The 57,671-nt window shown below is 70.8% G+C and carries 44 protein-coding genes and 1 pseudogene (2 of these 45 only partly in view); 21 read left to right on the top strand and 24 right to left on the bottom strand.

Annotated features, from left to right (window positions below; all coding sequences use genetic code 11):
• From AB0C75_RS19605 to dacB, 7 genes are all read right to left on the bottom strand, one after another.
• A protein-coding gene (locus AB0C75_RS19605; protein WP_362892400.1) for a VOC family protein crosses the window boundary here: on the bottom strand, window positions 1–339 show its 5' portion. It extends 18 nt beyond the left edge of the window; 339 of the gene's 357 nt are visible here — the first part of the coding sequence; it begins with the start codon at window positions 337–339; its stop codon lies beyond the left edge, outside the window.
• Window positions 340–384: 45 nt separating this feature from the next.
• A complete protein-coding gene (gene folE / locus AB0C75_RS19600; protein WP_362892398.1) occupies window positions 385–990 on the bottom strand; it encodes a GTP cyclohydrolase I FolE in 606 nt (201 codons plus the stop codon).
• Window positions 991–1,172: 182 nt separating this feature from the next.
• Window positions 1,173–3,221, bottom strand: a complete 2,049-nt coding sequence (ftsH, locus tag AB0C75_RS19595) for an ATP-dependent zinc metalloprotease FtsH (protein ID WP_362892396.1) — start codon at window positions 3,219–3,221, stop codon at window positions 1,173–1,175.
• Window positions 3,222–3,430: 209 nt separating this feature from the next.
• Window positions 3,431–3,970 carry a hypoxanthine phosphoribosyltransferase gene (hpt, locus tag AB0C75_RS19590; protein ID WP_362892527.1) on the bottom strand — a complete coding sequence of 180 codons (540 nt, stop codon included), beginning with the start codon at window positions 3,968–3,970 and terminating at the stop codon, window positions 3,431–3,433.
• A 98-nt stretch (window positions 3,971–4,068) separates the two neighbouring features.
• Window positions 4,069–5,142: a tRNA lysidine(34) synthetase TilS gene (gene tilS / locus AB0C75_RS19585; protein WP_362892395.1), complete on the bottom strand. Its 1,074-nt coding sequence runs from the start codon at window positions 5,140–5,142 to the stop codon at window positions 4,069–4,071.
• A gap of 186 nt (window positions 5,143–5,328) precedes the next feature.
• Window positions 5,329–6,465: a zinc-dependent metalloprotease gene (locus AB0C75_RS19580; RefSeq protein ID WP_362892394.1), complete on the bottom strand. Its 1,137-nt coding sequence runs from the start codon at window positions 6,463–6,465 to the stop codon at window positions 5,329–5,331.
• Between the two features lie 48 nt (window positions 6,466–6,513).
• The gene (gene dacB / locus AB0C75_RS19575; protein WP_362892525.1) at window positions 6,514–8,004 is read right to left on the bottom strand and encodes a D-alanyl-D-alanine carboxypeptidase/D-alanyl-D-alanine-endopeptidase; all 1,491 of its coding nucleotides are present in this window, start codon (window positions 8,002–8,004) and stop codon (window positions 6,514–6,516) included.
• Between the two features lie 86 nt (window positions 8,005–8,090).
• Between dacB and AB0C75_RS19570 the strand changes: the two genes are divergently transcribed.
• Entirely contained in the window at window positions 8,091–8,585 is a 495-nt protein-coding gene (locus AB0C75_RS19570) for an inorganic diphosphatase (RefSeq protein ID WP_362892392.1), read from the top strand.
• Between the two features lie 222 nt (window positions 8,586–8,807).
• On the top strand, window positions 8,808–10,523 hold the full coding sequence (locus AB0C75_RS19565; protein WP_362892390.1) for a threonine/serine exporter family protein: 1,716 nt from the start codon (window positions 8,808–8,810) through the stop codon (window positions 10,521–10,523).
• A 46-nt stretch (window positions 10,524–10,569) separates the two neighbouring features.
• Here AB0C75_RS19565 and AB0C75_RS19560 read toward each other — a convergent pair whose 3' ends face one another.
• Window positions 10,570–11,877, bottom strand: coding sequence for a DedA family protein (locus AB0C75_RS19560; protein ID WP_362892388.1), 1,308 nt, complete (start codon window positions 11,875–11,877; stop codon window positions 10,570–10,572).
• A gap of 151 nt (window positions 11,878–12,028) precedes the next feature.
• Here AB0C75_RS19560 and AB0C75_RS19555 point away from each other — a divergent pair, with 151 nt between their 5' ends.
• Together AB0C75_RS19555 and AB0C75_RS19550 are read left to right on the top strand one after the other, a co-directional pair.
• A complete protein-coding gene (locus AB0C75_RS19555; protein WP_362892386.1) occupies window positions 12,029–12,244 on the top strand; it encodes a hypothetical protein in 216 nt (71 codons plus the stop codon).
• A gap of 11 nt (window positions 12,245–12,255) precedes the next feature.
• Entirely contained in the window at window positions 12,256–13,680 is a 1,425-nt protein-coding gene (locus AB0C75_RS19550; protein WP_362892384.1) for a glutamate decarboxylase, read from the top strand.
• 23 nt (window positions 13,681–13,703) lie between these two features.
• Here AB0C75_RS19550 and AB0C75_RS19545 read toward each other — a convergent pair whose 3' ends face one another.
• The 6 genes from AB0C75_RS19545 to AB0C75_RS19520 form a co-directional block, all read right to left on the bottom strand.
• Window positions 13,704–14,516, bottom strand: coding sequence for an ABC transporter permease (locus AB0C75_RS19545; protein WP_362892382.1), 813 nt, complete (start codon window positions 14,514–14,516; stop codon window positions 13,704–13,706).
• Window positions 14,513–15,538 carry an ATP-binding cassette domain-containing protein gene (locus AB0C75_RS19540; RefSeq protein ID WP_362892381.1) on the bottom strand — a complete coding sequence of 342 codons (1,026 nt, stop codon included), beginning with the start codon at window positions 15,536–15,538 and terminating at the stop codon, window positions 14,513–14,515. Before AB0C75_RS19540 ends, AB0C75_RS19545 begins: the two co-directional genes overlap by 4 nt.
• A gap of 84 nt (window positions 15,539–15,622) precedes the next feature.
• Complete coding sequence (locus tag AB0C75_RS19535) at window positions 15,623–16,264, bottom strand: PadR family transcriptional regulator (RefSeq protein WP_362892379.1); 642 nt, start codon at window positions 16,262–16,264, stop codon at window positions 15,623–15,625.
• A gap of 18 nt (window positions 16,265–16,282) precedes the next feature.
• Window positions 16,283–16,837, bottom strand: coding sequence for a DinB family protein (locus AB0C75_RS19530; protein ID WP_362892377.1), 555 nt, complete (start codon window positions 16,835–16,837; stop codon window positions 16,283–16,285).
• Window positions 16,838–16,921: 84 nt separating this feature from the next.
• Window positions 16,922–18,379 (bottom strand): aldehyde dehydrogenase family protein, encoded by a 1,458-nt coding sequence (locus AB0C75_RS19525; protein WP_362892375.1) that lies wholly within the window; start codon window positions 18,377–18,379, stop codon window positions 16,922–16,924.
• A gap of 54 nt (window positions 18,380–18,433) precedes the next feature.
• The gene (locus AB0C75_RS19520) at window positions 18,434–19,318 is read right to left on the bottom strand and encodes a helix-turn-helix transcriptional regulator (protein WP_362892523.1); all 885 of its coding nucleotides are present in this window, start codon (window positions 19,316–19,318) and stop codon (window positions 18,434–18,436) included.
• A gap of 353 nt (window positions 19,319–19,671) precedes the next feature.
• Here AB0C75_RS19520 and AB0C75_RS19515 point away from each other — a divergent pair, with 353 nt between their 5' ends.
• Window positions 19,672–20,271, top strand: a complete 600-nt coding sequence (locus tag AB0C75_RS19515) for an ATP-binding protein (RefSeq protein WP_362892373.1) — start codon at window positions 19,672–19,674, stop codon at window positions 20,269–20,271.
• A 75-nt stretch (window positions 20,272–20,346) separates the two neighbouring features.
• Here AB0C75_RS19515 and AB0C75_RS19510 read toward each other — a convergent pair whose 3' ends face one another.
• Entirely contained in the window at window positions 20,347–20,589 is a 243-nt protein-coding gene (locus AB0C75_RS19510; RefSeq protein ID WP_362892371.1) for a DUF397 domain-containing protein, read from the bottom strand.
• Window positions 20,590–20,866: 277 nt separating this feature from the next.
• Here AB0C75_RS19510 and AB0C75_RS19505 point away from each other — a divergent pair, with 277 nt between their 5' ends.
• Window positions 20,867–21,349, top strand: coding sequence for a hypothetical protein (locus AB0C75_RS19505; protein WP_362892368.1), 483 nt, complete (start codon window positions 20,867–20,869; stop codon window positions 21,347–21,349).
• A gap of 11 nt (window positions 21,350–21,360) precedes the next feature.
• Here AB0C75_RS19505 and AB0C75_RS19500 read toward each other — a convergent pair whose 3' ends face one another.
• The 3 genes from AB0C75_RS19500 to AB0C75_RS19490 form a co-directional block, all read right to left on the bottom strand.
• Entirely contained in the window at window positions 21,361–23,442 is a 2,082-nt protein-coding gene (locus AB0C75_RS19500; protein ID WP_362892366.1) for an FUSC family protein, read from the bottom strand.
• Between the two features lie 74 nt (window positions 23,443–23,516).
• Complete coding sequence (locus AB0C75_RS19495) at window positions 23,517–24,704, bottom strand: DUF2786 domain-containing protein (protein ID WP_362892521.1); 1,188 nt, start codon at window positions 24,702–24,704, stop codon at window positions 23,517–23,519.
• A 51-nt stretch (window positions 24,705–24,755) separates the two neighbouring features.
• Window positions 24,756–25,685, bottom strand: coding sequence for an NADP-dependent oxidoreductase (locus tag AB0C75_RS19490; RefSeq protein WP_362892364.1), 930 nt, complete (start codon window positions 25,683–25,685; stop codon window positions 24,756–24,758).
• Between the two features lie 143 nt (window positions 25,686–25,828).
• On the opposite strand from AB0C75_RS19490, the gene AB0C75_RS19485 reads away from it, so the two are divergent.
• The 4 genes from AB0C75_RS19485 to AB0C75_RS19470 all read left to right on the top strand — a co-directional run bounded on the left by AB0C75_RS19485 (window position 25,829) and on the right by AB0C75_RS19470 (window position 31,624).
• A complete protein-coding gene (locus AB0C75_RS19485; protein ID WP_362892362.1) occupies window positions 25,829–27,535 on the top strand; it encodes a bifunctional 3'-5' exonuclease/DNA polymerase in 1,707 nt (568 codons plus the stop codon).
• Between the two features lie 131 nt (window positions 27,536–27,666).
• Window positions 27,667–28,722 carry a DUF2804 domain-containing protein gene (locus AB0C75_RS19480; protein WP_362892360.1) on the top strand — a complete coding sequence of 352 codons (1,056 nt, stop codon included), beginning with the start codon at window positions 27,667–27,669 and terminating at the stop codon, window positions 28,720–28,722.
• A gap of 297 nt (window positions 28,723–29,019) precedes the next feature.
• Window positions 29,020–30,360: a family 16 glycosylhydrolase gene (locus AB0C75_RS19475; RefSeq protein WP_362892358.1), complete on the top strand. Its 1,341-nt coding sequence runs from the start codon at window positions 29,020–29,022 to the stop codon at window positions 30,358–30,360.
• 58 nt (window positions 30,361–30,418) lie between these two features.
• On the top strand, window positions 30,419–31,624 hold the full coding sequence (locus AB0C75_RS19470) for a beta-1,3-glucanase family protein (protein WP_362892356.1): 1,206 nt from the start codon (window positions 30,419–30,421) through the stop codon (window positions 31,622–31,624).
• A 375-nt stretch (window positions 31,625–31,999) separates the two neighbouring features.
• Here the strand turns inward: AB0C75_RS19470 and AB0C75_RS19465 are convergent, their stop codons facing one another.
• Window positions 32,000–33,913 carry a BTAD domain-containing putative transcriptional regulator gene (locus tag AB0C75_RS19465; RefSeq protein ID WP_362892354.1) on the bottom strand — a complete coding sequence of 638 codons (1,914 nt, stop codon included), beginning with the start codon at window positions 33,911–33,913 and terminating at the stop codon, window positions 32,000–32,002.
• 158 nt (window positions 33,914–34,071) lie between these two features.
• Window positions 34,072–34,281 (bottom strand): hypothetical protein, encoded by a 210-nt coding sequence (locus AB0C75_RS19460; RefSeq protein WP_362892352.1) that lies wholly within the window; start codon window positions 34,279–34,281, stop codon window positions 34,072–34,074.
• A 403-nt stretch (window positions 34,282–34,684) separates the two neighbouring features.
• Here AB0C75_RS19460 and AB0C75_RS19455 point away from each other — a divergent pair, with 403 nt between their 5' ends.
• From AB0C75_RS19455 to AB0C75_RS19425, 7 genes are all read left to right on the top strand, one after another.
• A complete protein-coding gene (locus AB0C75_RS19455; RefSeq protein WP_362892350.1) occupies window positions 34,685–35,449 on the top strand; it encodes a 4'-phosphopantetheinyl transferase superfamily protein in 765 nt (254 codons plus the stop codon).
• 11 nt (window positions 35,450–35,460) lie between these two features.
• Complete coding sequence (locus AB0C75_RS19450; protein WP_362892348.1) at window positions 35,461–36,813, top strand: acyltransferase domain-containing protein; 1,353 nt, start codon at window positions 35,461–35,463, stop codon at window positions 36,811–36,813.
• Window positions 36,810–40,001, top strand: coding sequence for an SDR family oxidoreductase (locus tag AB0C75_RS19445; RefSeq protein WP_362892346.1), 3,192 nt, complete (start codon window positions 36,810–36,812; stop codon window positions 39,999–40,001). The genes AB0C75_RS19450 and AB0C75_RS19445 overlap by 4 nt, the downstream gene beginning before the upstream one ends.
• Window positions 39,998–42,688, top strand: a complete 2,691-nt coding sequence (locus AB0C75_RS19440) for an SDR family NAD(P)-dependent oxidoreductase (RefSeq protein ID WP_362892344.1) — start codon at window positions 39,998–40,000, stop codon at window positions 42,686–42,688. The genes AB0C75_RS19445 and AB0C75_RS19440 overlap by 4 nt, the downstream gene beginning before the upstream one ends.
• Window positions 42,685–44,094: a cytochrome P450 gene (locus tag AB0C75_RS19435; RefSeq protein WP_362892342.1), complete on the top strand. Its 1,410-nt coding sequence runs from the start codon at window positions 42,685–42,687 to the stop codon at window positions 44,092–44,094. The genes AB0C75_RS19440 and AB0C75_RS19435 overlap by 4 nt, the downstream gene beginning before the upstream one ends.
• Window positions 44,091–46,499 carry an SDR family NAD(P)-dependent oxidoreductase gene (locus AB0C75_RS19430; RefSeq protein ID WP_362892340.1) on the top strand — a complete coding sequence of 803 codons (2,409 nt, stop codon included), beginning with the start codon at window positions 44,091–44,093 and terminating at the stop codon, window positions 46,497–46,499. Before AB0C75_RS19435 ends, AB0C75_RS19430 begins: the two co-directional genes overlap by 4 nt.
• Before the next feature lie 800 nt (window positions 46,500–47,299).
• Window positions 47,300–50,053, top strand: coding sequence for a LuxR C-terminal-related transcriptional regulator (locus tag AB0C75_RS19425; RefSeq protein ID WP_362892338.1), 2,754 nt, complete (start codon window positions 47,300–47,302; stop codon window positions 50,051–50,053).
• Window positions 50,054–50,433: 380 nt separating this feature from the next.
• On the opposite strand, the gene AB0C75_RS19420 is transcribed toward AB0C75_RS19425, so the two are convergent.
• Window positions 50,434–50,811 (bottom strand): helix-turn-helix domain-containing protein, encoded by a 378-nt coding sequence (locus AB0C75_RS19420; protein ID WP_362892336.1) that lies wholly within the window; start codon window positions 50,809–50,811, stop codon window positions 50,434–50,436.
• Between the two features lie 153 nt (window positions 50,812–50,964).
• Here AB0C75_RS19420 and AB0C75_RS19415 point away from each other — a divergent pair, with 153 nt between their 5' ends.
• From AB0C75_RS19415 to AB0C75_RS19405, 3 genes are read left to right on the top strand one after another with little or no spacing between them, the layout of a single operon-like run.
• On the top strand, window positions 50,965–51,939 hold the full coding sequence (locus AB0C75_RS19415) for an NADP-dependent oxidoreductase (RefSeq protein ID WP_362892333.1): 975 nt from the start codon (window positions 50,965–50,967) through the stop codon (window positions 51,937–51,939).
• A gap of 38 nt (window positions 51,940–51,977) precedes the next feature.
• Window positions 51,978–52,298, top strand: a complete 321-nt coding sequence (locus tag AB0C75_RS19410; RefSeq protein ID WP_362892331.1) for an NIPSNAP family protein — start codon at window positions 51,978–51,980, stop codon at window positions 52,296–52,298.
• Window positions 52,299–52,321: 23 nt separating this feature from the next.
• Window positions 52,322–52,768 carry a heme-binding protein gene (locus AB0C75_RS19405; RefSeq protein WP_362892329.1) on the top strand — a complete coding sequence of 149 codons (447 nt, stop codon included), beginning with the start codon at window positions 52,322–52,324 and terminating at the stop codon, window positions 52,766–52,768.
• Window positions 52,769–53,575: 807 nt separating this feature from the next.
• Here the strand turns inward: AB0C75_RS19405 and AB0C75_RS19400 are convergent.
• From AB0C75_RS19400 to AB0C75_RS19390, 3 genes are all read right to left on the bottom strand, one after another.
• Window positions 53,576–54,454 carry a geranyl diphosphate 2-C-methyltransferase gene (locus AB0C75_RS19400; RefSeq protein ID WP_362892328.1) on the bottom strand — a complete coding sequence of 293 codons (879 nt, stop codon included), beginning with the start codon at window positions 54,452–54,454 and terminating at the stop codon, window positions 53,576–53,578.
• 15 nt (window positions 54,455–54,469) lie between these two features.
• Complete coding sequence (locus AB0C75_RS19395) at window positions 54,470–55,804, bottom strand: family 2 encapsulin nanocompartment cargo protein terpene cyclase (protein WP_362892327.1); 1,335 nt, start codon at window positions 55,802–55,804, stop codon at window positions 54,470–54,472.
• An 86-nt stretch (window positions 55,805–55,890) separates the two neighbouring features.
• Window positions 55,891–57,300 (bottom strand): family 2B encapsulin nanocompartment shell protein, encoded by a 1,410-nt coding sequence (locus AB0C75_RS19390; RefSeq protein ID WP_362892325.1) that lies wholly within the window; start codon window positions 57,298–57,300, stop codon window positions 55,891–55,893.
• A gap of 229 nt (window positions 57,301–57,529) precedes the next feature.
• Between AB0C75_RS19390 and AB0C75_RS19385 the strand changes: the two are divergent.
• Window positions 57,530–57,671, top strand: a pseudogene (locus tag AB0C75_RS19385) (integrase core domain-containing protein) (its annotated part continues 260 nt past the right edge of the window); the annotation flags it as partial.

Genomic DNA, 57,671 nt, shown 5'->3' with positions numbered 1-57,671 from the left:
CGGGTTCTCGATCAGGGTGACCCGGTTGCCGTCGGGGTCATGGACCGCGGAGAACCGCACACCGCGCGCGCCCGGCTGGATCTCTCCGGCCGTGATCCCCCGGTCCGCGAGATCCGAGAGCGCCCGGTCCAGATCATCGACCACCAGATTCACCAGCGCCCCACCCGCCTGCTCGGGCGACTCGAAGACCTGGAGCCAGCCGGACGGGGAGATGTGCCAGTCGGCGAGCCCGTCCATCGGCCGCGCGTCGGCCGGACGGCCCAGAAGCCGCTCGTACCACTCCACCGCCGGCTCGACGGCCATCACGGGCGCTACGGCGAGCACATGGGTGAATGCCATGGGGGCTTCCTCTCCTGGCGGATCCGGCTCGGCGCCGGACCGCTCTCAGCGTGCCATGACGAGGCTCATCGCCTCGGCTCGCGTGGCCGGGTCGCGCAGCTGCCCACGGACCGCGGACGTAATCGTCTTGGCTCCGGGTTTGCGGATGCCCCGCATCGACATGCACATGTGCTCGCACTCGATGACGACCATGACGCCGCGTGGTTCCAGGATCGCCATCAGGGAGTCGGCGATCTGCGTGGTGAGCCGCTCCTGGACCTGCGGCCGCCGGGCGTAGACGTCGACCAGCCGTGCCAGCTTCGACAGCCCGGTGATCTTGCCGCTCGTCGCGGGGATGTAGCCGACGTGCGCGACACCGTGGAACGGCACCAGGTGATGCTCACAGGTACTGAACACCTCGATGTCCTTGACCAGCACCATCTCGTCGTGGCCGAGGTCGAACGTCGTCGTCAGGACGTCCTCGGGCTCCTGGTGGAGCCCGGCGAATATTTCCTGGTACGCACGCGCCACCCGGCCCGGGGTCTCCCGCAGCCCTTCGCGGTCGGGGTCCTCCCCCACGGCGATGAGCAGCTCCCGTACGGCCGACTCGGCCCGCTTCTCGTCGAATACGCCGATCGAGCCCTGCCCGTCGAGCGTCACCGGGTCGGTCATCTGTGCCTCGTTCCTCTGTGCAGTCGCATACGCGGACCCGCCGGGCCTCACGGAGATTCGAAAGGCTCGACGCAGGCATACGAAAAAGCCGCGCCCCCACAGGCTAGAACCTGGGGGGCGCGGCATCCATTCCGGGCCTGGTGGAGCCCCCGTGACAGGGGCCACACCGGGTCGGGCAGGGGCTAACTCTCGGGGCGGTCCTCGGGGAGCGCCTCCGTGGAGCCGCCGGTGTCCTTCGTCAGATCCGTCGGAGCGATCTCCGGAGTGCCCGAACCATTGGCGGAGCCGTTGGTGAGAGCGAGCTCCTTGGGGGAGAGCACGGGCGGACGCGTCGACGGGGCACGCCGGGCGGAACCGGTCCACGCCGGACGAGCCGGGCGCTTCACGATCGGGGCGAAGATCTCGGCGATCTGGTCCTTGCCGAGCGTCTCCTTCTCGAGAAGCTCTAGGACCAGGGCGTCGAGGATGTCGCGATTCTCTACGAGGATCTCCCACGCGTCGTTGTGCGCGGTCTCGATGAGCTTCTTGACCTCTTCGTCGACGAGCGCCGCGACCTCTTCCGAGTAGTCGCGCTGATGGCCCATCTCCCGGCCCACGAACGGCTCGCTGTTGTCTCCACCGAACTTGATGGCACCGAGGCGCTCGGTCATGCCGTACTGCGTGACCATCGAGCGGGCCGTCGCGGTGGCCTTCTCGATGTCGTTCGCAGCACCGGTCGTCGGGTCGTGGAAGACCAGCTCCTCGGCCGCGCGCCCGCCCAGCATGTATGCCAGCTGGTCGAGCATCTCGTTGCGCGTCGTGGAGTACTTGTCCTCTTCCGGGAGCACCATCGTGTAACCGAGGGCACGGCCGCGGGAGAGAATCGTGATCTTGTGGACCGGGTCCGACTGGGGTGAGGCCGCCGCGACCAGGGCGTGTCCGCCCTCGTGGTACGCGGTGATCTTCTTTTCCTTCTCGGACATGATCCGGGTCCGCTTCTGCGGACCCGCCACGACGCGGTCGATGGCCTCGTCGAGCATGTGGTTGTCGATCAGCTTCTTGTTGCTGCGCGCCGTCAGGAGCGCAGCCTCGTTCAGCACGTTCGACAGGTCCGCACCGGTGAAGCCGGGCGTACGACGGGCGACCGCGTTGAGGTCGACGTCCTCCGCTACCGGCTTGCCCTTCTGGTGCACCTTGAGGATCTCGAGGCGGCCCTGCATGTCCGGCCGGTCGACGGCGATCTGCCGGTCGAAGCGTCCGGGACGCAGCAGCGCCGGGTCCAGGATGTCCGGCCGGTTCGTGGCGGCGATCAGGATGACCCCGCCCTTCACGTCGAAGCCGTCCATCTCGACGAGCAGCTGGTTGAGCGTCTGCTCGCGCTCGTCGTGACCGCCGCCCATGCCGGCACCGCGGTGCCGTCCGACGGCGTCGATCTCGTCGACGAAGACGATCGCCGGGGCGTTCGCCTTGGCCTGCTCGAAGAGGTCACGCACACGGGAGGCACCGACACCGACGAACATCTCGACGAAGTCGGAACCGGAGATCGAGTAGAACGGCACGCCCGCCTCACCCGCGACGGCGCGGGCGAGCAGCGTCTTACCCGTACCGGGCGGCCCGTAGAGCAGGACGCCCTTGGGGATCTTGGCGCCGACGGCCTGGAACTTCGCCGGCTCCTGGAGGAATTCCTTGATCTCGTACAGTTCCTCGACGGCCTCGTCCGAGCCCGCCACGTCGGAGAACGTCGTCTTCGGCGTGTCCTTGGTGATCAGCTTGGCCTTGGACTTGCCGAACTGCATGACCTTGGAGCCGCCGCCCTGCATCTGATTCATCAGAAACAGGAACACGACCACGATCAGGACGAAGGGCAGCAGGGAGAGAAGGATCGAGACGAACGGGGACTGCTTCGACGGCGAGACGGTGTAACCCTTCTCGATGTCACCGCTCTCGAACTTCTTCTGCAGCGTGTCGGCGAGCTCGACACCCTGGTTGCCGATGTAGCTCGCCTGGAACTTGCTGCCGGACTCGCCCTGGAGCTTTTCCTTGTCCTTCAGCTCGATCTTCAGGATCTGTTCGTCACCGGTGGTGAGCTTGGCCTGCTCCACCTGGTTCTTACTGATCGCCTGGATCACCTTGCCGGTGTCCACCGTCTTGTAGCCGCCGGACGAGCCGACGACCTGCATCAACACGACCACGGCGAGGACGGCCAGCACGATCCACATGACCGGCCCACGGAAGTATCGCTTCACGTCCATCCATACGGAGCGAAGTCGCCCCGTCCCTCCTGCCCGTAGGTAAATGCTGCTGTGAGAAAAGAGTGTTCTTCGGACCGTACCCCAGCATCGTCACGCGTGACCGCAGGGGAGGTCCGACAAGCCTGTCTTCGAAGGCTCCAACGGCCCGAACGCCACAAGGGTTCCCGGGTGCCCGGCCGGGTTGTGCCGGCTTCTTGCGGGCGGCTGTCTCAGCCTCCGTAGACGTGAGGGGCGAGCGTACCGACGAAGGGGAGGTTGCGGTACCTCTCCCCGTAGTCCAGTCCGTAGCCGACGACGAACTCGTTGGGGATGTCGAAGCCGACCCACTTCACGTCGATCGCGACCTTGGCGGCGTCCGGCTTGCGGAGCAGCGTGCAGACCTCCAGGCTCGCGGGTTCGCGCGAGCCGAGGTTGGTCAGCAGCCAGGACAGCGTCAGACCGGAGTCGATGATGTCCTCGACGATCAGGACGTGCTTGCCCTTGATGTCGGTGTCGAGGTCCTTGAGGATCCGGACGACGCCCGAGGACTGCGTGCCGGCTCCGTACGACGAGACGGCCATCCAGTCCATGGTGACGGGAGTGGACAGCGCGCGGGCCAGATCCGCCATGACCATCACCGCGCCCTTGAGCACGCCGACGATGAGCAGGTCCTTGCCCGCGTACTCCGCGTCGATCTTCGCTGCCAGCTCGACGAGCTTCGCGTCGATCTCTTCCTTGGTGAGGAGCACCGACTCAAGGTCGGCACCCATGTCCTTCTCGTTCACCCGCGTCTCTTTCTCTGCCGCGACCGGCCGGACTGTTCCCCGGGCCTGACCGGCGTTTCGCCTGCACTTCAGCCGCTTGCGCTTCAGCTCTGCCGAATCACCAGTCTGCCACCCTGCCGTCGCACCTCGACGCGGCCGGGCAGGTTGATGGCGCCCTGACCCCGCCACCCGGTGATGAGCCGGTCGACTTCCTCGATGTGGCGGGCGAAGAGCGAGCCCGCGGGGGATCCTGCGTCGATCACGGCCCGGCGCAGCACCCGGCGGCGCACCGCGGGCGGCAGGACGGAGAGCTTGGCGCACTCCAGTCGTCCGGCGTCGTCGTACACCGAGCGCGCGGCCTCGGCGGCCCAGGTGTCGAGGGCGTCCGCATCGTCACGGGAGAGTTGCGCCGTGCGGGCGAGTGCTTCCACGACGCCTTTGCCCAGCGCCTTCTCCAGGGCGGGCAGGCCCTCGTGGCGCAGCCGGGAGCGGGTGTAGGCGGGGTCGATGTTGTGCGGGTCGTCCCAGACGGGGATCGACTGGACCAGGCAGGCCTTGCGGGCGGTCTGCCGGTCGAGCTGGAGGAACGGTCGGCGGTAGCGGCCTGCGGGGCCCGACGCGGCGGCCATCCCGGAGAGCGAGCGGATGCCCGAACCGCGGGCGAGCCCCAGCAGGACCGTCTCGGCCTGGTCGTCGCGCGTGTGGCCGAGGAGTACGGCGGCGGCGCCGTACCGCTCCGCAGCGGCGTCCAGGGCGGCGTAGCGGGCGTCACGGGCCGCGGCCTCGGGCCCGCCGTCGCGGCCGACCCGCACGGCGACGCACTCGACCGGGTCGAGCCGCATCTCGGCGAGGCGGGTGACGACGTCGTCGGCCCGGGGTCCGGAGCCGGGCTGGAGATTGTGGTCCACGGTGATGCCGCCGGCGCGGACGGGGAGTTTGCGGGACTCGAAGGCGAGGGCCGATGCGAGCGCCATGGAGTCCGCGCCCCCGGAGCAGGCGACGAGGACCAGCGGGGTGTCCGGCCGCTCGGGAAGCCCGGAACGCCGTCCTCCCGCCCCGGCTTCGGCGAACTCGGCGCGTCCGGCCTGTTCGGTGTGGCGGTTGTGCTCGGTGACGACGTCGTGGAGTACGCGGCGGACCGCGAGGCGTATCGCCGCGACCGCAGGATGGGGACCCATGTCCGGTGCCCTTCGGGTGAAGTTTTGGGGGTGCCTCGGAGCGCGCGGAACGGTTCCCGTCACTCAGAGTGCGTCGATGGTGACAGAGCCAAGCTGTTCATCGAGCATTGCACGCCTTCCCATGCCCCTACGGTCCCTCGGATGGGTGATTAGCGAGGCAATCCACTGCCGTCGGACCCGACAAGATCACGAATCTGCCTTACGGTGCACCCGCGCCACCCACTCCGCCGGCGCCGCGATCTCGGCCTTCGTGGGGAGGGTGTTGGGGGAGGTCCACACCCGGTTGAAGCCGTCCATACCGACCTCATCCACCACGGCCCGGACGAACTTCTCGCCGTCGCGGTACTGCCGCAGCTTGGCGTCGAGCCCCAGGAGTTTGCGCAGCGCCAGATCCAGACGGCTCGCGCCGCGCGCCCTGCGCTGCTGGAACTTCTCCCGGATCTCGGCGACGGAGGACACCACTTCTGGGCCCACCCCGTCCATCACGAAGTCCGCGTGCCCTTCGAGCAGGGACATCACGGCGGTGAGACGGCCCAGGATCTCGCGCTGGGTGGGGGTCTGGACGATCTCGACGAGGCCGTGCCCGCCGCCGTCGCCCTCCTCGCCCTCGGGGCGGTTGCCTCCCGAGAAGGCCTGCGCGGCCTCGCGGAGGCGTTCGAGCACGGTCATGGGGTCGACGTCGGTCTCGTCGAGGAACGACTGGATTTCGCCCTGCAGATGGTCGCGAAGCCAGGGGACCCCGGTGAACTGGGTGCGGTGCGTCTCCTCGTGGAGAGCCACCCAGAGCCTGAAGTCGTGCGGGTCGACGTCGAGTTCGCGTTCGACGTGGACGATGTTGGGTGCGACCAGCAGCAGCCTGCCGCCGCCCTTGGAGGACGCGGGCAGCTCCCGGGTGGCGGGGGCGAAGGTCTCGTACTGCCCGAGGACGCGGGACGACAGGAACGACAGCAGCATGCCCAGCTCGACGCCGGTCACCTTGCCGCCGACCGCGCCGAGCACGGCGTTGCCGGGGCCGCCCCCACGGCGGTCCTGCATCTTGCCGAGCAGCGGGCGCAGCAGCTCACGGAAGCCCGCGACATTGGCCCTGATCCAGCCGGCCCGGTCGACGACCAGGACCGGGGTGTCCTCGGGTTCGTGCCCGTCCGGGATCATCCGGGTGAACGAACGAACGTGCTCCTCCGAGGCCCTGGCATGCCGGCGGAGCTCCGCCACGACGGCGCGGGCCTCCTCGCGGCTGATCTCGGGACCCGGCCGCACGAGCCGGGTCGCTGTCGCGACCGCGAGATTCCAGTCGACCATCTCGGCACCACCGATGCTCGTCATGCGTCAACCGTACGTGAGGTGGCCGCTCCGTGGTGGGGTGTCAGCCGCTCACCGGGTGCCCCGGGTGAGCGCGGTGGCCAGGGCGTCGAGCGAGTCCTCCGCGTCGGCCGCCGATGTGGTGCCCGAGGCCAGGAAGGCGAACGCGAGCAGCCTGCCCTGTGCGTCGACCGTGGTTCCGGCGAGGGCGTTCACCCCGGTGAGGGTGCCCGTCTTGGCCCTGATCAGGCCGGTTGCCGGAGACGTCGCGGTGTAGCGCTCGCCGAGCGTGCCGCTGAAACCGGCGACCGGCAGTCCGGTGAGGACGGGACGCAGCTCCGGGTGGTCAGGTCCGGCTGCGAGCGCGAGCAGCCGGGCCAGCAGCCCCGCCGTCACCTTGTCCTCCCGGTCGAGACCACTGCCGTCCGCGAGCCGTGCGCCGCCCAGCGGCAGACCGAGCGCCTTCAGCCGGGCGGTCACCGCGCGACGACTCCCGGCGAAGGAGGCGGGCTCCCCCGCCTTCAGCGCGGTCTGCCGCGCCAGGGCCTCCGCGATGTCGTTGTCGCTGTTGGTCAACGCCCGCTCGACCAGCGCCGAGAGCGGCTTCGACAGGTGCGTCGCCACCGTCCTGCCCCCGGCCGGTGCCCGCCCGGACGCGGGGTCCGACCGGGTGGCGACACCCGCGTCGTCGAGGAGTCCCGCGAAGGTGCGCGCGGCGTCACCCGCCGGGTCGTCGCCGCGGGCGGCGGGCCCGTGGTCGCTCTTGTCGAGACGGCCCTCGTCGGTCATCAGCGCGCTGACGGGAGCGATGTTCTCGTTGGGGCCGATCGGGTGGAGCGCCGGACCCGAGTAGCGCGAGGTGTCGTACGCCAGTCGCAGGGACCCGGCGCCGGCCTCGCCCAGGGAGCGCGCCGTGTCGGAGGCCAGGGCGCGCAGGTCACCCTTGTCCAGGGTGGGGTCGCCGCCCCCGACGAGGGTCAGCGTCCGGGAGTCCGGGGACAGCGTGACCGTCGTCGGGATGCGGTGGGCGGGCCCGAGCGCGGAGAGCGCGGCGGCCGCGGTGGCGATCTTCACCGTGGACGCCGGGGTCATGGGGATCGCCGCGTCCCGTGCGTACACCTGCTCGCCGGTGGCCGCGTCGACGACCACCGCCGTGACGGAGCCGAGCGCGGGCGTGTCCAGCAGGGGCCCGAGGGCGGCCTCCAGGCTTCCGGCGCCCGCCGGGGCCTTCAGACCCGTCGTGGTGCCGAGCGCGCCGAGGACGGCGGGCGCGCTGGCGGCGGGCTCAGGCCCGCCGGGCCCGTCCCCTTCGTGATGTACGCCACCTGCGCGCTGCAGGACGACTGCCCGGTCCCGCTCGGCCTTACGCTGACCGGAGTCCCAGGGACCTGCCGCCAGGACGGCGCCGACGGCGACCACCAGGCCGAGCACCGCGGAGCCTGCGACGAGCCGGAGATCGTTCGGCCCGCTCCCGCGCTTCAGGTACTCCGGGGCTTTCCACCCGCGCCACCCGCCCCACCGGTCCAACGGTTCGTCGGTCGGTTTCTCCACCGGCTCGGCCACCGTTGACCAGCCCCTTTCGCGAGCACTCATCTGCGTGAGGGACACTTAACCACCAGTCGTATGTGTTGATCATGGAGGAGCCACCCGTGGAGTTCGACGTCGTTATCGAGATCCCGAAGGGTTCGCGGAACAAGTACGAGGTGGACCACGAGACCGGTCGGATCCGTCTGGACCGTCGACTCTTCACCTCGACCAGCTACCCGGCGGACTACGGTTTCGTCGAGAACACCCTCGGCGAGGACGGCGACCCGCTGGACGCGCTGGTCATCCTGGAGGAGCCGACGTTCCCCGGCTGCCTCATCAAGTGCCGCGCCATCGGCATGTTCCGGATGACCGACGAGGCCGGCGGCGACGACAAGCTGCTGTGCGTCCCGGCGTCCGACCCCCGGGTGGAGCACCTGCGCGACATCCACCACGTCTCGGAGTTCGACCGCCTGGAGATCCAGCACTTCTTCGAGGTCTACAAGGACCTGGAGCCGGGCAAGTCCGTCGAGGGCGCCGACTGGGTCGGCCGCACCGAGGCCGAGGCCGAGATCGAGGCGTCCCGCAAGCGCCTCGAAGCCCAGGGCGGGGCGCACTGACGTAACGAGCTCACCCACGGTTGTCAGCGGCGTCACGGCGTCCGCCCACAAGGCGGAACGGCGCGGATCACGGCGCATGGGGCCGACCGGCCCAGCGAGCCGTACGGACAACGGGCGGCGCACCTTCACCGGTGCGCCGCCCGTTGCGTGTGCGGCCCATGTCCGTGCCCATACTGGGCAGAAGCGCTCCCGGAAGGAGCATTCGAGGAGGTTCGAGGTCGAGTGGTGGCGGAACAGGGCGGTCCCGAGGACCAGAAGCCCCAGTCCGACGAGGCGCGCAGCGCCTTCGTCCCGCCGGCCGGTGTGGACCACCCGGCGGTTCCGTCCGAGGACGACCATCCGTCATCGGAATTCTCCCTTCCGTCCGGTCTGCACCCGGAGCCGCCCTCGTCGTCCGGCTCCGGCTCCGGTGCCCCTTCGGGGGCGGGAGGCGGGGCGGGTTCCGACGCGCTCTCCTCCGCCTTCGTCCCGCCGAGCGGGTACAACGCCCAGCATCAGCCGCCCGCGTTCACCCCCGCGCACGGCATTCCGATGGTGCGGCTGACGAAGGAAGCCCCGTGGCAGGACCGTATGCGCACGATGCTGCGGATGCCGGTGACGGAGCGTCCGGCGCCGGAGAGCGTGCAGCGGACCGACGACGCGGGCCCAGCGGTACCCCGCGTGCTCGACCTGACGCTGCGTATCGGGGAGCTGCTGCTCGCGGGCGGTGAGGGCGCCGAGGACGTCGAGGCGGCCATGTTCGCGGTGACGCGTTCCTACGGCCTCGACCGCAGCGAGCCGACGGTCACCTTCACCCTGCTGTCCATCTCGTACCAGCCGTCGCTGGTCGACGACCCCATCACGGCGAGCCGTACCGTACGCCGCCGGGGCACCGACTACACCCGGCTGGCGGCCGTGTTCCAGCTGATCGACGACATCACCACGGCCGAGCATGTCGAGGTCTCCTTGGAGGAGGCCTACCGGCGCCTGGCCGAGATCCGCCGTAACCGGCACCCCTACCCGGGCTGGGTGCTGACGGCCGCCGCCGGGCTGCTCGCCGGCTCGGCATCGGTGCTGGTCGGCGGTAACTTCCTGGTCTTCGTCGTGGCAGCGGCGGGCGCGATGCTCGGCGACCGGCTGGCCTGGCTCTGCGCCGGGCGCGGGCTGCCCGAGTTCTACCAGTTCACCGCCGCGGCCATGCCCCCGGCCGCGATGGGCATCCTGCTGACCCTCACCCATTCGACGGGCGTACGGCCCTCCGCGGTGATCACCGGTGGGCTGTTCGCGCTGCTGCCGGGGCGGGCACTCGTCGCAGGGGTACAGGACGGGCTGACCGGCTACTACCTCACCGCGGGGGCCCGGCTCCTGGAGGTCATGTACTTCTTCATCGGCATCGTGGCCGGTGTTCTGCTGATGCTCTATCTCGGCGTCCAGCTCGGCGCGGAGCTCAACCCGGAGGCCCGCTTCGTACCGAACAACCGGCCGGTGCTCCAGATCCTGGTGTCGATGACCCTGACGCTGGCCTTCGCCATCCTGCTCCAGCAGGAACGTTCCACCGTGCTGGCGGTGACCCTCAACGGGGGCGTGGCCTGGATCGTCTACGGGGCGATGGCCACCACCGGAAACATCTCGCCGGTGGCGGCGACGGCGGTGGCGGCCGGTCTGGTGGGGCTGTTCGGCCAGCTGTTCTCGCGCTACCGCTACACCTCGTCGCTGCCCTACATCACGGCCGCGATCGGCCCGCTGCTGCCCGGTTCCGCCACGTACTTCGGTCTTCTGGGTGTCGCGCAGAACGAGGTGGACACCGGGCTCACCTCGCTCTTCACCGCTGTCGCCACGGCGCTGGCCATCGCCATCGGGGTGAACCTCGGAAGCGAGATCTCGCGGCTGTTCATGCGGGTGCCGGGTGCCGTCGAGGGCCCGTCCCGCCGGGCGGCCAAGCGGACCCGCGGCTTCTGACCCGCGGCGTCCGACCCGCGGCTTCCGGCCCGCGACGGCGCCCCGGTCAGCGCCTGTTCTGCCAGCCGTACTGCCCCGGGTCCTCCTCCTGGCCGTCGCCGGGGGCTGCCGCGGGGCGGTCACCGAATTCGCCGTAGGGGCTGTTGCCGTTGCCGTACGGGGCACCCTGACCCGCGCCGTACGGGCCGGCCTGGCCGTACTGTCCGGCCTGGTGGTCGCCGTACTGGCCGCCCTGGCCGTTGCCGTACTGCCCGGCGCCGTACGGGGCGCCCTGACCCGCGCCGTACCGCGCGCCCTGGTCGCCGGCGTACTGCTGTCCCCCGTACTGGCCGTCCTGGCCCGCGCCGTACTGCCCCTGCGCGCCGTACCGGGGGTCGCCGTACTGGCCGCCGCCCTGCTGGGTGCCGTACTGAGAGCCGTACGGGGTCTCCTGGGCGCCGCCGTACTGCCCGCCCTGCTGCGCGCCGTACTGCTGGCCCTGCTGTGCGTCGTACTGCTGGCCGGCCTGACCGCTGCCGTACTGGGCGCCCTGACCGCCGTACTGCGCGTCGTACCGGCCGGGCTGATCGGTGCCGTACGGGCTGTCGTACCCGCCGCCGTCGTACGACGGCGGCGGGTCGCCGGTGTACCCGTAGGCGGCGGGGCCCTGGCCCTCGTCGTCCGTCCCCTGGGGGCCCGCCGCGGGGCCGCCGTCCGCGGAGCCCTGGCCGTCGCCCTGCCGCGCGGCTTCCTTCTTCGACCTGCTGCGGGCCCGAAGGAACTCGATCGCGATCGGCACCACGGAGATCAGCACGATCAGGATGAGGATCAGCTCGATGTGCTCGTGCACGAAGGCGATCTTGCCGAGGGCCGCACCGAGCAGCGTCACCCCGACGCCCCAGAGCACGCCTCCGATGATGTTGAACGTGAGGAAGGAGCGGTAGTTCATCCGGCTCACACCGGCGATGATCGGCGTGAACGTACGGACGATGGGCACGAAGCGCGCCAGCACGAGGGACTTCGGGCCGTACTTCTCGAAGAAGTCGTGGGCCTTCTCCACGTTCTCCTGCTTGAAGAGACGGGAGTCCGGGCGCCTGAAGAGCGACGGCCCCACCTTGCGCCCGAAGAGATAACCGGCCTGGTCACCGAGGATCGCCGCGAGGGCGACCAGCACACAGACCAGCCACAGGGGGGACTTCAGATCGCCCGTCGTCACCAGCAGACCCGTGGTGAACAGCAGGGAGTCACCGGGCAGGAAGAAGCCGATCAGCAGCCCCGACTCGGCGAACACGATGAGCAGGAGGCCCGGCAGCCCGAAGGTGTTGAGCAGGTAATCCGGGTCCAGCCAGCTCGGGCCTAGCGCAAGCGTATTCAAGGGTCCGGGCTCCAGGTTGGTCGGTGTGCGCGGCTGCGTGGCCGCCCCAAGCTATCAACGCTGCGGCGTACGCCTGGGTTCCACTGGCGTAGCCAAGGATGCGCGCGGGGCGAACCGGGGCAAAGCTTTGCGCAGGAGGAGGTGCCACGCCATGGGCATTGAGGACTACGGCGGCGGACAGACGCCGCAGGCGGACGTCCTGGTCGTCACCACGAACGACGCACCCGGCCATGAGGTGACACAGGTCATCGGCGAGGTGTTCGGACTCACAGTCCGCTCCCTGAGCGAGGCCGCGGACGTGGGTACCGAGGTCTGCGCCCACGGGACCGCTGCCGTGATCAACCGGTCCACGGACGACCAGAGCTGAGGAGCCCGTCCATGCCGCTTCACAAGGGTTCGCACGGCGGAACAGCTCCGTCCGACGAGCACCGCAGACTCGCCCTCAACCCGTTCTTCGGGGAGGCCGACCCGACCGCGCCGATGATCTCGGCGCCTCCGACGCACCAGCTGCCGGACGGCCCGCTGCCCCCGGCGACCGCCTACCGGCTCGTCCACGACGAGCTGATGCTCGACGGGAACTCCCGGCTCAATCTCGCGACCTTCGTCACCACCTGGATGGAGCCCCAGGCCGGTGTGCTGATGGGCGAGTGCCGGGACAAGAACATGATCGACAAGGACGAGTACCCGCGCACCGCCGAGCTGGAGCGGCGCTGTGTGGCGATGCTCGCCGACCTCTGGAACGCCCCCGACCCGGCGACCACGGTGGGCTGCTCGACCACCGGGTCGAGCGAGGCCTGCATGCTGGCGGGGATGGCGCTGAAGCGCCGCTGGTCCGCCAGGAACGCCGACCGCTATCCGGCGACCGCCCGGCCCAATCTGGTGATGGGCGTCAATGTGCAGGTCTGCTGGGAGAAGTTCTGCACATTCTGGGAGGTGGAGCCCCGTCAGGTCCCGATGGAGGGCGAGCGCTTCCATCTGGACCCACAGGCGGCCGCCGAGCTGTGCGACGAGAACACCATCGGCGTGGTCGGGATTCTGGGCTCCACCTTCGACGGTTCCTACGAGCCGATCGCCGAGCTGTGCGCGGCGCTGGACGATCTCCAGGAGCGCACCGGTCTCGACATCCCGGTCCATGTGGACGGCGCGTCCGGGGCGATGGTGGCGCCGTTCCTCGACCCCGATCTGGTGTGGGACTTCCGGCTCCCGAGGGTGTCCTCGATCAACACCTCGGGGCACAAGTACGGCCTGGTCTACCCGGGTGTGGGCTGGGCTCTGTGGCGTTCGCCGTCCGAGCTGCCCGAGGAGCTGGTCTTCCGGGTCAACTACCTGGGCGGTGACATGCCGACCTTCGCGCTGAACTTCTCCCGGCCCGGCGCGCAGGTGGTGGCGCAGTACTACACGTTCCTGAGACTGGGCCGGGAGGGTTACCGTGCCGTCCAGCAGGCGTCCAGGGACATCGCGCGGCGGCTGGCCACGGAGTTCGAGTCCCTGGACGACTTCAGGCTGCTGACCCGGGGCGACGAGCTCCCGGTGTTCGCCGTGACGATGACGCCCGAAGTGAAGGCGTACGACGTCTTCGACGTGTCGAGGCGGCTGCGGGAGCGCGGCTGGCTGGTGCCCGCCTACACCTTCCCCGCCAACCGCCAGGACCTCTCGGTGCTGCGCGTGGTCTGCCGCAACGGCTTCTCCTCGGATCTCGCGGAGCTGCTGCTGGACGACCTGCGCAGGCTCCTGCCCGAGCTGCGTGGACAGTCACATCCGTTGAACCGCGCGGCCTCGGTCCAGACGGCCTTCCACCACTGAGGCCCGGGGGGGAAAGCCGGAGGTCAGTGGCTGAGCCGCGCGAACCTGCGTACCGCCAGAGGGAAGAACACCGCGATCAGCGCCACAGGCCAGAGCACCGCGAGCGGTACGGCGTGTCCGGCGGCCCAGGAGACCGAGGCCGCACCCGGGTTGCCGAACAGGCCGCGCACCGCCGTCGCCGTGGCCGACATCGGGTTCCACTCGACGACCGCGCCCAGCGGGCCCGGCATCGACTCCGGCGAAGCGAAGACATTGGAGAGGAAGCCCACCGGCCAGACCAGGATCTGCACGGCCTGCACCATCTCCGGCCTGCCCGCCACCAGAGCGAGCTGGATGCCGATCCACAGCATCGCGAACCGCAGCAGGAGCAGCAGCCCGAGCGCGGCCAGTGCGGCGGCCGTGCCGTTGTGCCAGCGCCAGCCGAGGGCGTATCCGACTCCGGTCATCACGGCGAGCGCGGCCACCGACTGGAGCATGTCGGCGGCGCACCGCCCGACCAGGATCGCGCCCGGGACCATCGGCAGGGAACGGAACCGGTCGATGACGCCCTTGTTCAGGTCCTGGGTGACGGCCAGCATCGTGCCCTCGAGGCCGAAGGCCATGGTGAGCGCGAGCATGCCGGGCACGAGGAACTCGGTGTTGTCCCCGTCCACCCCGCTGCCGCCGCCGACCAGGTAGTTGAACATCAGGAGCAGCATCACCGGGAAGACCAGGCCGACGAGCACCTGGACCGGCCGCCGTGCCCAGTGCGCCAGTTCGCGCCGGGTCATCGTCCAGGAGTCGGCCAGGGCCCAGCCCACGCGTCCCGCTCCCGCCGTCGCCGTCGCCGTACTCATGCCGCCACCTCCGTGTCCGTGGGTACGCGGGCCCCTCCGTCGGCCTCTCCCTCACCGGAGCCGGTCCCGGCTCCTGTTCCGGCTCCGGCTCCGGTGAGGGAGAGGAACACCTCGTCGAGGGTGGGGCGGCGCACCGCGATGTCCTGTGCCTCGATGCCCGCCTCCTCCAGCGCCCGTACGGTCCTGGACAGGGCACGCATTCGGTCGGGGGCCGGTGCCCCGAGCAGCCGGCGGTCCGCGTCGACGGTCACCCCTTCGCCGAGCAGCGCGGCCGCTTCGTCCAGCCGGGCCGCGTCGCGGACGACCACATCGATGCGGTCACCGCCGACCATCGCCTTGAGCCGGTCGGCCGTGCCCTCCGCGATGACCCTGCCGTCGTCGATCACCGAGATCCGGTCGGCCAGCTGGTCCGCCTCCTCCAGATACTGCGTCGTCAGCAGGACGGTGGTGCCTCCGGCGGCCAGGGCCCGCACGGCGCTCCACACCTCGGCCCGTCCCCGCGGGTCGAGCCCGGTCGTGGGCTCGTCCAGGAAGAGCACCTCCGGGTCGGTGATCAGAGAGGCGGCGAGGTCGAGGCGGCGGCGCATACCGCCGCTGTACCGCGCGACCGGCTTGCGCCCGGTGTCCACGAGGCCGAACCGCTCCAGCAGCTCACCGGCCCGCAGGCCCGCCCGGCGTGCGCCCAGGTGGTGCAGCCGGCCGAACATCTCCAGGTTCTGCCGGCCGTCGAGCTCCTCGTCCACCGCCGCGTGCTGTCCGAGCAGCCCGATCCGCCGTCTGACCTCGGCGGCCTCCGACCGCACGTCGAACCCCGCGACCTCCGCCCGGCCCCCGTCATGCCGCAGCAGGGTCGTCAGGATCCGTACGGCTGTGGTCTTGCCCGCCCCGTTGGGGCCGAGCAGACCGTGGACCGTACCGCGGCGGACAGCCAGGTCGAGACCGACCAGGGCGCGTCTGCCTCCGCCTCCCCGTCCGCCTCCGTACCTCTTGCGCACGCCTTCGACGACGATCGCGTCGCTCACGTGGCCACCAACCCTTCCATCCATGTAGTCAAACTTGACTAGCAAGGTGAAGGTAGACCCGTCGATTCGATTCGTCAAACTTGATTAGTCGGAATCCCCCGGGTCCGCGACACCGGTGGCGTAGGGGTTGTGCTCCCCCTCGGCGAGCACCCCGACGAAGGGATCGCCCTCACCCGCGAAGGTGTACGCGCCCCCTTCGATCCGTGCGATCAGACCGCGGGTCCACTCCGCCCCCGCGTCCGCCGTGTGGACCCACATGTTCATGACCTCACCGATGTGCCCGAGCGCCTCCGGGCCGTCCGACGGTGTGTAGTGCTCCGTGACCGAGGCACGCCAGCCCTCGATGGCGGTGACCCGCTCGCGCAGGAGGGCCACCGCCTCGGCCCGCTCCAGGTCCACGATGAAACCGATGCCGGCCGAGAGCACGTCCACGCTCTGGTCGTACGAGGTCAGCGAGGCCCGCAGCAGCGAGAAGTACTCCTGGGTGCCACTGCCGGTGATCTCGTACTCGGTGCGCGGCGGGCCGCCCGCCGTGGACGGGGCGACCTCATGGGCGATGAGCAGTTCCTGCTTCGCCATCTGCTTGAGCGCGTGGTACACCGACCCCGGCTTGGCGTTGGACCACTCGTGGGCGCCCCAGTACTCCAGGTCGTTGCGCACCTGATAGCCGTGCGCGCGGCCGTGCTGGCGCACCGCGCCCAGGACCAGGAGCCGGATCGCCGACATACCACCCACCCTTTGTGGTCAACTTCGACCAGGGTAGCCCGCCTCTTCGATGACCAGGTCGAGGGCCTTCCGGCCGTCCAGCGCCTCGCGCAGCAGGTCGGCGTGGCCGGCGTGGCGCGCGGTCTCCTCGACGAGATGGACCAGCAGCCAGCGCATGGAGCAGCGTTCGTTCTCCGGGAACCAGGGCGCCGGGGGCAGCGGGAAGGTGTCGTTCATGCTGTCGACGTCGTTACGGATGAAGGACTCCGTCTCCGCGGCGACCTTCGCCCAGAATTCGAGCACCCGCGGGATCGTCTCGCCCTCCGTGAGCCGGAAGCCGTCGGCCCGGTGCTCCGCGGACCGCTCCCGCTCGTTCGGACGCTGCTGCGCCATCCGCAGCCAGCTCAGCTCCGTCTCGGCGACATGCTTCAGCAGCCCGGAGAGGGAGAGTTCACTGGCAACCGGGCGGCTCGCCGCCTGCTCCTCGGTGAGGCCGAGCACCGACCGCCGGATCGCGCCGCGCTGCGCCTCGACGAAGGCGAGGAGCGCGCCGCGCTCGTCGCCTGGAGCCTCTGCGGGAACGTGCGTGACCATGACGGGTGCCTCCGTGCCGATTGACTGCTTGCGCGGTCAACGTACGGGCCCATCAGGTCGAATTCCGGTCCCCGCCGGGCCGCGTCAGAAGGGAAAATCCGTTCGCCCGTGCTGTACGGAGATCCACTTCCGGGTGGTGAACGCCTCCACGGCGGCCTCGCCGTTCAGCCGGCCCATCCCTGACCTCTTCTCGCCCCCGAACGCGACCGCCGGGTCGTCCTGCACGGTCGCGCCGTTGACATGGAACATCCCGCCCCGGATGCGCCGGGCGAAGCGCACCCCGCGCTCGGCGTCCGCCGTGTGGACGGCGCCGCTCAGCCCGTAGGGGCTGTCGTTCACGACACGTACGGCGTCGTCCTCACCGTCGAAGGGCACCAGCAGCGCCACAGGGCCGAAGATCTCCTGCTCCAGCAGCGGTGACCCCTCGGGCAGCCCGGCCAGGACGGTCGGTTCGACGAGATTGCCGCGCGTACGGCCCCGTACCAGCGCGGTGGCACCGGCCTCGATCGCCCCGTCGACCAGCGCGGTGAGCGCCTCTGCGTGGAACGCGCTGACGACCGGCCCGATACGCGTGTCCGGGTCGTGCGGGTCCCCCGACACGAGGGCGGACACCGCGGCGGTGAACCGCGCGGTGAACTCCATCTCCACGGACCGGTCCACCAGGATGCGGTTGGCGGCCATGCTGACCTGCCCCTGGAACAGGAAGCGGCTGTAGACCGCCGCGCTGACCGCGTGGTCGAGGTCGGCGTCCTCCAGCACCACCAGGGCGCTGTTGCCGCTCAGTTCGAGGACGGTCCTCTTGAACAGCCCGGCCGCGACGGCGGCGACGTGGCGGCCGACCCGGTCCGAACCGGTGAACGCGATCAGCTTGGGCACGGGGTGCTCGATGAAGGAGTCGCCGATCTCGGCGCTGTCGGTGATCAGGACGTTCAGGAGTCCCGCGGGCAGACCCGCGTCCTCGAAGATCCGGGCGACCAGACCGCCACCGGCGATCGGGGCGTTCTGATGGGGCTTCACCACGGCGGCGTTACCGAGTGCGAGCGCGGGGGCGACGGTCTTCATCGTCACCAGGAAAGGGAAGTTGAAAGCGCTGATGACACCGACGACCCCGATGGGCAGCCGGTAGACCCGGTTCTCCTTGCCGTCGGCGACCGAGGGCAGCAGCTGGGCCGAGGCGCGCATCGTCTGCCCCGCGGCCTCACGCAGGAACTCCTGCGCGGCCCGCACCTCGAATTCGGCTCGCGCCCTGGTACCGCCGAGCTCGTCGATGATGAGCTCGGTAATTTCACCGGCACGCTCACCGACGAGACGCACGGCGTTCTCCAGCACGGCCCGCCGCTCATAAGCACCGGCTGCCGCCCATTTCCGCTGCGCGCGTTCGGCGGCCCGGTAGGCCAGGTCGACTTCCGCCGCGGTTGCCACGGTGATGGAGCAGAGTTTCTCGCCGTTGTAGGGATTGATATCAATGATGTCCCACGCACCGTTGCCGGTCAGCCACTCGCCGTCGATGTACTGGCGGGCCAGTTCACTGGGGAAGGACATGCAATCCCTTACTGCAGGCGCAGACTCCTGTCGGTAAGTCATCGTACTGGCGAATCAGGTCAGTTGGAGGAGTCCGCGGAGAAGATCCCGGCTCTCCTCGGGCCCGGGGCTGTCCTCATGCAGCCGGACCATGGCCTTTTCGTACTGGGCGACTTCTTCCGCCTTGTCCAGATAGAGGGCACTTGTCAGCTGCTCCAAATAGACAATGTCCGACAGATCGGATTCCGGAAAACGCAGCATCGTGAATGCCCCGCTCTCGCCGGCATGACCACCGAAGCTGAAGGGCATCACTTGGAGGGTGATGTTCGGCTGCTCCGACATATCGATCAGATGCCGCAATTGCGCACGCATCACCTCACGCCCGCCGTACGGACGGCGCAGCGCCGCCTCGTCGAGCACGGCGTGGAAGCGCGGGGCGCGCTCGGAGACGAGCGCCTTCTGCCGCGCCAGACGCAGCGCGACCCTGCGGTCGATCTCGGCCGCGGGAGCGCCGGGCATACCGCGCGCGACGACCGCCTGGGCGTACGCCTCGGTCTGCAACAACCCGTGGACGAACTGCACTTCATAGATCCGGATGAGCGATGCCGCCCCCTCCAGACCGATATACGTCTGGAACCAGCCGGGCAGCACATCGCCGTAACTGTGCCACCAGCCCGCCACGTTGGCCTCGCGGGCCAGGCCGAGGAGTGAATCCCGCTCCGCCTCGTCCGCGACTCCGTACAGCGTGAGCAGGTCCTCGACGTCCCTGGCCTTGAAGCTCACCCGTCCCAACTCCATGCGGCTGATCTTCGATTCGGAGGCACGGATGGAGTAGCCGGCCGCCTCACGGGTGATGCCGCGCGACTCACGCAGGCGCCTGAGCTGTGAGCCCAGCAGGATGCGCCGCACCACAGAACCACTCGACTCGCCTGCCGACACTGACTTCCCAACCCTCCCCATCGCTGCCCGTACTTCGGGATCCCCCCGAACCCCGGAGGCGGATTCTGCCACCAAAACGCTTCAGCCCGTACTCATTCGATTACAGAGATGGCAAGACTTTCCGAAACCTTCAAAACTTTGAAGCAGAAGAAATGGCCCGAACCGGTACGCTACCGGGCAGACCGTGCGCGTGCACGTGCATCTGCCCTTGCATCTGCTGTGCGCATTCGGAACCATGGGCCCCGCGCACCTGCGTGCTCGTTACGTGTTGTGCCGCTGTACCCGCAGTGCCCGCTACAAGCAGTGCCGCTACAGCAGTGCCGCTACAGCCGCGAATCCCGGGAGTGCCTCGCATGGGGACGAATGGATCGACGATGCTCGAGCCGTTACGGCAGGGTCTCTGGCCCATCGACCCCTCGGCGGTCTCCGGCTCGGCCACCTGCACACTGCCGGCCCGGTACGAGGCAGTGGGCGGCGCACGCAGGTTCACCCGTACGACGCTGAACTCCTGGGATCTGTGCGACCGCTTCGACGACGTCGCCCTGGTCGTGTCCGAGCTGGTCACCAACGCGCTGCGGCACGCTCTTCCGTCCGATGCCGCACGGGAACGCCAGGACCGGGAGCACCAGGACCGGGAGCGCCGGGACCGGGAGCGCCGGGACCGGGAGCGCCGAGATCCATCCGTACGGCTGCATCTGATGCGCTGGTCCTCCCGTCTGGTGTGCGCGGTGCGCGATCCCAGCGAGAAGGGTCCGGTCGCGGGCGAGGCACCGGATTCGGCCGAGTCCGGCCGGGGCCTGTTCCTCGTCGAGTCGTTCAGCGACGGCTGGGGCTGGCACCCCTCCCCCGTGCCGGCGGGGGAAACCCCGCCCGAGGGAGGGTTCGGCAAGGTGGTCTGGGCCCTGTTCCGGCTGAGCGACCACGAGGCACCGGAGTGCCCCGTCCCGGTCGACGCGTACCCCGACGGCCTGTAGACACGGCCTGTAGACAAGGCACCGCCCGGGACGGGGCGCACGGGACCGCCCGTGCGCTCCGGGACGTCCGTGCGCTCAGCCGCCGGCGGCCAGGTGGTCGAACTCCCCGTCCTTGACGCCCAGAAGCAGCGCCTCGATCTCGGCCGGTGTATAGACCAGCGCGGGCCCGTCGGGGTGGCGCGAGTTCCGCATCGCCACATTTCCGCCGGGCAGTTTCGCGAACTCCACGCACGATCCTTGTGAGTTGCTGTGTCTGCTCTTCTGCCAGACGACCCCGAGAAGCTCTGTGGCCGCCATGCCGTTGTACACGTGGTGCACAGGACGCTCCCCGAGTTGCAAGGTGCAAGTGTCAACTAGCTCGGATCATAGCTGTGTTCATATGCCAATGCATGAGCAGATGCACGTGCACGGGGGGTGTGCGCGCGATTACAGCTTTTCCCCCGATCCGCCCACCCCTCTGTTCACCCATCTCCCACCTCTATGAGGAAGAGACGAACGGAACGTCAATACGGCTCCCACTTCCCCGAGTCGTATCGCTCACTCCTGGTAGCTTGGCGCGGTCCTTCGCCAGTGAATCCACAAGGGGGAACTCCATATGGGCAGGCTTCCGCGCTCCGGCGCTCTTGCCGCCGCCGGCCTCGTCGCCGCGTTCGCACTGACCGCCTGCGGCAGTGACACTCCCGCCGAGGACAAGGCCCCGGCCACGAACTCCGCGACCCCGCCGCCCACGGCCGCCGGGGGTACGGACGGCGGGTCCGGTGGCGAGGACGCCACGGCGCTGGAGGGCACCTGGACCGGCACGTCCGACGGCGGGCCCGTCGCCCTGTCGGTCGCCTCGGGGAAGGCGGCGCTCTCGTCCGGCAAGCACATCTGTCAGGGCGAGGTGAAGGACATGGGCGGCAAGACCATGCTCGCGCTGAAGTGCCTGGACGGGAACACCGACCGCACCATGGGCGCCGTCGAGTCCAACGACGGCGAGAAGCTCGTCGTCTCCTGGGACGCCGGGGGGAAGGACACCCTGTCCAAGGCCGATGTCTCCGAACTGCCGTCGGGCCTGCCGGAGATCCCCGCTCCCTGACGCGCCCGGACTCACGCCCGTCCGCTGCTGATCTCCAGTGCCCGCGAGAAGTCCTCAAGGGCGCGGAGCAGCAGCGTGGCCCCGTTGCGTACGAACGCGTCGGGCGGCGGCCCCTCCGCCTCCTCCCGGCGCGCCAGCGTCCTCCTGACCGGCTCCCAGTCCGGGACGCGGCGCTCGCGTACCGCCTTCGCGCCCTCCTCGGTGGCCCGGCGCACCGCGTCGGCGAGCTCCGCGGCCTCGGGCACGGGGGTCGCGGAAGCGGCCGGCAGATGGGCCTCCATGAGCATGGCGACCCGGCCGAACTGGGCGAGCGCGTCCTGGGCGTCCGCTGCGGAGATCCGGGAGATGCCCCGGTGGCGTACGGGCTCGTGCTGTGCGGTGTTCAGCGCCTCCTGCCAGACGACGCGGGCCTCCCGGGTGGTGAGGAGGGCGGTGCGCACGTCCTCCAGGCTCCTGGACGCGGGGTCGGCGTACCGGTCGAGGACCGTCGCCGCGTAGCGCCCGTCCGTGACCAGCCAGCCGGCGAGCCGGTCGCGCAGCCGTGGGGTCTCCCAGGCCGGGTAGAGGGCGTACGACGCCATCGCGAGCAGGCCGCCCATGAGGGTCAGGATCACCCGCTCGGGCACGGTCTGCGACCAGTCGTCGCCGGCCATCCCGAGCAGGAAGACGACGTAGGCGGCGACGCAGACCTGGCCGACCGCGTATCCGGTGCGCATCAGCAGGTAGTTCAGCGTGGCGCAGACGAGGGCGAGCGCGGCGGAGAGCTGCGCGTCGGGGTGCGCCGCCTGCACGATGCCGGTGGCGACGGCGACGCCGATCACGGTGCCGAGGAAGCGGCCCACGGACCGCGAGTACGTATGGGTGAACTCAGGGCGCATCACCATCACCGCGGTCATGGGCACCCAGTAGCCGTGGCCGAAGGGCAGGACCAGACCCAGGAGATAGCCCGCAGCGGCCACCGCCGACACCCGGAGGGCGTGACGCAGGATCGTCGATCCACGGCGCATTTCGCGGCGCATGGAGCGGTGGACGACAGGGACCAGCCGCAGCAGGGTGGGCCGGCGGCGGTGCGGGATGAGCGGCTCGCCGGGTGTCCGGTCGTCCGTGCCGGTCCCCTCCGCGATCTCGATGACGTCGGCGAGCAACGAGGTCAGCCGTTCCGCGGCGCGGCGCGGCGCACCGGTGAGGATCACCTCGGTGTCGGGGGACTTCAGGACGGAAAGCGCCGTCTCGTCCAGCTGCACCGGGTCGCCGTGGCGTACCGCCCTGGCCGCGGAGTCGAGCAGGGATCCGGCGGCGCCGAGGATCTCCCAGGCCCAGTAACGCTCGGGGCCCTCGGCCGGGACGCCCAGCGCGGGATCCGCCAGCGAGGCGAGGACCGGCCGCAGCCGCTCGGCGACCCCGCGCGCGCCGTGCAGGTCGGCGGGGCGGCGCCGGGCCTGGCGTGGGGTGACGGCGGCGGCGTCGCGCGCGGTCATCAGCGGTACGGGGTCGAAGGGCGCCACCGGGTCGTTGCGCAGCCTGCGGGCGTAATCGGCCTCGCCGGCCAGGGCGTCGGCGAGCGCGTCGCGCTGGACACCCCATCTGCGGATCGGGAACAGCACGATCAGCGACGCCTGGACGAGGCCGCCGAGCGCCATCATCGCCGCGTGCGCGGCGGCATCGGCGACGGAGGTGGGCAGGGTGACCGTGACCAGCACGATCGCGACGTTGGAGGCCGCGATGATGCCGCCCGTCGGGCCCGCAGCCCAGGCCATCCCGGCGGTGAACGTCCAGAGGACCAGCAGGGCCAGGAACAGCAGCGTGTGGGACACGGTGAGATAGCCGACGAACGTCGACACGGCGAGGCTGGCTCCGGAGACCAGGGCGAGCACGGGCCTGGGGCGCCAGCTGCGCTGGAAGGTGGCGATGGCCGCCTGATACGCGCCGAAGGCCGACCCGGCGGCGATCACCGGGCCGAAGAACACCAGGCTCACCCCGACGACGAGCGCGAGGCCGGCGGCGCCGCGCAGCGCGATGAGCGGTTCCAGACGCCGTCGCTCGATCGACAGGCCCGAGCGGGCCGTCTCCCTCAGCGCCCGGAGCCAGCTCATGGGGGTGAGCCTAGCCGCACATACGGACAACTCCGACTTATGCCGCTCCGTCGGCCTGACGGGCTCGCGCACGGTCAGCGGCGGATCTCCGGCCCTCCGCCGCCCACCCTGGCCCGGTCGGCCGCAGCCGTGCCGTGCGTCCAGCCCTCGGCGTCCGTCGCCCCGCGCAGCCGGGTCGTGGTGGTCCTCGGGAACATCTGCTCCGCGGTGTCGGTGACGGCGACGTCCCTGGCCGCCAGGACGGGCAGCAGTGCCCCGGGATCACCCTCGCGGCCCTCGGAAACGGCCTCGGAAGCGGCCTCGGAACCGGCCGCTGCGGTGACCCGCTCGGTGTCCGCCGCGAGCCGGCTGCCGAGACGCTGGGCGTACGCCATGAGGAACGACTGCCGGAAGGTCTTGGTCCGTCTGCGCCCGCCTGCCCGCTGTCCGGCCTCCGCCTTCGTCATCGCGGCGGTGCCCTGCACCAGCAGGGAGGTGAAGAGCAGCTCCACGGCCTCCAGGTCCGGCTCGAAGCCCACGACCGTGGTGAAGCCGAGGTCGCTGTTCCACACGGCGCGGCAGCGGTTCGCCGAGGCGACCGCGTCGAGCAGTACGGCCTTCGCGCTCTCGTACGGGGCGTCGACCCCGATGCGGACGGCCCCCGGTGTGACGGCGCTGTGCGTACGGGCGGCGATGAGCGCCTCGTCGATGCTGTGCCTGGCCATCAGCTCCTGCGCCTTGGTGGTGAGCGCCTCGGCCTCCTCCGGGAATCCGGTCGCCTCGGCCTTGGCCAGCAGTGCCCGGATCCTGGTGAGCATGCGGGGCTCACCCGCGGCCGGCGGCCGGTGCGGAGCGTCGGCGGCCGTGCCCGGCACAGGACCGACCGGCTCGACGACCGGGAGCCGCAGCAGCAGCCGGTACAGCTCCAGGAGCGCCGAGGCGTACGTGAAGCGGTCGGGCCGGTTGCGCGGCGCGGGGGCGGGCAGGGCGGCCAGCTGGTCGGCCCAGCGTGGGGGCAGCGAGCCGTAGCCCGCTGTCTCCGCGGTGATCAGGGTGGAGACGAGCTCGGCACCGGACTCGTCCAGCTCGCGGCGGACGGTCCGTACGACGTCGGCGGGCTGCCAGCCGCGTGTCCAGGCCCGCCGGAGGAACTCCTGGCCCCTGCGGTGCAGCTCGTCGTCGGCGGACGGGTCCGCGGCCAGGAGGGAGGCGCCGGTGTCCAGACCCGCGTCTCCCTCCGAGTACAGGGCTGCGGCACACGCCCGGTCGGTCACCGATTCCACCGATTCCATCGGGCCAGCGTAAGGGGCGTCGCGAGGACGGCAGCGACGCGCTCAGTGCTCCCCGGGGAGCAGGACGAGCTTGCCGCGTACGTGTCCGGCCTCGCTCAGCTGCTGGGCCCGCGCCGCCTCACCGAGCGGGAAGGTCCGCTCGACGGGGATCCGCAGACCGTCGGCGGCCGCCGCTCGCGCGTACTCCTCCAGCCGCCTGCTCTCGTCCGGACTGCTCCCGCCGCCCGCCGAGAAGGCCACCCCGTAACGCGCGGCGTCCGGGTCGGCGATGGTGGTGATCCGGTCGGCCGTGCCGCCGCGCAGCTCCACCGAGTCCGCCAGCGCGCCCTTGCCCGCCACGTCGAACACCGCGTCCACGCCCTGCGGCGCGGCCTCCCGCACCCTGCTCACCAGCCCCTCCCCGTAGGCCACCGGGACGGCGCCCAGCACCCGCAGATAGTCGTGGTTGGCCGGTGAGGCGGTCCCGATGACGGTGGCGCCACGGGCCGCGGCCAGCTGGACGGCGGCGGAGCCGACCGCGCCGGACGCCCCGTGCACCAGCAGGGTCTCGCCCGCGGACACCGCGAGCTCGTCGAGCACCCGCGCCGCGGTCGCGGTCGCCACGGGCAGCGCGGCCGCCTCCGCCCAGCCGAGACCCTCCGGCCTGGGAGCGACGGCGCCCACATCGGCCAGGACGTACTCCGCGTACGCGCCGGTCGCGCTCCGGCCCAGGACCTCGTCGCCGACCGCGAAATCCGTGACGCCCTCACCGGTCTCGTCGACGACTCCGGCGAACTCGCTGCCGGGTGTCGCGGGCAGCGGGGTGGGGAACGCCGCCTCCATCCAGCCGCTGCGGATCTTGTGGTCGACCGGATTGACCCCCGCGGCCCTGACCTCCACCCGGATCTGCCCGGGGCCCGCGTGGACGTCATCGACCTGGCCCTTGCGCAGGACCTCGGGACCGCCGAACTCGTCGTACACGATCGCTTCCATCACCGTCTCCTCCGCCACCTGCCATGTCCCGGTACGCGCCGCGCGCACCGCACCCTCGATCCTCGCGGCAGTCGGACGCGTCCGCGCGCTGGGCCGGGGCCCACTGCCGCAGGGATGTCAGTGCCGGGTGCAAGACTCGGCCCATGACCGAACGTTGGGCCCTGGCCTCCGCGGATGGAGGCGGCGCACTCCTCGTGCCGCTGACACGCGACGGCCTGCCCGCCGGTCCCGTCCTGTCCGAGCCCGACCTCGCCGAGTCCGTCCGCTCCCGCCCCGATGTGGTGCGCTGGGTCTGGCGTTCGACCACCGGGATCTATCCCCTGCTGCTCGCGGCGGGCCTGCGGGTCCAGCGGTGTTACGACATCGAGTGTGCCGAGCTGCTGCTCCTCGGCCATGAGGGCCGGCTCGGGGAGCCCCGCTCCGCCGCTGCGGCCTGGGCGCGGCTGCGGCATGCACCCGTGCCGCCCGATCCGCCGCCCCGCTCGGCGGAGCCTGGCTCCCAGTCCTCTCTCTTCGAGCCGCTCTCCGGCGCGGATCTGCCGTTCGAGGCGCTGCTCGAGGTCTACGCGGAGCAGCTCCGCCGTCACGAGGCGGCGGAGCACCCCGGCAGGATGCGGCTGCTCACGGCCGCCGAGTCCGCGGGCATGCTGGTCGCCGCCGAGATGAACAGATCAGGTCTCCCCTGGCGCGCCGATGTGCACCGCGAGGTGCTGGACGACCTGCTCGGCGAGCGTTACGCGGGCGGTGGCGAGCCCCGCAGGCTGGCCGAGGCCGCGGACGAGGTGTCCGCCGCGTTCGGCAGACGGGTGCGGCCCGACCTGCCGGCCGATGTCGTGAAGGCGTTCGGGCAGGCCGGAATCAAGGTCAGGTCGACCCGGCGGTGGGAGCTGGAGGAGCTCGACCACCCCGCGGTGAAGCCGCTGATCCGCTACAAGAAGCTGTATCGCGTCTGGACCGCACATGGCTGGAGCTGGCTCCAGGACTGGGTGCGCGAGGGGCGCTTCCGCCCCGAGTACCAGCCGGGAGGCACGGTCAGTGGGCGCTGGACGACCAACGGCGGCGGGGCGCTGCAGATCCCCAAGGTGATACGCCAGGCGGTCGTCGCCGACGAGGGCTGGCGGCTGGTCGTGGCGGACGCCGACCAGATGGAGCCGCGCGTGCTGGCCGCGATCTCCCGCGACCGGGGTCTCATGGAGGTGGCAGGACACGAGGGCGATCTCTACAAGGCCCTGTCCGACCGGGCGTTCCACGGCGACCGCGACCACGCCAAGATCGCACTGCTCGGCGCGATCTACGGGCAGACCTCGGGCGACGGCCTGAAGAACCTGGCGGCGCTGCGCCGGCGGTTCCCGCACGCCGTCGCCTACGTCGACGACGCGGCGAAGGCCGGCGAGGAGGGCCGCCTCGTCCGCACCTGGCTCGGCCGCACCAGCCCGCCCGCCGCCGGCGCGGGTGAGGACGAGGAGGCGGGTATTCCGCAGGAGAGCGAGGAGCCTCCGCCCGTGGAGGGCAGCGGCGCGTACGGCTTCACCCCGGGCTACGCCTCGTCCAACGCCCGTGCGCGGGGCCGCTTCACCCGTAACTTCGTGGTCCAGGGCAGCGCGGCGGACTGGGCTCTGCTGCTCCTGGCGGCGCTGCGGCAGGCGCTCACCGCCGGGGGGATGCGGGCGGAGCTGGTCTTCTTCCAGCACGACGAGGTGATCGTGCACTGCCCCGCCGAAGAGGCGCCAGCGGTGGTGGAGGCGATCCGCGAAGCAGGGGAGCTGGCGGGCCGCGTCACGTTCGGGGACACACCGGTGCGCTTCCCGTTCAGCACGGCGGTCGTCGAGCGCTATTCGGACGCGAAGTAGCCCTCAGCCGTTGCCGGGCGGGTCACCCCCTGAGCCGTAACCGGGCGGGTCACCCCCTGAGCCGCAGCCGGGCGGGTCATGCGCCTGAGCCGCAGCCGGGCGGGGCGCCGTGCCCCCTATAGGCTCCGGCCATGGCGACGCACGAGCACGAGATCACCGAGCCCGTCGACCTCTGCCTGCCCGACGGGAGCCTGGATCCGGCGGCGGTCGGCTGGTCCAGGAAGCCGCTGCACCGGGCCAATCTGCGGGGCTGGGGCCGGACGAAGCGGTGGGAGTACTGGTGCGTGACCACGCCCACCCATCTGGTGGCCCTGACGGTGAGCGACCTCGACTTCCTGGCCCTGAACACGGTCTACTTCCTGGAATTCGGCCCCGGGGGCCGCGAGTTCGAGTGCTCCTCGATCGTCCCCGCCGGCCGGGGTGTCCACCTCCCCGACACCATCGCCGGGGCGCCGGGCTCCGAGGACGTGGTCGTCGGCCCGGCCCGGCCGACCGGCAGCAGGGTGCGCATCGAGATCCGTGACGAGAACGCGGGCACGAGGCTCCGGGCCCGCTGCCTGACCCCGGAACGCCTGCCGCTCGAGATCGGCCTCCTGGTGTCGCGGCCCGAAGGGCACGAGTCGCTCTCCGTGGTCGTGCCGTGGAGCGAGCAACGCTTCCAGTACACCTCCAAGCACACCGCGCTCCCCGCCTCCGGCCGGGTGCGGATCGGGGCCGAGATCCTGACGTTCGGCGGGGAGGACAACGAGACGTGGGCCGTCCTGGACCACGGCCGTGGGCGCTGGCCGCGCACGGTCGACTGGAACTGGGGCGCCGCGTCCGGCCGTACGGACGGGCACACGGTCGGCCTCCAGTTCGGCGGACGCTGGACGGAGGGCACAGGCTCCACCGAGAACGGCCTCTGCGTGGACGGCCGGCTCACCAAGATCGGCGAGGAGCTGGACTGGCGGTGGTCCCCCTCCGACCCGCTGGCACCCTGGACCCTCCGTACCCCCTCGTCCGGCCAGGTGGACCTGACGTTCACGCCGTTCCACAACCGGGCCGTGCACACGGACGTGGGCCTGATCGCCAACCGCACCGACCAGTGCTTCGGGCACTACAACGGCCGGATCCGCACCGACGACGGCGAGGAGATCGCCGTGGAGCAGCTGCTGGGCTGGGCCGAGGACGTCCACATGCGCTGGTGACTCACCCGGGGTGCCGGTGCCAGGAACCGCTCGCGAACTTAAGCCCGGGCTAAAGGCGCCTTAAGCAATGCGGGCCTCGGAGCCGTTCTCTCAAAGAAGACCAGCTCAGGGCGATTTCATCGTTGCAAGCATGGTTGGCCGATGCCCGGCATCTGCGTAGCATCAGGCTCCGTCGGCGGCGAACACCGCAGGGCGAGAGCGCTCTCAGGCGTGCCCCCCGCGCGTCCCTCATGCCTTCCCGCCCGTCACCGCCGGCTCCGTGTCCTGTTTCTTCCCCCCAGAAAAGGTACGTAGACCATGGCCACCCACCGCGCACGCAGATGGTCACTAGGCGGACTGGTCCTCCTGCTCGCCGCAGCCCTCGCCGCAGCATTCCTGATCAACTCGACCGGCCCAGGCACCTCCCAGGCCGACGCCGCCGCCCCCTCCGACGCCTCCTCCTCCGCCGAGCAGACCTGGGCCGACGAGTTCGACGGCGCCGCGGGCAGCGCGCCGGACTCCTCGAAGTGGACCCTGGAGACCGGCGGTTCGGGCAACGGCAACAACGAGCTGCAGTACTACACCGACAGCACCGAGAACGCGTCCCTGGACGGCGACGGGAACCTGGTGCTCACCGCCCGCGAGAACAGCGACTCCGGCCTCGACTGCTGGTACGGGCCCTGCCAGTACACCTCCGCCCGGCTCAACACCGCGCAGACCTTCACGCAGGCGTACGGCCGCTACGAGGCCCGGATCAAGATTCCGCGCGGCCAGGGCATCTGGCCTGCCTTCTGGATGCTCGGCGACGACTTCGGCAGCGCGGGATGGCCGGACAGCGGCGAGATCGACATCATGGAGAACGTCGGCATGGAGCCCGACACCGTTCACGGCACCGTCCACGGTCCCGGCTATTCGGGCGGCGGAGGCATCGGCGCGTCGTACAGCCTGCCGGACGGCAAGGCCTTCGCCGACGACTTCCACACCTTCGCGGTCGACTGGAGCCCGAACTCGATCGTCTGGTCGGTGGACGGCCAGGCCTACCAGACCCGCACCCCCTCCGATGTGAACGGCAACAAGTGGGTCTTCGACCACCCCTTCTTCATCATCCTGAACCTGGCCGTCGGCGGTGACTGGCCCGGCAGCCCGAACGGTGACACCGCCTTCCCGCAGACGATGACCATCGACTACGTACGGGTCACCGCATCCGACGACTCCGGCGAAGGTGACAGCGGCAGCAGCAGCGGCGGCGGAGATGAAGGCGGGGACGGCGGCACCGGCACGGCCGGCCCGATCAAGGGCATCGGCGGCATGTGCGTGGACGTCGCGGGCGCATCGGACGCCGACGGCACCCCGATTCAGCTGCACGACTGCAACGGCGTCGACGCCCAGAAGTGGACCCTGGCCGACGACGGAACCGTACGCGCGCTGGGCAAGTGCCTGACCGTGCAGGACGGTTCCACCGCCGACGGCGCCGCCGTCCAGCTCAGCGGCTGCGACGGCGACGGATCCCAGAGCTGGGTCCACACCGAGGCCGGTGACCTGACCAACACCGCGGCGGACAAGTGCCTCGACGCCACGGACAGCTCCGCGGCCGACGGCACCCGGCTCCGGATCTGGACATGCACCGGCGAGACCAACCAGAAGTGGACCGTCGGCTGACCCCCTCGGCCCGGCCTGCCACCCCCCACCACCACCCGCACGAAGGAAGGGCTCTCTCATGACCCCCCGCCACCAGCTCAACGTTTCCCGCCGCAAGCTGCTCACCACTCTGGCCGGTGCAGCGGTGGCCGTCCCCGCGATCGCGATGATCGCCCCGCACGCCCTCGCCACGGCCGGTTCGGACGACAACGGCACGAAGGCCGATGGCGCTCTGCCGCTGACGATCGTCAACAACTCCGGCTCGTACGACAACTCCTCGGTGTTCCTCTACATCGTGGGCAACCAGGACGGCAAGCAGGTCCGGCTCACCCCCGAGGGCACCCTGGCCCCGATAGCCCTCTCCGACAACGGCGACGACGGCTTCACCGACTACGCCATCGAGCTGTCCGGCAGCGGTGAGACGAAGCTGTCGCTGCCGTACATGTCCGGCCGTATCTACGTCGCCCTGGGCGACAAGCTGAAGTTCAAGGCGGTCGAGGACGGCGACGGCAACGGCGCCCTCCAGTACCCCGCGGGCTGGGTGACCACCGACCCCAACTACTCCGTGCTGCACGACTGCGCGGAGTTCACGTACAACTCCTCCGGGATGTACTGCAACACCACCATGGTCGACATGTTCAGCGTCCCCCTGAGCATCGGCCTGACCGGCTCCGAGAACCAGACCGTCGGCACCCTGCGCGACGGCGGACGCGCGCAGGCGTTCGCGGCCCTCAGCAAGATCCCCGAGTTCGCCCCCCTGGTGGTGGACGACCGGCGCATCATCGCCCCCGGCCACGGTCTGGACGCGGGGATCTTCGACAAGGACTACTTCGCCCCGTACATCGACGAGGTGTGGAGCACCTACACGGGCAAGGACCTCACCGTCACCACCAACGCGGGCGCCTTCACCGGCCGGGTCCGCGGCGACCAGTTCGTGTTCGACGGCCCCGCGTCGGTCTCGTTCAGCAAGCCGACCACCCGTGACGTGCTCTTCTGCGACGGGAACCTGGCCGCCCCCAACGACGGCACCACAGGACCCGTCGCCGCCGTCCTGGGCGCCGGCTTCAACCGCTCCACGCTGATCAGCGAACCGGCCCAGCCCAGCACCGACCCGGCCGCGTTCTACACCGCGTCGCAGCTGACCAACCACTACGCGGCAGCCATCCACGCGGCGACCGAGGACGGCAAGGCGTACGGCTTCGCCTTCGACGACGTGGCCGACTTCGCCTCGTACATCCAGGACACCGCCCCCACGGGCGCCACGCTGACGCTGACGGCGTTCTGACCGTAGGCAGCAGGCCAGACCTCGGGTTTCCCCGGTCACCGGGCGTCAGCGCACTGTCAGCGCAGGGCTGGACAGTGCACGCGGGCGCCCGGTACCGGCCGTGGGGCAAATTGGTTCGGACACACGTGAGAGCACACCCGGGACATTGATCTCCGCGGCAGTTCCCCCCATTCGATCGGTCGCCGTCGAGCCGGCTTCCGCCCGGAACCGCCGGCCCCACTCAAGGCCGGGCCATGTAGTTCCCGGAGAGATCGCCGGCGGCCTGACGTGCAATCAACACGCCGAGCCGCGGTTATGGACGAGGCGGAGAAGCGGCAGGTGCTGTCAGCTCGCCGTAAGGCTGTCAGCGGTCATGTCAGCCTCCGCTCCCGGCCGTCAACGGCATTGCCGCAGGTCGTGCGGGGAGGGCCGGAGGGGCCGAAACGGGTAGAGATTCGATCCGTTCCCGCTTTCCCCTCGGGCGATCTCGGCGGCGAGTTCGAAGATGGATCCCCACGGTCTGACGGCAAGCTGGGCGACGGCCCTCCGCAGGGGCAGCGGAAGGTGGCCGCAGACCGCCGCCAGCTCTTCGGCGGCCCCCGGTTCGGCGTCCGTACGCTCCACGCCCAGGTGCGTCACGACGAGTTCCCGAGCCTCCTCGTCGGTCAACGCGCCCAGCGCCACGGAGAGGGCGCCCTCGCGTGTCGCCAGGTCGACGAGGGGGGACCGGCTCGTGACGATCACCCCGTTGCCCGGTGCGCCCGGCAGGAGGCAGCGGACCTGGGAGGCGTCCGCCACGTCGTCCAGCACCACGAGGAAGCGACGGCCGGCCAGCAAGCTGCGGAACAGCGCGGTCGCCTCCTCCTGGGTCGCGGGCAACCGGTCGTCGCGTACACCGAGGGAACGGATGAACCCGCTGAGGACCATGCCCGGAGTCACCGTCCGCTGTGAGACGGCGACACTGCCCTGCAGGCCGGCGTAGAGCTGCCCGTCGGGAAACGCGCCGAGCCGATGGTGCGCCCAGCGCACGGCCAGAGCGCTCTTGCCGATGTCCGGGGGGCCGTGCACGACCGCGATACCCAGGGAGCCGCTCTTGCCGTCCCGCTCATGCAACAGGCTGTCCAGGGCGTCCAGCTGTTGTGCCCGTCCGGTGAAGGGACCGGACACCGGGGGGAGCTGGGCAGGCATCTCGATGCTGTGGGGACGGCCGGGCACGGTCGCGGCCTGATGGGCCGGCGGGCCGGCGGCCGTGCGGTACGGCGCGGCGAGAAGCCGTGCCCCCGTCGGCCGGGGCACGGTCCCGGAGGGTGAGCCGCGCCCGTCGGCGCCGCTCTGCCGAAGGACGACTTCGCGAGCCTGCCTGATGTCCTCGCTCGGCTCCACGCCGTGTTCTTCCTTCAGTCGCGTCCGCAGCTCGGCGAAGAGCTGCAGGGCCGCGCCCCGGCGTCCGGACCCCGCGAGCGCCAGCATGATGCGGGCCTGGAGGGGCTCGTGCAGCGGCTCCTCGTACGAGGCGATCCTGAGGTGTTCCACGGCGAGGGCGGGCCGGTTCAACCGCAGGGCCAGATCGGCGAACTCGATGGCCACGTCGATATGGCGCTGGGCGACGCGCACCACCGAGGGGTGGTGCCAGAGCTGGGGAAGATCGTGCAGCAGCCGGCCCTGCCAGTGGTGCAGGGCCTGGGCGTAGAGGTCGAGGGCGGTGGGCGGTTCGTGCGCCACAGCCCTGCGGGCCAGAGCCGTGCGATCCTCGAACCGGCACAGATCCAGCCGTGCGCCCGCACTGTCGAAGACGTATCCGCCTCGGACGGTGCGGATCGTGCGAGCGGTGGCGCCGCGACCGGGGGAAGGATCGATGATCCTGCGTAACCGGGCCACATGGGTATGCACGAGCTGCGAATAGGAGAGCGGGGCCTCGCCGCGCCACAGCACGTCCGCGATCTCCTCGTGAGTGACCGTTCGGTCCGGCTGTACGGCGAGCAGACCGAGCAGGGCGCGTTGTTTACCCGGCATCGACACGGACCGCTCGCCGCTCAGGACCGAGAGCGGTCCTAGCACCCGGATCTCCTGGACACAGGGCCGGGAGACGGAGGTATCCGGGACGCCGGGTTCCCCCTCCGGCATCGTGGGCTGCCATCCGACGACTTCGGCGATACGTGTCAGCGTCTCGCGACGGGGTGCCTTGACGTAACCGTGTTCTATATGACGTATCGTGCGCACGCTCACGGACGCCCTGCGTGCCACCTCGTCCTGTGTCAACCCTGCCTTTGTGCGTGCGGTGCGCAGTTCGGAACCTCGTACAGTTCGCAACTCAACCCCCGCCGTGCGCCGGTTGGTAACTCGCCGATTTCGCCCATCCCGAGCACTCTATTGCGAGGGGGATAGCGGAAGCGATCATTCCAGTGAGCGTCGCGCGGGCCGGACGCTCATCGCGCACGATTCCCTCCCCCGGCGTCGGCAGTTCACCGTCACTCGACAGGCGCCGGGCTTTCATCAGCGGGCTGCGCGTCCGCGCCCTTCGCGGACTCCACGACGTCCGACCGGGCGGGTGATGATTCCACCCGCTTGCGGGCGTAGCGCTCCTCCAGGTCGGTCCGGCCGGTGCAACTCGGCCGTCTGGAGCCGAGCGAGCTCAGCGGGGTCGGACAGGTCGCCGGTTCCGGACGCGGCCACGACATCGGATCGCCTCCGTCCGTGCCCAGGACCGCGGCTGCGGCGAGCGGCGGCGGGACAGCATTGCACCGGGCGTCCGGGCGCACCCGAGTAGTCGCTACTCACGTCGCGCGCGGCGTGCACCCGACGCGGTGCATCGGCGCTGCCCGACGCCATCGCGCTCGGACCGTGTCCAAGGACGGGGTTGAGTACCGCCTACTCATGAGGGCTCGGGGCCACAGCTGTTGTGCTTGCCGCCAAGGCCACCCACCACGAAGGATTCGCCGCGATGAGGACCGAGAACCTTTGTCTCGCCGGAGTCGGCAGTCCCCTGCCGCCCCTGTACCCGGCCGAGAGCGCGGTTGCTGAGGGGCTGTACGACGAGGCGGCAAGCGACGGGAGCGGGCCGCCCGGCCCGGCCGCCGCTTCATGAGCGGGTTCACCACCGCCACCGTCACCGGCCGCGAGGCGGGGACCGGGACGGCCGACGTGTGGCTGCTGCCGGAACACGCCATCGCCGCGTTCGCCGAGGAACACGGCGGCGACCGCCTGCTGAGTCCGGCCGAACGCGACAGGATGGCGCGGCTGCTGCGGCCGGAGACACGGCAACGGTTCCTGGCCAAACGGCTGTTGTGCCGTGCCGCACTCAGTGCCCGCACCGGCCGCCCACTGGACGGGTGGCGCTTCGCGATCGGTCGCCACGGGCGTCCCGAACCCGAGTCCGACGTCGACGGCGTGCGGTTCAGCCTCGCCGCCACCGAAGGCCTGGTCGTCTGCGCCGTGACCGTGGGGCGGGCGTGCGGAGTCGATGTGGAGCGGGACGTCGTTTCAGCCGAGTCGGCCCACCACATCAGCAAGTTCTTCGCCTCCGAGGAACTCCTGGACCTCTCCGCGCTTGATCCGGGCGCACTGTGCGCCCGGGTGGGCGAGCTCTGGGTGCTCAAGGAGGCCTACCTCAAGGCCCAGGGGGTGGGGCTGCACCGGAGCCTCGCAGAATTCTCCTTCGCCTCGCGCGGACCGGCGGACGAGGAACGGATCACCGTGCGCGACACCGTACGCCCCGGTTCCTGGTCCTTCGAGCTCTTCCGCCCCGGCCCCCAGCACCTGGTCGCCCTCGCCGTCGAGGGCGACCACCGGTCCGCGGGGCGACACACCTGGCTGACCGGACCCGAGAAGCCGACCGACTCACGATGAGGAGATGGCCCATGAGCCGAGAACTGGATATGGCTGTTGCGCTCTTCCCCGGACAGGGCGCCTACCGACCGGGCGCGCTGAAGGACTACTGGGAGAACGGCGACCGGGCGGTGCGCTCCACCTTCGAAGAGGTGGACGCGGTCGCCAAGGAGCTCTCGGGCGGCGGGGCGTCCGCGACCGTGTTCCAGCCTTCGCCGCCAAGTCCCGCCGCCCTGCTGGAGTCCGCCCCTGACACCCTCCAGCTGGCCGTCTTCGCGACGGCCGTCGCCACCCACCGGCTGCTCGCCGAACGCGGGGCCGCACCCTCGGTGCACCTGGGCCACTCGCTCGGCGAGATCGCGGCGCTCACCTGCGCGGGAGCGTGGGACCTGGCCGACGCGACGGCGATCCTCTGTGAGCGGATCTCCGTCCTACGCGAACACGACCACAGCGGCGGCGCGATGCTCGCCCTGGGCTGCGACAGCGAACGCGCCGGCCGGATCGTCGGGCTGATCGGCGACCCCGACCTCGTACTCGCCGTCGACAACGGCCGTCAGTCCGTCGTCTCCGGCCGGGCCGAGGCGATCGGGACGGCCGAAGGCATCGCCGCCCAGCTCGGCATCACGCACACCCGGCTGCGCTCCCCGCACCCCTTCCACCATCCGCTGCTGGAGAACGCGCGCGGCGTCCTGGCCGAGCGGATCGCCTCCTTCACCACCCGGCCTCTCACCGTGCCGGTCTACTCGCCGATCCTGGGGCGCTTCTACCGGGACTCGGACGACCTGGCCCGGCTGCTCGCCCTCCACCTGGTCACTCCGGTCGAGTTCGGACCGGCCGTCTCGGCCCTCCACGCCGCCGGGGCGCGGGTGTTCGTCGAGACCGGTGCCGGCCAGGCGCTCAGCAGCCTGGTGGAGCAGGCCCTGCCGGGCACCCTGGTGCTCGCGCCGCTGGCCGGGCGGGACGAGGAGGCGGGGCTCGCCGCGGCGGCCGCCGCCCTGCGGTCCCCGACGGCCCGGATCACCGCCCCCGCGGCCATGACACCGGCCGTCGAACCGGCCGCATCCGAGGTCGCGACCGAGGCCGGCGCGACGACCGCGCCCGCACCGACCCGTGACGACCTCAGCGCCCGGGTCCGGGCCCTGTACGCCGAGGCGATGGAATACCCGGAGGAGGTCTTCACGGACGACGTACAGCTGGAGGCGGACCTCGGGGTCGACTCGGTCAAGCAGACCGAGCTTCTCAGCAGGCTGGGGGACCGCTTCGGACTGGGCCTGCCGCCGGCCGGACTGCGGGTCGCCGACTACGACACCTTCGGCAAGGTGGTCGACTTCGTGGCTGCCGGTGCCACCGACGGCGCGGCCACCGGAAGCGCGGCCGGACGATGACACACACCGACCCGCACTCCGGCGCGGACTTCGCCGGACGCGTCGCCCTGGTCACGGGCGGCGCGGGCAGCGTCGGCCGGGTCGTCGTCGAACGGCTCGCGGAGCGCGGCGCGACCGTCCTGCTGAACTGCTTCCACTCCTACGACACCGCCAAGCAGCAGGTGGACGCACTCGTCGACCGGGGACTGGACGTACGGCTGATCCGGGCATCGGTGGCCCGCCGGGCACAGGTCGAGCGCATGTTCGGCGAGATCGCCGAGGAGCACGGACGGCTCGACATCCTGGTGAACAACGCGGCCACCGGCTCGTTCGTCCCCTTCGAGGAGATCACCGAGGAACTGCTGGACCGTACGTACGCCACCAACGTCAAAGGCCCGCTGTGGTGCGCCCAGTACGCCCGCCCGCTGCTGGCGGCGTCCGAAGGGCGGGGCGCCGCCATCGTCAACGTCTCCTCCCTCGGAGCCGCGACGACACCGGCCAACTACCTGCCGGTCGGAGTCTCGAAGGCGGCACTGGAGTCACTGACGCGCTACCTGGCGGCAGAGCTCGCCGGCGACCGGATCCGCGTCAACGCGGCCTCGTGCGGTCTCATCGACAACCCGGTGGGCCAGCTCTTCCCCGCCTTCGACGATGTTCGGGCGAACACCGTCGCGGCGACCCCGCTGTCCCGGCTCGGCCGCCCGGAGGACCTGGCGGAGGTCATCCTGTTCCTCAGTTCGGAGCGCTCGGGCTGGGTGACGGGCCAGACGGTCCTGGCGGACGGCGGCCTGACCCTGCTGCGTTCCGCGATGTCCCCGACACCGGAGGCCGCGCCGCCGCGGACACCGCAAGCGGTGCCGGAGCCGCAGCACCGGAGCCTCGGAACGACCGCAGGGGCACAGCCGGAACCCGCCCCGCCCGGCGACACGGCACCCCCCGACACCACGGTCCTACACGACACCGCAGCCCCCGGCACCACAGCCGTGCCCGACGAGGCCGGCGCGGCCCATGCCGTGCACGCCCCCGCCGAGGCAGCCGCACCCCCCCTGGGAGTGGAGTCGCCGGACGATCCCATCGCGGTCGTGGGCATGGGTCTGGCCATCCCCGGCGCCTCGTCACCCGAGGATTTCTGGCGGCTCCTCACCGAAGGCGCCGAACTCTTCGTGGACGCTCCCGCCGACCGGTGGGACATCTCACGCTTCCACGCCGAGGACCGCCGTGCACCCGACAAGACCTACCAGCGGCGATCCGGTTTCATCACCGACTTCCGCCCGCACGAGAAGCTCCGGGCGGAAGGCCTCGCCGACGCAGGACTCGACCACACCGCGCTCTGGCTGCGGCACAGCCTCCACCAGGCACTCGACGGCGTGGGCCGCGCGGACGGAGACCGCTTCTCGTTCTGCGTCGGCTACACCCCGGACGGCAGCCAGCACCTGGAGGAGTCCTACGTGCTCGGCCACGCGATGGACGTCCTCGCCGAGGACGGCGACGAGGCCGTGCACGGACCGGTCGGAGAAGCCCTGCGGCAACGGTTCGGCCGGGGCGGCCCGCCCGGCGAGGCGTACCACCCGCATCGCGTCGGCCGGGACGCGATGGAGGGCATCCTGCCGGACGGCACCCGGCTGCACATGGTGGACACCGCCTGCTCCTCCTCCCTGTACGCGATGGACCTGGGAGTGCGTGATCTCCTCTCGGGCCGCAGCGACGTGGCGGTGTGCGGCGGCTCCTTCGCCCTGGCCCCCAGCGGTTCGATCCTGTTCGCCAAACTGAACGGGCTCTCCGCGGGCGGGGCCGTGCGCGCCCTGGACGCCGGTGCGGACGGCGCCCTGTTCTCCGACGGCGCGGGGCTCGTCGTGCTCAAGCGGCTCTCGCGCGCCCGCGCCGACGGGGACCGGGTCCTGGGCGTCATCTCGGCGATCGGTCTCTCGGCCGACGGCCGGGGCAAGGCCATCTACGCACCGGCCCCGGCGGGCCAGGAACTCGCCGTGGAGCGGGCGTTCGAGCGCAGCGGGCTCGGCCCGGACGACGTCGACTGGATCGTCGCCCATGCGACCGGCACCCCCGCGGGCGACGAGGCCGAGTTCACCAGTCTCGCCCGGGGCTACTCCGGCGACCGGGTCCAGCAGGTCACCTCCAACAAGTCATTGGTGGGCCACTGCGGTTGGGCGGCCGGCGTGGTCTCCGTGATCCACACCCTGCTGGCACTGCGCCATGGCGTGATTCCCGCCCAGTACCGGTTCTCCCGGCTGCCGGACGCCCTCGCCGACCCTGCGAGCGGCCTCACCGTGCCCCAGGAGCCCGTGCCCTGGTCCACCGACCGTGAACGCCCGCGCCGCGCGGCGGTGTCCGGCTTCGGGTTCGGCGGCACCAACGCGCACATGATCATCTCCGAGGACCACGACGCGGTCCGGAGCGGATGCCCGGCGGCTCTGCCCCCTCAGCTCGACGAGGAACTCGTCCTGGTCGGCTGGTCCTCACGGCTGCCCGGCAGCCCTTCGCCCGAGGAGGTCGCGGCCTGGGCGACGAACCCCCACGACGAGGACTTCGAGCCGTCGTTCGGGGCGACGTACCCCGTTCCACCGTTCCAGGAACTGCGGATGCCGCCACCCACCGCGCGCGCCACCGACCGCACCCAGCTGGCCATGGTCCGCTGTATGCAGGGGCTGGACGAACGGGTGCGGGAGCTGTGCCTGAGCCACCACCGCACCACCGGGGTCGTGGTGGGCCACACCGGGGCCACGCGCAACGCCCTGCTCTACAAGTCACGTGCCTACCTCGACGAGATCGGCCACGTCGTGGCGGGGGTGGACGACCCTGCCACCACGGACAAGTTCGTGCGGCGGCTGGAGGAGAGGGCCACCGGACTGATCGCCGCGCCCACCGAGGACTCGTTCCCGGGTGCGATGCCCAACGTCATCGCGGCGCGGCTCTCCAACTACTTCGACCTGCGCGGCCTCAACATCACGGTCGACGCGGGCGAGGCGTCCCTGCTGGAGGCGTTCGACGTGGCTGGTTCCTACCTGGACTTCCGGGAGATCGACGTCGCGCTGGTCGCGGGCGTCAACGGCACGGCGCTGCCCGGGTGGAACGACGACGCGGGCCGCCGCCCCGCCGAGGGAGCCTTTCTGTTCGTCATGACCCGCAGGTCGCTCGCCGAGGAGGCCGGTCTGCCCGTGCTGGCCGTCGTGGAAAGGAGCGTGGCGGCGTGAGCCCCTCGCGTCAGGGAACAACCACCCTGCTGGGCGCCGAGGGCGCCCGGGAACTGATCGCCTTCCTCACCCGGTCCCAACAGGACGGGCCGCAGGCCGGCCCCGACACCGCGGTCATCGAGCGCGCCATCGAGGCGGACGGCCCCGTCAGCCGCCTGCGGCTGCGCCGCCCCACCTCCGAGAAGCCCACCGAGCCCCGCCTCCTGGACCGGCACGTCCTGCGCCTCGCCCCCGCGCCCCGGCCGGCCACCGGCCCGCCGCCCCCGCTCTTCCCGCCGTCCACCGCCCTGCTGACGGACGGCCTCACGGCGCTGGGCTCCTACCAACTCCCCCTGGACACGAAGCTGTTGCCGCTTTCGCAGGAGGACACGCTGGAGGAGGCGGTCCACCGGGCCGCCCCACTCCATGTGCGGGTCGTGGTCGACCTGTCCAGGGAGGATCCGCTCCAGGGACCCTCCGAGCGGCTGCTGAGGCTGCACGACGCCCTCTTCCGTACGGCGAAGGCCTGCGCCGGGCTGCCGGCCCTGCCCGAGTCGTTCGTCGTGATCATTCTGGGCGGCATCGACGCCGACCGCGTTCAACACCCGAGCAGCGGCCTGTTCACCGGCTTCACCAAGAGTCTGGCGCTCGAATGGGCGGCCTCGTCGGTGGTGGCCGTGGTCCACGAGGCCACTGTGCTGAAGGACGCCGAGACAGACACGGCGGCGGAGTCCCTGGCCGGACAACTGCTGCCCGTCGTCTCGTTCGCGGGCGGCGACCGGCTTCTGCTCAAGGCCGTGCAGGACCCGGGCACCGCCGGAGCCGCCGCCGGGGCGCCCCGCACCGTCGTCGCGGCGGGCGGCGGCCGCGGCATCGGGGCGGTGCTCCTCAACGCGCTGGCCCACCGCGACCGGCCCCGGATCCACGTCATCGGCTCGACCCCGCTCGGGTCCGGCACGGTCGACGCGGCCCCGGCCCGCCAGGACTTCATCCGGGAGCACAGCACCGGGCCGGACCGTCTCACCGTGCGGGCGGCCAACGCGGCCTACGACCGGTTGGCCGCCGCCGCCGAGGTGCGCGCCACCGTGCGCACGCTGGAGGAGATCTGCGGTGCGGGCCGGGTGACGTACCACGCCTGCGACCTCCGTGACCCGGACGCCGTACGCCGCGTCGTCGGCCGGATCGAGGCCGTGGAGAAGGACGGCATCGACCTGCTGCTCAACATCGCGGGCACCAACCGGGCCGCCTCCGTGGCCAAGAAGAGCCTCGCGGACTTCCGTACCGTCCGCGATCTGAAGGTACGCACCTACGCCAACCTCAAGGCGGCGTTCGGGGACCGGATGCCCCGCCGCTGGTGCAACTTCGGCTCCTTCGTGGGATTCACCGGGCAGAACGGCGAGACCGACTACGGATCGGCGAACGACTACCTCAACACCGCCGCCGCGCACAGCGCCCACCGGGGAGCCGGCGAGTTCACCATGGGCTGGACGCTGTGGCGTGATGTCGGCCTCGGCGCGACCCCGATCATGCGGCGGTTCCTTGCGAAGAGCGCGCAGTTCACCGCCATGCCCACACCGGAGGGGGTCGGCCACTTCCTCCACGAGCTCGACCAGGTCGAACCGGCGCCGCTCACCGTCCTGTTCGGTGACGCCGAACGGGCGACGATGGAGCTGGCCGCTCCCGGCTACCTTGACTTCTGCCGCACCCCGGCGCAGCGCCCGGAGCCCTCGCCCGCCTCGCGGTCCGCCCGCCCACCGCTGCCCGACTTCTTCGTCGACGGCATCGTCGACCGCGGCCCGGACCGGCTCACGGTGCTCCGCACCTTCTCCCTGGAACGGGACGCCTACCTGCGCGAGCACGTCGTCAACGGATACCCGACGCTGCCCGGCACCTTCGTCCCCGAACTCGCCGCGCAGGCCGCCATGCACCTGGTGCCCGGCCGGGTCCCGGCCGTGCTGGAGGACATCCGGCTCGACGCGTTCCTGCGTGTCTACCGGCCCGGCCGCGGCGAGACCAAGAAGATCACCGCCCGACTCGTCTCGTCCGGGCCGCGGGAGTCCGTCGTGGACGTCGAGGTGACGGGCGACGTGCTGGCCCCGGGCGGGCAGCTGCTCGTCAAGGACCGCCGCCACTTCTCCGCCCGTGTGAGGCTGCGGGACGAACCGGTGACCGCACCGCGCTGGGAGCACTGGGACGACCAGGGCGCCGAGCCCGTGGCCGACCCGTACCACCTGCCCAATCCCGCCGTCCTGCTGAGCGGGGTCTTCGTGTCCACCGGCGACACCCGCGCCCACCCGCACGGCAGACGCGCCCGCTACGTGCCGGACCGGCCGGGCATCGAGCGCTGGTTCTCCGGCCTCGTCGTGCCCTCGGTCCTGCTCGACGGCCTGGCCCGGACCTCCGTCCTCGACCGGAGCGACGGTGACTGGACCCCCCTCGCCGTGCCGCGCACGATCCGGCGCATCGACCTTTACGGAGGCCACACCGACGCCACGCTGGCCGCCGCCGGCACCCGGGTCGAGCTCTACTCCCTGCCCGCCCGGCTCGACCTGGAGAGCGCGGAGGACAACCGGGCTGTCGCCGTCACCGCCGACGGGGACGTCGTCCTGCAGATCAAGGACATGACCGGAGTCGTACTCGGCCATGTGAACCAGACCACCGGCGAGTACCGCGGACGCCGTAGCACCGCTGAGGAGACGACACCATGACCGACGCACCGGACGATGCCACCGCCGCCTCCGCACCCCGGGAAGCGGGCACCTGCCCGATGACCGGCATCCGGGCGAAACCGGTGGAAGGGCCGACGTCCTTCCCGCTGTCCTCCCCGGCCATCTCCACCCTGGCGTACGCCACCGACCCGCCTGGCTACTCGCTGCGCGCCCAGCGCAACCACGGCACCGTGGTGAAGCTGCCGATCCTGCCGCACAACCCGACCGTCCAGGTCTCCGCACCCGACGGCATCCGCCGGGTGCTCCAGGGCAACCCCGACAACTACGCGCGCGGCGCCTACTACGAGGCGTTCGAACTGTTCATGGGACGTGGGCTGCTCACCCTGGACGACGGCGACTGGCGCGCCCACCGCAAGGCCGTCAACTCGGCCTTCACCCCGAACGCGATAGCCGCCCGGGGCACGCACAGTGATGAAGCGGTCGCCGAGCTGCTCGACCGGTGGGCCGAACACGCCCGCACCGGGCAGCCGTTCGACCTCTTCCCGGAAGCCATGAAGCTGACCTGCCGGGTGATGGGGATCGCCCTGGTGGGCAAGGACCTCTCCCAGGACGGCGGCGAGTTCGCCGCGGCGGTCTCGACCGCCCTGGAAGCGATCTTCAAGAACGTCGGCTCGGTGGACAAGGCGATCCCCTCGTTCGTCCCGACCCCCTACCGCCGCCGGGTGGCGCGGGCCCGGCGCACCCTGGAGCGGGTCGTCGCGGAAGCGGCCCGGGACGTCGACCTCGACGCCGGCGGCGAAGTCGCCACGCTCATACGCGAGTCGGACCTCCCGGACGACGCTCTCTGGGCCGACCTGATCACCCTCTTCCTGGCCGGTGTGGAGACGACGGCACTCTCGCTGTGCTGGACGCTGTACGAGGTCGCCCGCCTGGCGGAGGTGCGCGACCGGCTGGAGGAGGAGACGGACCAGGTGCTGGGCGGCCGGCCGCCGACCGCCACGGAGCTGGACGGCCTCACCTACGCGTCGATGGTCGTGGACGAGAGCCTGCGGATGCACCCACCGGTCTGGCAGTTCACCCGCGAGGCCATCGAGGACGACGTCCTGGCCGACCACCATATCCCCGCAGGCACCCCGCTGCTCGTGTCCGTCTACGGGGCGCACTACAACCCGGAGCAGTGGGAGGACCCCGAGCGGTTCGACCCGGAGCGCTTCCGGCCGGGGAACTCCCCCGCCCAGGACCGTTCGGCGTACCTGCCGTTCGGTGGCGGAAGACGTCAGTGCATCGGCAAACGGATGGGACTCGCGCTGCTCCAGCAGACGGTCGCCGCGGTCGCCGGCCGGTTCCGGATCTCGTTGGAGCAGGAAACGGTCCGCGGAGGAGCATTCATCACGCTGTTCCCCAAGGGCGGTATCCGGGTGAAGGTCCAGGAGCGCACCCGATGAAGACGCCCACCGGTGACCCGGCCGCGGCCGCGTGGCCGGCACTCCGGCCGCACCTGTCCTCCTTCGACCCGGACGCGTTCGTGCGCCCGGTGGACCGGTTCGTCTGGGAACCCCTCCCCGTCCCGCATCCCGGCCCCGCCGGGGCCCGCCCGCTGGCCGGGATGCGGATGCTCCTGGTCGGTGAGTCCGCCGCCCTGGTGGCCGGCGTGGCCCGGGAGCTCGGCGCACGCGGCGCGCTGGTCGTGCGTTCGGACCCGGACACCCCGCTGAGCGCCGATGGCTGGGACGGCATCGTCGACCTCAACGTGACCGGCCTGACGTACGAACTGGGCGACACCGACTGGCGCCCGGCGCTCACCCGGACCACCGAGGCGATCCACGCCGCCTACCCGCGCTGGAGCGAGGAAGCGCGTTTCGGCCGCCATGTCTATCTCGCTCTGACCCACCTCGGCGGCCTGTCGGGCCACGGAGAGAGCCGGGTACCGCAGCCGCTCGGCGGCATCTGGGCCGGTTTCGCCAAGTGCCTGCCACGAGAACTTCCCGCCGCGGGCGTGGTCGTGGTCGATCTGGACCGGGCCGACGCCGTGGCGATCGCGGACGCCGTCGAGCGGGAGTACGTACGGCCCGCCCACTTCGAGGTCGGCTACCGCGACGGCGTACGCCATGTCCTGGCCGGCCGTCCGGCGCCCGCCTGCCCGCCGGGGCAGCGGCCGCCGGGCCCCGCCGACACCGTACTGATCACCGGCGGCGCACGCGGGGTCGGCTTCGCGGCCGCTCGCTCGTTCGCCGAGACCTTCGGCTGCCGGGTCGTGGTCACCGGCCGCGGCGAGCGGCCTGAGGCGGGCGAGGCGACATCTCTGGACGACGAGGCGTTCGCGCTGTGGAGGCGCCGCCGGATGGCCCGGGCCCGCACCCCCGGGGAACTGACGGAGCTGCGCCAGGAGATCCGCCGCGCCGACGAGGCCCGTACGGTCCTCGGCAATCTGGAGCGGGCGGCCGCCGACAGGCTGCGCATCGACTACCTGCGCTGCGACTGCACGGACGCCGAGCAGGTCGAGAGCGTCTTCGCCGCACTCGGAGACGGCCCGCAGTACGTGGTGCACAACGCCGGCATCGACGAGCCCGCCCGCTTCGACCGCAAGTCGGCCGAGTCCGTGGTGCGTACGGTCGACGTCAAGGTGACCGGCTTCGCCCAGCTGGTCCGTGCGGTCCTCGCCCGACCCGAACGGCGGGCCGCGCTCCGACTGTTGAGCAATGTCGGCTCGCTGGCCGGCCGGATGGGCGGGATGGTCGGCCAGATCGACTACGCGGCGGGCAACGAGGCACTGGCCCGGCTCGGGTTCTGGGCCCGTGACAACCTGGGTCTGCCGGTGCAGACCTTGTGCTGGCCGACGTGGGAACGCCTCGGTGTCATCGCCAACTACTCTGCGGCTGTCCGGTACGTCTCCACGCTCGACCCCGGAGAGGGCGCCCGCCGCTGGGCGGAGGAGATCGCTTCCGGGCACACCGGCGAAACGGTCTTCCTCGGCCGGATCGGGGCCGTCCTGGCACCGGGCCAGCTCCGCGGCTTCGGCATGCTGACCGGCCACCCGGACCTGCCCCGGCTGCACGCGCTGGACCACCACCTCGGCGAGGTCGAGGAGTACGCGCTGTTCCGGTCGCTGCGCACGCGGTGGACGCTGGACGCCGGAGTGCACCCGTGCCTGACGGATCTGCGGATCGAGGGCACACCGGCCGTTCCCGTCGGTGTCGTCCTGGAGCACCTGGTGGCAGCGGGCGACTGGGTGGTGCCGGAGGGCTGGCCGCTTCTGCACCTGCGGGAGGTGCACCGGTTCACCGTCCGCCTGGCCGGGCTGCGCCTCACCGGCGGACGCCTGATCCTGCACCGGAGGGCCGAGGGCGTCCGGCGGGACGGTGCATGGCACGTGGACGTCACCGTGTGCGACCCGGCCGGTGAGCACGTGGCGGGCGCCACCCTGGTGTACGGCCCCGAACCGGCCACGCTCCCCGCCGGGCCACCCGGCACCCGCCCGGTGCCCGGCGAAGACGCCGGTCCGGACGCCGGGTGGCTGGACTGGGCCGGGGTGGTGTTCCGGGAGGAACGGCCGGAGCCCGATGACGCGGGAGCGTTCGCGCTCGGACCTGTGACGCCTGCCGACCTGTGGACGGCGCCCTTCCCTCCCGCTCACACGGTCTCGCCCGCGGCCGTCGAGGCGCTCGTGCGCGAGGCGGACCGCTCCTGTGCCCGGGACACCCTGGGCACGCTCACGATAGGACGGCTGTTGCTGAGCCCGGGGGCACAGCAGGTGGACCTACTGCGGGCCGGGGCTGCACCCGGCGAGTGGTGGGGCGCCCGCGCCGGGCGCCAGGTGTTCCTGGCGGAGGGGGTCGCCCTCACCGGCTGACCACGACGACGGGGCCGACCCGAGCTCCGCGCCGCGGGAGCACCGGCCGCTGACGACGGCGGGCGGAGTCTCCCCCAAGCGGCCCGAGGTCGAGTCCGGCGGAGCGTCGGTTCGGCAGCAAGGGGGCGACGCGGTCCCGGCGGAGGAGGAGCCCGTCACCGTGGACGGCTGAGCCCGTCAGTGCCGAGACATCTGACGAACTCATGTCGCAGGATGGCCGGTCGCGTCCTTCCGGGCGCGGCGCCGGCGCGCGCAGCACCGGCGCCTGGCCGCCGCCCGGCCTGCCTGCCTGAGGGCAGTCACTCTCGGTCCCCGCCCCCCCCCCGAGGCATTCGCCTCCGGACGCCCCCGCACCGAGAGCGGACGCTCTCCTGGCAAGCCGCCCGGAGATAGCACGCGGCCGACCGATCCTGACCGGAAAGCAAGGAAAGGAATACGCCTGGCTGTGCTCGGCCGAAACCCGCGAAATCGAAGTCAGTGTTGCCGGTTCACCTTGCCGGTCGGGGTTCCTGTCGACAGTCGGCAGCCTATGTATCAGGCGATTTGAGTGTTCCTATACCCGTCAGGTCATCGTCAGATTTACTCTCAAGGTGCCGGTCTATACTTGACCGAAATTGTTGGTTCTCAGTCAGACTCGGACTAAAAACGGCTTGTCCTGTCAGATGTTGGCGGATTTTTTCCGACCTATCCGCCCCCTCGACACGCAGCGTTCAAGAAATAGGAACAAGTCAGACAACCCGAGGACCACGTGGTGTTCATTCGAGAGTGCTGACATTCCTTCTGCGGGGGCATGAAAACAAATGTCGACAGAGGTTTTGTTCCGCTGGCCGATAACTGGTAGACAATCCGAACTCAATGCTGTCGAGCGTGCACTCGCACGCAGTGGCGGCGCGCTTCTGGTAGGCGGGCCAGGCGTAGGCAAGAGCCTGCTCCTCGCCACCGCGCTGGAACGCGCCTCCGACGCCGGCCGCACCGTCCTTTCCGTCGGCGGTGCGAGCTGGAGCAGCGGCGCCCGCACCAAGGGGTACGGGTCACTCGGCGAATGCCTGTCCTCGATCGAACCCGCGACCCTGAGCGGCTCGGCCTCCGACCGCCCGCTCGTCGGCATCGACGACGCCCACCTCGTCGACGACGCGTCGGGCCACCGGCTCCACCGGCTCCTGGCGGCGGGGCGCCTCAGCGTGCTCGCCACCAGCCGCAAGGACGTCGCCGCACCCGCCGGCATCGACAAACTCTGGGTGGACCAGCTCATCGACCACATCGATGTGGCACCGTTCGACCGTTCGGCGCTCCGCGACGTCCTGCACGCCCGGCTCGGCGGTCACACGGACGCGGCCACTCTGGAACGGCTGTGGGCCGCCACGCACGGCAACGCGCTGATGCTGCGCGAACTCGTCGACCACACCGTGGAGAAGGAGTCCCTGCGCTGCGTGGACGGGGTCTGGGTGTGGGAGGGCCTCACCGCCCCTCCCGGCCGCCGGCTGTCCGAACTCATCCGCCTCGGACTGCGTGACCTCAGCTTCGAGGAGCGCGAACTGGTCAACATGCTGGCTGTCGCCGAGCCGCTGGAGATGGACATCGCCGCGGCGTCCGGACTCGCGCATGCGGCCGAGTCCCTGGATCTGCGCGGCATCGTGGCCGTCCGTCACAACGGTACGCGTGTGGAACTGCGACTGGCCGTTCCGCTCAGCCGGATGGTGGTCGCCTCCCGGATGTCCGATCTCACCGCGCAGCGACTGCGCCGCCAGGTGGCGGACGCGATGGAGGCCATGGGAAAACGGCTCCCCGAGGACATCCTTCGCGTCGTCTCCCTGCGCATCGAGGCCGGGCTCGTACCCGAGCGGGAACAGGTGCTCGTCGCGGCCCGGACCGCGGTCCGGCAGCGGATGTACGAACTCGCCGAGCGGCTGTGCCTGCTCGCCCTGCGCGTCATCGGCCCGGGAAAGCCGCCGTACCGCGGCTCGGTGTCCGACTTCGGGGAGGGCACGGTGGCCCTGTGCCGCATGGTGTCGTACGCGATCCAGCACGCGGACGCGCCCAGGGACTCCCTCCGGGCCGCCCTGCTGCTCGGCGAGGTCCTGATCGGCAGTGGATGCCACCAGGAGGCCGAAGCGGTCTTCGACACCGCTCTGAACACCGCGGTGGACGTGCCGCAGGCCGAGTACATCGCCGCCGTGCACGCCCGGGTGGTCAACCTGGCCTGGCGGCTGCGGCGGGTCCAGGACGCCGGTACGGTGCTGGACCGTGCCGTCGCCGCCCTCGGGCCCGGGCAGGCGGGAGTGCTGCACGGCAGTCGCGCCCTGATCGCCGTGATGTCCGACCGTCTGCAGGAGGCCGTCAACATCGGTGCAGCGGTGCTGCGGACCGGGGACGCCGGTACAGCCGTCACCCAGGGCCTGGTTCCGGTGGTGGCGCTCGCCCGTGCCGAACTCGGGGACCCGGCAGGCGCGTCGGAGCTGCTGAGCCGCTACCGGGCGGCATCCTTCGACTGGGACACCGACGCGGTGGTCCTGTTGGACGCCCTCGCGGCCCGATTTCTGTGGCTCACGGGCAATCTCAGGGGTGCGGCGGACGCGCTGGACACCCCACGCCGCTACGACGCCGACCGCTGGCCGGTGCTGCTCCAGACCGTCCTGGCGCGAGCCCGGCTGTTACGGCTCCGCGGCGAACCGCAGCGCGCGGTGGCACTCCTGCGGCAGGCGGCCGCCGTCGACACCGGACACGAATGGCCGGTCACCCGCGCGTGGCCGCTCGCTCAACTGGCCGGTGCGCTGGTCGAGTCGGGGCAGCACGCGGAGGCACTGCGCACGTTGGTGGAAGCCCGTACCGTGCAGAGCGAAGCCGTCTCCCACCCGATCGCCGACGACGAGATCGCCTACGACCGGGCTCTGGTCCTCGCCCACACCGGCGATCGCTCCGGAGCCGCCTCCGGCGCCCTCGAACTCGCCGAACGCGCGGCAGCCGGAGGGCGCACGGCCACCGCCCTGGCGGCCCTGCACCTGGTCGCCCGGATCAAGGAGAACGCCTCCTACCGCTTCCGGGCCCGTGCGCGGCAGCTCGCCGCACAGTGCGGCGGCGCCATCGCCCGGGCGATGGCCGACCACATCCAGGCGCTGGCAGAGGCCGACGGGAACGCGCTCATCAAGGTCTCCCGCCAGTTCGCGGAGATGGGCGCGCTGCCGCTCGCCGCCGAGGCTGCGGCCCAGGCCACGCGCGCCCACCGGGCCGCCGGACAGCGCCGAAAGGGCCGGGAGGCCTGGGCCACCTGTGAGGACCTGCTCCGTGGCGGCACCTGCACCCTCCCCTCGTGGATGGTGGACGAGAGCCACGGCGCCATGGCCCCGCTCACCCCGCGCGAGCGGGAGGTGGCCGCACTCGCCGCCACCGGCATGTCCAACCGCGACATAGCGCTCCGGCTGGTGGTGTCGGTGCGGACAGTCGAGAACCATCTGCACCGCATCTACCACAAGCTGGGCATCACAGCGCGGCAGGCCCTCCACCGGTCCCCGGGGCAGGAGGCGACGGAGCGCGGTGCCCACCTGTCACCCCTGTGACGGGCCTGACGGCCCCCGCCTCCTGGACGGCGCCCCGGCCGGCTCTTCGGCCCCGGGCCGAACGGGTCTTCGTACGTGATCACCCGGGACCGTAGCTGTCTCACCCGCAGGCGGTCTTCTGCTGAGCATGTGAACCCGCCGAGGAACACATGGACTCAGGCCGGATCCCGTCGTGCCACACAACGCGGCCCGCCAGGATCCGGTGGCGGAACCGGCAGGCTGGCGAGGTGAGTACCACTCCTGTCCGGCCGAGCATGTGTACGCGCTGCCCGCACTCGCGGCCGCCGCGCTGTGCGCCGACGGTCCTGTCGCCGGTCGAGCCGGAGAGACGAGCAGGAGAATCTGCGGGCCCCCTACAAGCCGCCCGTCAGACCGTTCCCCTACTGCGCGGGCGCCTGGCTGGGGCGGGTTCGGTCGATGTTGTCCTCGACCCAGGCGCGGAGCTGGTTGAGGGGGACAGCGGCGCTCCTGCCGAGGGCGGTGAGGGCGTATTCGACGTGCAGCGGAACGGCCGGGTAGACGGTGCGGTCGACGAGCCCGAAGTCCTCCAGGCGGCGCAGGGCCTGGGTGAGTACCTTGGGGCTGACGCCCTGGAGCTGGCGTTGCAGTGCGCCGAACCGCTGGGGCCTCTCTTCGAGTGCGCCGACGGCCAAGGCCGACCATTTGTTGGCCAGCAGGTCGAGCAGCGCGCGACACGGGCACTGCGCGGCGTAGACGTCGTGGTGCGCGTGCTGGCCGGTCGGGCAGATGGTCGTCATTCATACGCTCCTCACCTGGATGCTTCCCAATGGGAAGTAATTCCCCTTGCAGGTAACTACACCCTCGGGCCTAGCGTCATTCCCGCCAGCACGGAGGTCACGGCCCAGGAGCGCCGCACGGCTTCCGCACCATGCGATTTCGAGGGATGAAGCATGTCCGCAGAGAAGAAGACGATGCGCGCAGTGGTCCAGGACGATTTCGGGGGCCCGGAGGTGCTGCGGGTCCACGAGGTGCCCCGGCCGCAGCCGCTGCCGACGGAGGTACTGGTGCGCGTGCACGCCGCCGGGGTGAACCCGGTGGACTGGAAGACCCGGGCAGGCAGCGGCATGGCCGGAGTGCTCGGTCAGCCGCCGTTCGTGCTCGGCTGGGACGTCTCCGGCGTGGTGGAGTCAGTCGGCTTCGGCGTGACCACCCTCAAGGAGGGCGACGAGGTCTACGGGATGCCGTGGTTCCCCCGCGCGGCCGGCGGCTACGCCGAGTACGTCACCGCCCCCGCCCGGCAGTTCGCCCACAAGCCGACGACAGTCGATCACGAGCAGGCCGCCGCCGTGCCGCTCGCAGCACTGACCGCGTGGCAGGCGCTGCTGGACACCGCCGACGTCCGGGCCGGGCAACGCGTGCTGGTCCACGCCGCCGCCGGTGGAGTCGGGCACTTCGCGGTGCAGTTCGCCAAGCACCTGGGCGCGCGCGTCGTCGCCACCGCCAGCAGTGCCCGCCACGCGTGGCTCAAGGAGCTGGGCGCGGACGAGGTCGTCGACTACACCGCCGTCCGCTTCGAGGACGTCGTCCGGGACATCGACGTCGTCATCGACCTGGTCGGCGATACCCACGACAGGACCAGCCTGCGCTCGCTGGAGGTGCTGCGCCCCGGCGGCCTCCTCATCGCCGTCCCCGCCGGCGTCTCCCCTGAACTGGCCGACGCTGCAGCGGCGCGCGAGGTCCGGGCCACCTCGTTCCTCGTGGAGCCGGACGGCCAGGCACTCACACGCATCGCCGCACTCATCGACGCTGGACAGGTCGCGGTCGAGGTCGAGGAGGTCTTCCCACTGGAGCAAGCCGCCCATGCCCATATCCGAGGTGAGCACGGCCGCACCCGCGGCAAGCTCGTCCTCCGCACCACGGCCTGATCCCTCGACGGGATCCCCCGACGGGAAGGAGCACCCACGTGTTCTACGAGATACGCCGCTACCGGAGCCGACCCGGACGGCGCGACGCATGGGTCGACTACATGGAGGCCGTGGTCATCCCGTTCCAGGCCTCCAAGGGCATCAACGTCGTCGCCTCGTTCACCGACGAGCAGGACCAGGACGGCTACGTCTGGATCCGCCGCTTCGAGGACGAGGCCCAGCGCGAGGCGCAGTATGCGGCCGTGTACGAGAGCGACCGCTGGAAGAACGAGATCGGTCCGGTGGTCCACGGACTGCTCATCCCGGAGCGGTCCGTCGTCACCCGCGCCATACCCACGCCCGCCTCACCGTTGCGGTGACACCACCTCGCAGGAGAACACCCTTGAACACCGACACCCTCCCGGCCTTGTCATCCCCCGCATCCTCGATCACCCAGGCCGCGGCCCGCGCGCTGATCGCTGCCGTTCACGCCGCCGCAGCCGAGGGCGGCTTCGAGGCAGCCGTCGCCATCACCGACGCAGGAGGCCATCTCAAGGCTTTCGACCGCACCGACGGCGCGCCGTTCCTCACTGCCGAGGTCGCGGTCGACAAGGCCTGGACCGCCGCATCCTTCCGCACCCCCACCCATGTCTGGAACGACTACCTGGCTGACCATCAGGTTGCTCCCCTGGCGCACCATCCGCGCCTGGTGGCGGTCGGTGGCGGCTACCCGATCACCGAGAACGGCCACTGCATCGGTGGTCTGGGCGTCTCCGGCGGCACCTACGAGCAGGACCAGCAAGCCGCGGAGACGGCCCTGACCGCCCTCGGCCTCGACCTGCCGGCCTGAACTCTCTCACGGGGTTACGTCTCCTCCGCGGCTCCGTTCGCGGCGGTCGAGGTGATCTGCTGTGGAAGCGACGGCATGAGCGGGTACGCCGGTAGAGCTCACCGCCAGCGACGCCGAGGCGCCCGAGGCGGCGGGCCGCGCCCCGCGAGGGTGAAGTGGTGCGCGACGCGGGTACGGCCCGCTCCGCGAAGGCCGCCGTCGGAGAGACCATCACGCTGGACACCGCCGCATGGCAGCGGGACTTCCGCGTCGAAAGCGGTGGCACCGATACGGACGCGGGCGCGGCCGCCGGTGGGGCCGATCCGGCGGGTCACCTCGGCCGAGGCACCGGCTCTCCGGCCCGGGACGTACCTGCGCGACGAGGCCGCCGGACCATCAGCGCCGCCACGTCGCGTCTTCCGACCGGACCGGAGGAACCACAAGGCGCAAGAAGAAAGAAAAACCCCAGGTCACGGCGTGTGAGTCCTGGGGTTTTCCGGAGCCGCCTTCGGGATTCGAACCCGAGACCTACGCGTTACGAGTACGCGAGCGATCCTGACGTGCCGTATCCGGAAGTGTCGCTAAATCTCGTTTTGCCTGGCCAGAAGGTACTGGTTGGTGCGCTCACCCCGGGGACGATGATTCTCCGGGCCCATCAGGTGCCGGCTCAGGACCATTAAGCGCCACCGTGCAGTCAGGGACTCCGTTGCCATGAGGCGGATTCATCTCGGGACTGAGGGTCTGGAGGTGCGTGCCTCGTTGCCGGCCAGCTTGGGGCGGGGATGAGTCCGTCGGGTGACGGGCCCAGCCCCGCTGGTCCACGGTTGGTTAGACGCGGTCGGCTGCAATCAGGACGTATTGGAAGGAGCCGTCCTTGTACGACTCGATGAACGCCTCCTCGATTCCGGTGACCAGGGAAGACGTGGCCCGAAGCTCCCAGTAGGGCAGGGTCTGCGGGGTCAGGTCGATGACGGTCTGCGGGACGAGGCGGTTGTTCGCCATGGCCCGCAGGTATTCGCGGCGAGAGTGGATGTTGCATTCGAAGTGGGCGTTGATCTGGGAGACCCACTTCGAGGGCTGCCCGTAACGCGGGTTCCAGCAGCCGGTGATGGTCACGTAGCGGCCGCCTACCTTGAGGACACGGGAGTGCTCGGCGAAGAGGTCCTCCAAGTCGACGTACATGCTCGACTCGTTGTTCCACGAGGCCGCGGCCTGACCCGTCTCGAAGGGCGTGCCGAGCATGTTGCACACACGAGCGCGGACGTGGTCGTCGATGCCGAGTTGATGGGCGCGTTCGTTGGCGAAGTCGGCCTGCTTGGACGACAGGGTGACGCCTTCGACCTTGCATCCGAATCGCTGGTGGGCCATCACCATGGAGCCGCCCCGCCCACAGCCGGCGTCGACGAGTGTGTCGTCGCGTCCGGGGGATCCGAGCTGGCCCAGGAGGACTTCGGTCTGCGCCGACTCCAGGCGGTGGAGTTCGGCGACCAGCTTCTTCTCGTACCCGCTGTCGCCGGCGTTGCCAAGAGAGTCGTGATCGACGTCGCCGAGGCCATAGTGGTGGTGGTAGAGCCCATCGACGTCGCCGAGACGCAGGTTCACGGGCCTGGCCTCCTGGTCCCAGTAGCGGGCGATGTCACCTTGGTAGGGCGAGGCCGGGGAGGGAATGAAGAGGGAGGTGTTGGTGGTGAGCTCGGTGCTGGTCATAGAAAGGTCCGCTCCTTACCAGAAATCGGGCAGGCTGTATCGGTACGTGTTGGTCTGATGCCAGTAGTGGTTGCCGTTGACCCAGGCAGCCACCCCGCGCAGGAAGCGCAGCACGCTGGGGACGGGGCAGGCGGCGGCCAGGGCGGCGGCTTCGGCTTCGAAGTTGTGCATGAGGTCGTTGTGGACCTCGACCGTCTTCAGGTAGGCGTCCTTGTCGGACATGCCCTCCCGTTCGGCAATCACCACGGGCAGGTTCAGGTGCAGGCCGGGACCGGCCAGTTCCTTGGTGTACGAGTAGAGGTCGTTGACGAGGGTGGTGGCGTTGCCCGCGAGGGCGATGACGCGCTGCATAGCGGGCTGGGCGTGCAGGTCGGCGGGGAGTTCGTAGCCGCCGACGGTGTCGGTGATGGTGGGGCAGGGGCGGAAGTTGTTGAACTGGCGCATCGCCAGGTACTCCCACACCTCCGGGACGTGCTGTGTCTGGGCCCACGCGGCCTCGGCCAGGTATCCCAGGTGCAGGCGGGCCATGTCGTGCCTGAACCGGTCGGCCTGTGAGGCGGTGGCGTGCCCGAGGAAGTACTCCATGGCCGAGTGGTATGCACGCCGAGGAGCATCCGACTGGAGCGAGGCCGCCCAGCCCGGCTCGTACTCGGTTGTGGTGTGCAGCGCATCGAGAGCCGTGTGCGCCAGCAGAAGACGGCTGCCGAGACCGATCGGCGAGCCACCGTGGTCCTCGCAGTAGCAGTCGTCGACCGCGTTCTCGGCGACCATCAGACGTGTGGCGATCATCAGGTGGTCGATGGTGGGAGCGTCCGGATGGCAGGCGACCATGTAGCGGCCCACGGAGAAGCCGTCGAACTGGTCCTCCCACTCCGGGGGATAGGCATGGACCTCGTCCACCGCCCATGTCTTGATCCTGCCGCTGACCTCCTCCACTCGCACCGGGTCGGGCTCCGATACCGGGTGGTGGTAGAGGCCCGGGATCGGTGTGCCCTCCACCGGTGCATCGGAAGACGGAGAAGCCGGGGGCTCCTCGCGCCGCCCCAGATGCAGGCTCGCTGTACCCAGACCACTGGGGCCGCACAGGATCCGTTCCAGGGCAGGGCTCGGTTGCCTCACTTCGGCGGTGCCTTTCCGCACCTGTTCAGCGATCAGGTCGCCGCTTGGTCCGTCGCCGGGAACAAACACGTCCACGGGAGCGGACCGGGTGGCGGGGACCGGGAGGGAGGGCACGCTGGGCAAGGAAGACAGGGCGGGCCGGGTGCCGCTTTCGGCGCCGGCGGGGCGATGGATCCGGGCCGGAGCGGCGGGCGTGCTCGACTGTAGAGGGGAAAGCCCAGGATCGGGCATCCATAGCTCCTTGGTGAGTGGTGACCTGCCCCGGATCCCGGGCGGGCTCGCCCGGCCCAAGAGGTCGGGGCCGTTGAACGGGTTTTCTAGCCTCGCCGGGCGATCTGCACGTTCTCCAGCACGCCGAGGGCGTCAGGCACCAGGATGGCGGCGGAGTAGTAGGTGCTCACCAGGTAAGAAATGATCGCCTGTTCGCTGATGCCCATGAAGCGCACCGACAGGCCCGGCTCGTACTCGTCCGGCAGGCCGGTCTGGCGCAGGCCGATGACGCCCTGGTTTTCCTCGCCGGTTCGCATGGCGATGATCGAGCTGGTGTTTTCCTTGCTGATGGGGATCTTGTTGCAGGGCAGGATCGGGACTCCGCGCCAGGCCGGGACCTGCTGCCCGCCGAGGTCGACATGGTCGGGGTAGAGCCCGGCGGCATTGAACCCGCGCCCGATTGCCGCGATCGTCCTGGGATGGGCGAGGAAGACCTTGGTGCCGCGGCGGCGGCAGAGCAGCTCGTCGAGGTCATCCGGGGTGGGCGGGCCTGAGTGGGTCTGGATCCGCTGCTTGAAGGCGGCGTTGTGGAGCAGACCGAACTCCCGGTTGTTGATCATCTCGTGCTCCTGGCGCTCGCGCAGCGCCTCGATGGTGAGCCTGAGTTGTTCCTCGGTCTGGTTCATCGGCCCGTTGTAGAGGTCGGCGACCCTCGTGTGGACTCGTAGAACCGTCTGTGCGACGGAGAGTTCGTACTCGCGTGGGTCGACTTCGTAGTCGACGAAAGCGCCCGGCAGTTCGGCCTCACCGATGTGGCCGGCCGACATCGCGATCTCCGCCTCGCCATGACGGTTCTGCCGCTGGAGGGGGAGTGAGCTGAACTCCTCGATGTGCGCCTGGAGGACCGGCGCCGTGGACAGTACGGCGGCGAAATCGGCGTGGGACAGGGTGAGCAGGGTGCCGGAGGTCTCGGCGGTGGCGGTGTAGTCCCACTTCGCGTCGCCATCCAACAGCGCGTTCTCACCGAACTTGTCGCCGTCCGCGAGCGTGGCGACGGCGACCTCGTCACCGTATTTGCCGACGGAAGTCTGGTTGATCCTGCCGTGGGCAATCAGGTGGATCTGGTCGGCGGGGGTGCCGCGCTCGACCAGCACCTCGCCGGGGCGGAAGTCGCGCTGGACGCACCGGTTGGCGATCGCCGTCAGTACGTCAACGTCTTCGAAGCCGCGCAGCAGGGCCAGTTCGCCGAGCTCGCGGGGGATCACCCGAACGTCGGCACCGTCCTGAACGAACTCGATACGCCCGTCGCCGACGGTGAAGCTCAGCCGGCGGTTCACGCGGTAGGCGCCACCCTTGGCCTCCACCCAGGGGAGCACCCGCAGCAGCCAGCGAGAGGTGATCTCCTGCATCTGCGGGGCGGACTTGGTCGTGCTGGCGAGGTTGCGGGCCGCCGCGGTGCTCAGGCTGGACTGCGGGGGCTGCCCCAGTTGCGCTTCCGGGCTGGTCTCAACGGTCATCGGGCGAGCTCTCCTTCACGTCAGGTGGTGCTCGGTGTGCGCGCGCCGAACAATGGAAAACGGAAGGGCAGAGGGCGGGCCTCGTCCTGCTTCCGAAGACCAGTAAAGGGTGGATACGCCCAGCTCACGGCAGAGGGCCGGTGGCAATACCTCGATGTGGTGCTCTTAGTCCATTGAGGTTGTCAAGCCCCGGGTTTTGTGGAGGGGGCCTTGACCCCTGATGCTGAACGCCGACCACATGCGCACCGACCGCGTCACCGACGCGCTGGCGGCGGCGATCCGCACCCGCGGCAGCCTCGCCGAATCGATCATGCACACCGACCACGGAGCCCACTACACGAGCAGGGCATTCGCCCAGGCCTGCAGTTCAA

Origin of the sequence: Streptomyces sp. NPDC048565 (genome assembly GCF_040650935.1) — a bacterium.
Lineage (GTDB): Bacteria > Actinomycetota > Actinomycetes > Streptomycetales > Streptomycetaceae > Streptomyces.
Note: the sequence above shows the minus strand (reverse complement) of the source record. Positions and strands in the feature narration are given on the sequence as shown.

Bases quoted from the DNA above. Each gene is read 5' to 3' on its own strand.
- folE (WP_362892398.1), bottom strand. From the start codon at position 990: ATGACCGACCCGGTGACGCTCGACGGGCAGGGCTCGATCGGCGTATTC.
- AB0C75_RS19580 (WP_362892394.1), bottom strand. From the start codon at position 6,465: ATGACGAGCATCGGTGGTGCCGAGATGGTCGACTGGAATCTCGCGGTC.
- AB0C75_RS19395 (WP_362892327.1), bottom strand. From the start codon at position 55,804: ATGCCCGATCCTGGGCTTTCCCCTCTACAGTCGAGCACGCCCGCCGCT.
- AB0C75_RS19490 (WP_362892364.1), bottom strand. From the start codon at position 25,685: ATGGAAGCGATCGTGTACGACGAGTTCGGCGGTCCCGAGGTCCTGCGC.
- AB0C75_RS19435 (WP_362892342.1), top strand. From the start codon at position 42,685: ATGACCGACGCACCGGACGATGCCACCGCCGCCTCCGCACCCCGGGAA.
- AB0C75_RS19450 (WP_362892348.1), top strand. From the start codon at position 35,461: ATGAGCCGAGAACTGGATATGGCTGTTGCGCTCTTCCCCGGACAGGGC.
- AB0C75_RS19420 (WP_362892336.1), bottom strand. From the start codon at position 50,811: ATGACGACCATCTGCCCGACCGGCCAGCACGCGCACCACGACGTCTAC.
- AB0C75_RS19470 (WP_362892356.1), top strand. From the start codon at position 30,419: ATGACCCCCCGCCACCAGCTCAACGTTTCCCGCCGCAAGCTGCTCACC.
- AB0C75_RS19545 (WP_362892382.1), bottom strand. From the start codon at position 14,516: ATGAGTACGGCGACGGCGACGGCGGGAGCGGGACGCGTGGGCTGGGCC.
- AB0C75_RS19390 (WP_362892325.1), bottom strand. From the start codon at position 57,300: ATGACCGTTGAGACCAGCCCGGAAGCGCAACTGGGGCAGCCCCCGCAG.
- AB0C75_RS19500 (WP_362892366.1), bottom strand. From the start codon at position 23,442: ATGAGCTGGCTCCGGGCGCTGAGGGAGACGGCCCGCTCGGGCCTGTCG.
- AB0C75_RS19485 (WP_362892362.1), top strand. From the start codon at position 25,829: ATGACCGAACGTTGGGCCCTGGCCTCCGCGGATGGAGGCGGCGCACTC.
- AB0C75_RS19515 (WP_362892373.1), top strand. From the start codon at position 19,672: ATGCTCGAGCCGTTACGGCAGGGTCTCTGGCCCATCGACCCCTCGGCG.
- AB0C75_RS19535 (WP_362892379.1), bottom strand. From the start codon at position 16,264: ATGTCGGCGATCCGGCTCCTGGTCCTGGGCGCGGTGCGCCAGCACGGC.
- AB0C75_RS19505 (WP_362892368.1), top strand. From the start codon at position 20,867: ATGGGCAGGCTTCCGCGCTCCGGCGCTCTTGCCGCCGCCGGCCTCGTC.
- AB0C75_RS19475 (WP_362892358.1), top strand. From the start codon at position 29,020: ATGGCCACCCACCGCGCACGCAGATGGTCACTAGGCGGACTGGTCCTC.
- AB0C75_RS19400 (WP_362892328.1), bottom strand. From the start codon at position 54,454: ATGACCAGCACCGAGCTCACCACCAACACCTCCCTCTTCATTCCCTCC.
- ftsH (WP_362892396.1), bottom strand. From the start codon at position 3,221: ATGGACGTGAAGCGATACTTCCGTGGGCCGGTCATGTGGATCGTGCTG.
- AB0C75_RS19550 (WP_362892384.1), top strand. From the start codon at position 12,256: ATGCCGCTTCACAAGGGTTCGCACGGCGGAACAGCTCCGTCCGACGAG.
- hpt (WP_362892527.1), bottom strand. From the start codon at position 3,970: ATGGGTGCCGACCTTGAGTCGGTGCTCCTCACCAAGGAAGAGATCGAC.
- AB0C75_RS19525 (WP_362892375.1), bottom strand. From the start codon at position 18,379: ATGTCCTTCCCCAGTGAACTGGCCCGCCAGTACATCGACGGCGAGTGG.
- tilS (WP_362892395.1), bottom strand. From the start codon at position 5,142: ATGGGTCCCCATCCTGCGGTCGCGGCGATACGCCTCGCGGTCCGCCGC.
- AB0C75_RS19520 (WP_362892523.1), bottom strand. From the start codon at position 19,318: ATGGGGAGGGTTGGGAAGTCAGTGTCGGCAGGCGAGTCGAGTGGTTCT.
- AB0C75_RS19415 (WP_362892333.1), top strand. From the start codon at position 50,965: ATGTCCGCAGAGAAGAAGACGATGCGCGCAGTGGTCCAGGACGATTTC.
- AB0C75_RS19430 (WP_362892340.1), top strand. From the start codon at position 44,091: ATGAAGACGCCCACCGGTGACCCGGCCGCGGCCGCGTGGCCGGCACTC.
- AB0C75_RS19455 (WP_362892350.1), top strand. From the start codon at position 34,685: ATGAGCGGGTTCACCACCGCCACCGTCACCGGCCGCGAGGCGGGGACC.
- AB0C75_RS19460 (WP_362892352.1), bottom strand. From the start codon at position 34,281: ATGTCGTGGCCGCGTCCGGAACCGGCGACCTGTCCGACCCCGCTGAGC.
- AB0C75_RS19425 (WP_362892338.1), top strand. From the start codon at position 47,300: ATGTCGACAGAGGTTTTGTTCCGCTGGCCGATAACTGGTAGACAATCC.
- AB0C75_RS19445 (WP_362892346.1), top strand. From the start codon at position 36,810: ATGACACACACCGACCCGCACTCCGGCGCGGACTTCGCCGGACGCGTC.
- AB0C75_RS19555 (WP_362892386.1), top strand. From the start codon at position 12,029: ATGGGCATTGAGGACTACGGCGGCGGACAGACGCCGCAGGCGGACGTC.
- AB0C75_RS19530 (WP_362892377.1), bottom strand. From the start codon at position 16,837: ATGGTCACGCACGTTCCCGCAGAGGCTCCAGGCGACGAGCGCGGCGCG.
- AB0C75_RS19480 (WP_362892360.1), top strand. From the start codon at position 27,667: ATGGCGACGCACGAGCACGAGATCACCGAGCCCGTCGACCTCTGCCTG.